This window comes from Alteribacter aurantiacus DSM 18675 (genome assembly GCF_000429705.1).
Lineage (GTDB): Bacteria > Bacillota > Bacilli > Bacillales > Salisediminibacteriaceae > Alteribacter > Alteribacter aurantiacus.
Window position 1 is genome coordinate 2,183,377 of the sequence record NZ_KE386941.1, and the last position, 57,671, is coordinate 2,241,047.

Annotated in this window: 52 protein-coding genes, 1 riboswitch and 1 other annotated feature (2 of these 54 only partly in view); of the genes, 22 read left to right on the forward strand and 30 right to left on the reverse strand. The window is 43.2% G+C overall.

From position 1 onward, the window contains the following. A protein-coding gene (locus G476_RS0114360; protein WP_084405751.1) for a glycogen/starch/alpha-glucan phosphorylase crosses the window boundary here: on the forward strand, positions 1-1,146 show its end. Its footprint begins 1,287 nt before the window's first position; the window shows 1,146 of its 2,433 coding nt (coding positions 1,288-2,433); its start codon lies beyond the left edge, outside the window; the stop codon is at positions 1,144-1,146. Between the two features lie 53 nt (positions 1,147-1,199). On the opposite strand, the gene G476_RS0114365 is transcribed toward G476_RS0114360, so the two are convergent. Continuing rightward, entirely contained in the window at positions 1,200-2,144 is a 945-nt protein-coding gene (locus tag G476_RS0114365) for a hypothetical protein (RefSeq protein ID WP_026690720.1), read from the reverse strand. 45 nt (positions 2,145-2,189) lie between these two features. After that, complete coding sequence (gene thpR, locus G476_RS0114370; protein WP_026690721.1) at positions 2,190-2,741, reverse strand: RNA 2',3'-cyclic phosphodiesterase; 552 nt, start codon at positions 2,739-2,741, stop codon at positions 2,190-2,192. 148 nt (positions 2,742-2,889) lie between these two features. Between thpR and cysK the strand changes: the two genes are divergently transcribed. After that, positions 2,890-3,828, forward strand: a complete 939-nt coding sequence (gene cysK / locus G476_RS0114375) for a cysteine synthase A (RefSeq protein ID WP_026690722.1) — start codon at positions 2,890-2,892, stop codon at positions 3,826-3,828. 45 nt (positions 3,829-3,873) lie between these two features. Here the strand turns inward: cysK and G476_RS0114380 are convergent, their stop codons facing one another. Beyond that, a complete protein-coding gene (locus G476_RS0114380) occupies positions 3,874-5,046 on the reverse strand; it encodes an MFS transporter (protein ID WP_281170456.1) in 1,173 nt (390 codons plus the stop codon). 21 nt (positions 5,047-5,067) lie between these two features. After that, positions 5,068-6,477 carry a dipeptidase PepV gene (gene pepV / locus G476_RS0114385; protein ID WP_026690724.1) on the reverse strand — a complete coding sequence of 470 codons (1,410 nt, stop codon included), beginning with the start codon at positions 6,475-6,477 and terminating at the stop codon, positions 5,068-5,070. Between the two features lie 486 nt (positions 6,478-6,963). On the opposite strand from pepV, the gene G476_RS0114390 reads away from it, so the two are divergent. Further along, complete coding sequence (locus G476_RS0114390; RefSeq protein WP_026690725.1) at positions 6,964-7,182, forward strand: DeoR family transcriptional regulator; 219 nt, start codon at positions 6,964-6,966, stop codon at positions 7,180-7,182. Between the two features lie 80 nt (positions 7,183-7,262). Here the strand turns inward: G476_RS0114390 and G476_RS0114395 are convergent, their stop codons facing one another. The 5 genes from G476_RS0114395 to wrbA all read right to left on the reverse strand — a co-directional run bounded on the left by G476_RS0114395 (position 7,263) and on the right by wrbA (position 12,132). After that, complete coding sequence (locus G476_RS0114395; RefSeq protein ID WP_026690726.1) at positions 7,263-7,979, reverse strand: pseudouridine synthase; 717 nt, start codon at positions 7,977-7,979, stop codon at positions 7,263-7,265. Then, positions 7,969-8,646, reverse strand: coding sequence for a hypothetical protein (locus G476_RS0114400; RefSeq protein ID WP_026690727.1), 678 nt, complete (start codon positions 8,644-8,646; stop codon positions 7,969-7,971). The genes G476_RS0114395 and G476_RS0114400 overlap by 11 nt, the downstream gene beginning before the upstream one ends. A 61-nt stretch (positions 8,647-8,707) precedes the next feature. Then, positions 8,708-9,883: a rod shape-determining protein RodA gene (rodA, locus tag G476_RS0114405; RefSeq protein ID WP_026690728.1), complete on the reverse strand. Its 1,176-nt coding sequence runs from the start codon at positions 9,881-9,883 to the stop codon at positions 8,708-8,710. Positions 9,884-9,901: 18 nt separating this feature from the next. Further along, the gene (gene ftsW, locus G476_RS0114410) at positions 9,902-11,122 is read right to left on the reverse strand and encodes a putative lipid II flippase FtsW (RefSeq protein WP_026690729.1); all 1,221 of its coding nucleotides are present in this window, start codon (positions 11,120-11,122) and stop codon (positions 9,902-9,904) included. 389 nt (positions 11,123-11,511) lie between these two features. Then, a complete protein-coding gene (gene wrbA, locus G476_RS0114415; protein ID WP_026690730.1) occupies positions 11,512-12,132 on the reverse strand; it encodes an NAD(P)H:quinone oxidoreductase in 621 nt (206 codons plus the stop codon). A 289-nt stretch (positions 12,133-12,421) separates the two neighbouring features. Here wrbA and G476_RS0114420 point away from each other — a divergent pair, with 289 nt between their 5' ends. Beyond that, positions 12,422-12,733 (forward strand): winged helix-turn-helix transcriptional regulator, encoded by a 312-nt coding sequence (locus G476_RS0114420; RefSeq protein ID WP_026690731.1) that lies wholly within the window; start codon positions 12,422-12,424, stop codon positions 12,731-12,733. A gap of 89 nt (positions 12,734-12,822) precedes the next feature. Here G476_RS0114420 and G476_RS0114425 read toward each other — a convergent pair whose 3' ends face one another. From G476_RS0114425 to proC, 4 genes are all read right to left on the reverse strand, one after another. After that, positions 12,823-14,460 (reverse strand): putative polysaccharide biosynthesis protein, encoded by a 1,638-nt coding sequence (locus G476_RS0114425; protein ID WP_026690732.1) that lies wholly within the window; start codon positions 14,458-14,460, stop codon positions 12,823-12,825. 253 nt (positions 14,461-14,713) lie between these two features. Beyond that, positions 14,714-16,117, reverse strand: coding sequence for a vWA domain-containing protein (locus G476_RS22945; RefSeq protein ID WP_051314815.1), 1,404 nt, complete (start codon positions 16,115-16,117; stop codon positions 14,714-14,716). Between the two features lie 468 nt (positions 16,118-16,585). Next, positions 16,586-16,987, reverse strand: coding sequence for a secondary thiamine-phosphate synthase enzyme YjbQ (locus G476_RS0114435; protein ID WP_026690733.1), 402 nt, complete (start codon positions 16,985-16,987; stop codon positions 16,586-16,588). Between the two features lie 62 nt (positions 16,988-17,049). Next, a complete protein-coding gene (gene proC, locus G476_RS0114440; RefSeq protein ID WP_026690734.1) occupies positions 17,050-17,850 on the reverse strand; it encodes a pyrroline-5-carboxylate reductase in 801 nt (266 codons plus the stop codon). Positions 17,851-17,972: 122 nt separating this feature from the next. Between proC and G476_RS0114445 the strand changes: the two genes are divergently transcribed. After that, on the forward strand, positions 17,973-19,253 hold the full coding sequence (locus G476_RS0114445) for a BaiN/RdsA family NAD(P)/FAD-dependent oxidoreductase (protein WP_026690735.1): 1,281 nt from the start codon (positions 17,973-17,975) through the stop codon (positions 19,251-19,253). 182 nt (positions 19,254-19,435) lie between these two features. On the opposite strand, the gene hmpA is transcribed toward G476_RS0114445, so the two are convergent. Continuing rightward, positions 19,436-20,662 carry an NO-inducible flavohemoprotein gene (gene hmpA, locus G476_RS0114450; protein WP_026690736.1) on the reverse strand — a complete coding sequence of 409 codons (1,227 nt, stop codon included), beginning with the start codon at positions 20,660-20,662 and terminating at the stop codon, positions 19,436-19,438. Positions 20,663-20,847: 185 nt separating this feature from the next. Here hmpA and G476_RS0114455 point away from each other — a divergent pair, with 185 nt between their 5' ends. Then, entirely contained in the window at positions 20,848-21,291 is a 444-nt protein-coding gene (locus G476_RS0114455) for an RrF2 family transcriptional regulator (RefSeq protein ID WP_026690737.1), read from the forward strand. 36 nt (positions 21,292-21,327) lie between these two features. Here the strand turns inward: G476_RS0114455 and G476_RS22115 are convergent, their stop codons facing one another. Further along, complete coding sequence (locus G476_RS22115) at positions 21,328-22,758, reverse strand: alanine/glycine:cation symporter family protein (RefSeq protein WP_051314865.1); 1,431 nt, start codon at positions 22,756-22,758, stop codon at positions 21,328-21,330. A 282-nt stretch (positions 22,759-23,040) separates the two neighbouring features. Here G476_RS22115 and G476_RS0114465 point away from each other — a divergent pair, with 282 nt between their 5' ends. Further along, positions 23,041-23,715: a PspA/IM30 family protein gene (locus G476_RS0114465; protein ID WP_026690738.1), complete on the forward strand. Its 675-nt coding sequence runs from the start codon at positions 23,041-23,043 to the stop codon at positions 23,713-23,715. 237 nt (positions 23,716-23,952) lie between these two features. On the opposite strand, the gene G476_RS0114470 is transcribed toward G476_RS0114465, so the two are convergent. After that, positions 23,953-26,397 (reverse strand): TPM domain-containing protein, encoded by a 2,445-nt coding sequence (locus G476_RS0114470; RefSeq protein WP_026690739.1) that lies wholly within the window; start codon positions 26,395-26,397, stop codon positions 23,953-23,955. Positions 26,398-26,757: 360 nt separating this feature from the next. On the opposite strand from G476_RS0114470, the gene G476_RS0114475 reads away from it, so the two are divergent. Beyond that, positions 26,758-27,156, forward strand: coding sequence for a flavin monoamine oxidase family protein (locus G476_RS0114475; RefSeq protein ID WP_026690740.1), 399 nt, complete (start codon positions 26,758-26,760; stop codon positions 27,154-27,156). A gap of 70 nt (positions 27,157-27,226) precedes the next feature. Here G476_RS0114475 and G476_RS22120 read toward each other — a convergent pair whose 3' ends face one another. The 3 genes from G476_RS22120 to G476_RS0114490 form a co-directional block, all read right to left on the reverse strand. After that, complete coding sequence (locus G476_RS22120) at positions 27,227-27,847, reverse strand: hypothetical protein (RefSeq protein WP_084405754.1); 621 nt, start codon at positions 27,845-27,847, stop codon at positions 27,227-27,229. A gap of 457 nt (positions 27,848-28,304) precedes the next feature. After that, a complete protein-coding gene (leuS, locus tag G476_RS0114485; protein WP_026690741.1) occupies positions 28,305-30,725 on the reverse strand; it encodes a leucine--tRNA ligase in 2,421 nt (806 codons plus the stop codon). A gap of 94 nt (positions 30,726-30,819) precedes the next feature. Next, positions 30,820-31,042: a binding site (T-box leader), on the reverse strand. A gap of 104 nt (positions 31,043-31,146) precedes the next feature. Continuing rightward, complete coding sequence (locus G476_RS0114490) at positions 31,147-32,349, reverse strand: MDR family MFS transporter (RefSeq protein WP_026690742.1); 1,203 nt, start codon at positions 32,347-32,349, stop codon at positions 31,147-31,149. Positions 32,350-32,711: 362 nt separating this feature from the next. Here G476_RS0114490 and ltaE point away from each other — a divergent pair, with 362 nt between their 5' ends. The 3 genes from ltaE to mnmM are packed head-to-tail and all read left to right on the forward strand — an operon-like array spanning position 32,712 to position 35,294. Beyond that, positions 32,712-33,755 (forward strand): low-specificity L-threonine aldolase, encoded by a 1,044-nt coding sequence (ltaE, locus tag G476_RS0114500; RefSeq protein WP_342664063.1) that lies wholly within the window; start codon positions 32,712-32,714, stop codon positions 33,753-33,755. A 7-nt stretch (positions 33,756-33,762) separates the two neighbouring features. Continuing rightward, a complete protein-coding gene (gene mnmL / locus G476_RS0114505; protein WP_026690744.1) occupies positions 33,763-34,716 on the forward strand; it encodes a tRNA modification radical SAM protein MnmL/YtqA in 954 nt (317 codons plus the stop codon). Continuing rightward, complete coding sequence (gene mnmM, locus G476_RS0114510) at positions 34,713-35,294, forward strand: tRNA 5-(aminomethyl)-2-thiouridylate-methyltransferase MnmM (RefSeq protein ID WP_026690745.1); 582 nt, start codon at positions 34,713-34,715, stop codon at positions 35,292-35,294. The genes mnmL and mnmM overlap by 4 nt, the downstream gene beginning before the upstream one ends. A gap of 119 nt (positions 35,295-35,413) precedes the next feature. Here mnmM and G476_RS0114515 read toward each other — a convergent pair whose 3' ends face one another. From G476_RS0114515 to G476_RS0114525, 3 genes are read right to left on the reverse strand one after another with little or no spacing between them, the layout of a single operon-like run. Continuing rightward, entirely contained in the window at positions 35,414-36,310 is an 897-nt protein-coding gene (locus tag G476_RS0114515; RefSeq protein WP_026690746.1) for an AEC family transporter, read from the reverse strand. Positions 36,311-36,336: 26 nt separating this feature from the next. Further along, the gene (locus G476_RS0114520; protein WP_026690747.1) at positions 36,337-37,401 is read right to left on the reverse strand and encodes a tetraprenyl-beta-curcumene synthase family protein; all 1,065 of its coding nucleotides are present in this window, start codon (positions 37,399-37,401) and stop codon (positions 36,337-36,339) included. A gap of 30 nt (positions 37,402-37,431) precedes the next feature. Next, positions 37,432-38,229, reverse strand: coding sequence for an alpha/beta fold hydrolase (locus G476_RS0114525; RefSeq protein WP_026690748.1), 798 nt, complete (start codon positions 38,227-38,229; stop codon positions 37,432-37,434). 115 nt (positions 38,230-38,344) lie between these two features. Here G476_RS0114525 and G476_RS0114530 point away from each other — a divergent pair, with 115 nt between their 5' ends. The 3 genes from G476_RS0114530 to G476_RS0114540 all read left to right on the forward strand — a co-directional run bounded on the left by G476_RS0114530 (position 38,345) and on the right by G476_RS0114540 (position 40,980). Beyond that, positions 38,345-38,866: a gamma carbonic anhydrase gene (locus G476_RS0114530; RefSeq protein WP_026690749.1), complete on the forward strand. Its 522-nt coding sequence runs from the start codon at positions 38,345-38,347 to the stop codon at positions 38,864-38,866. 349 nt (positions 38,867-39,215) lie between these two features. Further along, the gene (locus G476_RS0114535; RefSeq protein ID WP_026690750.1) at positions 39,216-39,752 is read left to right on the forward strand and encodes a phosphatase PAP2 family protein; all 537 of its coding nucleotides are present in this window, start codon (positions 39,216-39,218) and stop codon (positions 39,750-39,752) included. An 82-nt stretch (positions 39,753-39,834) separates the two neighbouring features. Then, positions 39,835-40,980, forward strand: a complete 1,146-nt coding sequence (locus tag G476_RS0114540) for a glycosyltransferase family 4 protein (RefSeq protein ID WP_026690751.1) — start codon at positions 39,835-39,837, stop codon at positions 40,978-40,980. 353 nt (positions 40,981-41,333) lie between these two features. On the opposite strand, the gene metK is transcribed toward G476_RS0114540, so the two are convergent. Then, positions 41,334-42,548 (reverse strand): methionine adenosyltransferase, encoded by a 1,215-nt coding sequence (metK, locus tag G476_RS0114545; RefSeq protein WP_026690752.1) that lies wholly within the window; start codon positions 42,546-42,548, stop codon positions 41,334-41,336. A 167-nt stretch (positions 42,549-42,715) separates the two neighbouring features. After that, positions 42,716-42,830, reverse strand: a riboswitch (SAM riboswitch). Positions 42,831-43,128: 298 nt separating this feature from the next. On the opposite strand from metK, the gene pckA reads away from it, so the two are divergent. From pckA to G476_RS0114570, 5 genes are all read left to right on the forward strand, one after another. Next, positions 43,129-44,715: a phosphoenolpyruvate carboxykinase (ATP) gene (gene pckA, locus G476_RS0114550; RefSeq protein WP_026690753.1), complete on the forward strand. Its 1,587-nt coding sequence runs from the start codon at positions 43,129-43,131 to the stop codon at positions 44,713-44,715. Positions 44,716-44,893: 178 nt separating this feature from the next. Then, on the forward strand, positions 44,894-45,031 hold the full coding sequence (locus G476_RS23830; protein ID WP_169720892.1) for a hypothetical protein: 138 nt from the start codon (positions 44,894-44,896) through the stop codon (positions 45,029-45,031). A 125-nt stretch (positions 45,032-45,156) separates the two neighbouring features. Continuing rightward, a complete protein-coding gene (locus G476_RS0114560; RefSeq protein ID WP_026690754.1) occupies positions 45,157-46,146 on the forward strand; it encodes an ABC transporter substrate-binding protein in 990 nt (329 codons plus the stop codon). 26 nt (positions 46,147-46,172) lie between these two features. Then, on the forward strand, positions 46,173-46,952 hold the full coding sequence (locus G476_RS0114565) for an ABC transporter ATP-binding protein (protein ID WP_026690755.1): 780 nt from the start codon (positions 46,173-46,175) through the stop codon (positions 46,950-46,952). Continuing rightward, positions 46,930-47,727, forward strand: a complete 798-nt coding sequence (locus tag G476_RS0114570; RefSeq protein ID WP_026690756.1) for an ABC transporter permease — start codon at positions 46,930-46,932, stop codon at positions 47,725-47,727. Before G476_RS0114565 ends, G476_RS0114570 begins: the two co-directional genes overlap by 23 nt. Positions 47,728-47,883: 156 nt before the next feature. Here G476_RS0114570 and ytkD read toward each other — a convergent pair whose 3' ends face one another. The 4 genes from ytkD to G476_RS0114590 all read right to left on the reverse strand — a co-directional run bounded on the left by ytkD (position 47,884) and on the right by G476_RS0114590 (position 51,109). Continuing rightward, on the reverse strand, positions 47,884-48,378 hold the full coding sequence (gene ytkD, locus G476_RS0114575; protein ID WP_035186567.1) for an RNA deprotection pyrophosphohydrolase: 495 nt from the start codon (positions 48,376-48,378) through the stop codon (positions 47,884-47,886). A gap of 82 nt (positions 48,379-48,460) precedes the next feature. Then, on the reverse strand, positions 48,461-49,669 hold the full coding sequence (bcbE, locus tag G476_RS0114580; RefSeq protein ID WP_026690758.1) for a bacillibactin exporter BcbE: 1,209 nt from the start codon (positions 49,667-49,669) through the stop codon (positions 48,461-48,463). Positions 49,670-49,748: 79 nt separating this feature from the next. Continuing rightward, positions 49,749-50,351, reverse strand: coding sequence for a molybdenum cofactor guanylyltransferase (gene mobA, locus G476_RS0114585; protein WP_035186570.1), 603 nt, complete (start codon positions 50,349-50,351; stop codon positions 49,749-49,751). Then, positions 50,348-51,109 carry a formate dehydrogenase accessory protein FdhE gene (locus G476_RS0114590; protein ID WP_026690760.1) on the reverse strand — a complete coding sequence of 254 codons (762 nt, stop codon included), beginning with the start codon at positions 51,107-51,109 and terminating at the stop codon, positions 50,348-50,350. The genes mobA and G476_RS0114590 overlap by 4 nt, the downstream gene beginning before the upstream one ends. 122 nt (positions 51,110-51,231) lie before the next feature. Between G476_RS0114590 and G476_RS22125 the strand changes: the two genes are divergently transcribed. Both G476_RS22125 and G476_RS0114600 read left to right on the forward strand, forming a co-directional pair. Then, complete coding sequence (locus G476_RS22125) at positions 51,232-52,098, forward strand: polysaccharide deacetylase family protein (RefSeq protein ID WP_245579664.1); 867 nt, start codon at positions 51,232-51,234, stop codon at positions 52,096-52,098. Between the two features lie 29 nt (positions 52,099-52,127). Next, the gene (locus G476_RS0114600; RefSeq protein ID WP_026690761.1) at positions 52,128-52,613 is read left to right on the forward strand and encodes a hypothetical protein; all 486 of its coding nucleotides are present in this window, start codon (positions 52,128-52,130) and stop codon (positions 52,611-52,613) included. Between the two features lie 58 nt (positions 52,614-52,671). Here G476_RS0114600 and G476_RS0114605 read toward each other — a convergent pair whose 3' ends face one another. The 3 genes from G476_RS0114605 to G476_RS22130 form a co-directional block, all read right to left on the reverse strand. Continuing rightward, positions 52,672-54,006: an arsenic transporter gene (locus G476_RS0114605; protein WP_026690762.1), complete on the reverse strand. Its 1,335-nt coding sequence runs from the start codon at positions 54,004-54,006 to the stop codon at positions 52,672-52,674. 291 nt (positions 54,007-54,297) lie between these two features. Beyond that, positions 54,298-54,597, reverse strand: a complete 300-nt coding sequence (locus G476_RS0114610; RefSeq protein ID WP_026690763.1) for a YuzF family protein — start codon at positions 54,595-54,597, stop codon at positions 54,298-54,300. A 109-nt stretch (positions 54,598-54,706) separates the two neighbouring features. Next, positions 54,707-56,524 carry a methyl-accepting chemotaxis protein gene (locus G476_RS22130; RefSeq protein WP_051314816.1) on the reverse strand — a complete coding sequence of 606 codons (1,818 nt, stop codon included), beginning with the start codon at positions 56,522-56,524 and terminating at the stop codon, positions 54,707-54,709. Positions 56,525-56,978: 454 nt separating this feature from the next. On the opposite strand from G476_RS22130, the gene G476_RS0114620 reads away from it, so the two are divergent. Next, a protein-coding gene (locus G476_RS0114620) for a hypothetical protein (RefSeq protein WP_026690764.1) crosses the window boundary here: on the forward strand, positions 56,979-57,671 show its 5' portion. It continues 57 nt past the right edge of the window; the window shows 693 of its 750 coding nt (coding positions 1-693); it begins with the start codon at positions 56,979-56,981; the stop codon falls past the right edge of the window.

The following is a 57,671-nucleotide window of genomic DNA, read 5'->3' on the forward strand; positions in this document are numbered from 1 at the left end:
GTAAATGGAGTAGCACGACTTCACACAGAGATTTTAAAGAAAAAAGAGATGAGTAACTTTTACACGCTCTTTCCCGACAGGTTCAATAATAAAACAAACGGAATTACTCACCGACGCTGGCTGTTGCAGGCAAATCCGGAACTATCAACTTTGATCAGTGATGTCATTGGACCTCAATGGATTCAACGGCCAAATCACTTAATCAGTCTCCTTCGTTATACAAACGACGTTCCTTTTCTTGAGCGAGTGTCTGAAGTAAAACTTCAGAACAAAGCTCACCTTGCCCGCTTTATCCATGAAAAAACAGGTATTGTTGTAGATGAGCATTCCATCTTTGATGTTCAGATTAAACGATTACACGAATACAAACGACAACTGTTAAACATCTTCCATGTTATTCATTTGTATAATGAGCTAAAAGACAATCCAAGTCTTGATATTACCCCTCGTACGTTTATCTTTGGGGCCAAAGCAGCACCTAGCTACTACTTTGCTAAAGAAGTCATTAAGCTCATTAACAGAATGGCGTCGATCATTAATAACGACACTTCTATTCAAGGAAAACTAAAAGTGGTCTTTCTCGAAAATTACAATGTGAGCTTAGCGGAAAAAATCATTCCTGCAACAGACATAAGCGAGCAGATTTCCACTGCCAGTAAAGAAGCGTCCGGCACTGGAAACATGAAAATGATGATGAACGGCGCTCTTACTGTAGGGACACTGGATGGGGCCAACATTGAAATCCGTGACCTTGTTGGGGATCGTAATATCTTTATTTTTGGTTTGACGGCCGATGAAGTACTTGAATATTACCTTAAAGGTGGATACGTGGCTCGCGACATTTATCACACAGATGATCGGGTTCGCCGAATCCTCGATCAATTGAATGAAGGAGCTTTTGGATCTCAAGAAATTGAATTCAAAGACATCTTCTATCATATCTTGTACCACAACGATCCTTATTTTGTGTTAAAAGATTTCGATGCTTATATTGAAACGCACGAACTCGTGGAGCAAGCGTATCGTAATCAAGCGAAATGGATGCAAATGAGCATGACGAATATCGCTTATTCGGGTAAGTTCTCAAGCGACAGAACCATTCAAGAATATGCTTCAGAAATATGGAAGCTAAAGAGAATGGAATAAAAAAAAGCCGTTCTACAGGATCTTTTCTTCCTGTTAGGACGGCTTTTAGTTTGTTAACTAAGTTTTTGGTCATCACTTTGCTCTCGAGGGTGGGATTCTGTTGTGCAGTGGTTTAACAAAACTTCTGTTACCTTTAACTGCTGATGCTTAATCGGTGACTTGTGACGCTTTAACTTTTCATACCACCCGGGAAACGTTCGCTTATCAATCATAGACACTTTCGTATCCACACGAGGCATATCGATATAGCTATCTTTGGCTACGACGGCTGTCTTGATCGGATAGGTCATCCCCTCTTTTTGGAACACTTCATATATGACCGATTTCATCCGCTTGATCGGGATATGAGGATGAACAATCCTCTCCTCACTAGGCTTCCTATCTTTAGTCCAATACCTGTCATTAAAAGGTTTGTAAATCGTGTGATCGTCCCCTCCCAAGCAGTGGATTAGCCACATTTCCGTGGGCGTAACGATCATCACTTCCATCTCAACCTCTGCTCTTCGAATGGCGATTACCGGCTTGTAAAATAACATATATGTGTCCGGCAGTGATTTCACGAGCATGGCTAGAAAGGGATCGTACTTTAAATCTCTATTCAAGTATGACTTCTCGTGTATCGTGGACGTGGCCCATGTGAGTTGGAACGAGTATAGTTCTTCTAAGTAAGCTTTCTTTAACGCTTCAATCGAAGAGATTGGCTTCCTCAAATGTGGAAAAAACGATTCATCCTCCTTAGGAGCAATGGAACCTTCCTGTTTCTTTTTTAAAAAAGGAATCCATTTTTTCCAGACTGCACGATCTTCCCCTTCAATTCCAAAGCTGGAGTTTACAATTTCTTCATATTCGTAAATCTTTCGTTCATGCTTTCGCTTTCCCCAATCCATTTTAAGCCTGTCCCATCGGTCTGTTTTAAGCCGATTAAATCGACTGGAGTACCTGTACACATCACTCTCGTATCTGGATATACAATTGGTTAATTTCACGAGCTGCGCCATCCGGTTCTCCTCCACTTTGTTCTACTATGATGATTTTACCATATTTTACTGCAGTGTAATGGAATCGACTCGTTCATATTTTGGTTTAGCCTGGGGATGAATTTTATAAAGCACCACTTCTTGTCCATCCCAACCGATTTGTGGCAAATCTGTGGTGAGATTTTGGAGTCTAAGAGGCTTTTCTCCTGTATAGGTTTTAGCTAACGTAATGTGTGGGGTAAATGGCCGCTCTTCAATAGGAAAGTCGTGTTTCTTTGCTATATCCTTCATTTTCTTTTGCAAAGCCATAAGGGGCTTCGAGTACGCCAGACCAGCCCACAAGACTCGTGGTTCGGCCGGCCTTCCAAACGAACTGATCTCCCTCAACGTAAGGGCTACACTCTCTTCTTCTTTCAGCTTTTCTTTCAATACTTCCCACAGTTGTTCTCTCTTTTCATTTTCCCACCCACCAAAAAACAATAGAGTGATGTGAAAATCTTCAGGCTGGGTTACGCTCTTGAACCGAGATTCAACATCAAAATGCTGTTGGGCTTCCACAAGGGGTTCTACCACTTTATCAGGTACAGGCAAACCAATAAAATAATGATCTTCTTTCATTAAAATTCCTCCTTTTGCGAGTGATGTTGCGGTATGATAAAATAAGAATGTTTAATTCCGATATGTTTGATACGATTTAAAAGAAAATACGTTTACAGTTAGTTTTCATCATAAACGAAACTTCATGCACGATGAAAGGATGATGGTGATGAAAGTTGTAGAAAACATGGCCGAACTTATTGGAGATACGCCATTGGTCAAATTGCAAAAGTTAGCGCCTAAAGATGGAGCTGACGTATACCTGAAGCTTGAATTTATGAATCCAAGCGGAAGCGTAAAGGACCGAGCGGCCTTTAATATGATCCTACAAGCGGAAAAAGACGGTCACCTTAATGAAAACAGCGTCATAATTGAACCTACTTCCGGTAATACGGGAATTGGTATTGCCATGAACACCGCTGCTCGCGGGTACAGAACCATTTTAACGATGCCTGACACTATGAGCCAAGAGCGTATTAACTTGCTCAAAGCATACGGTGCTGAAGTGGTGCTGACACCAGGGGATAAAAAAATGCCCGGTGCGATTGAAAAGGCACACGAGCTCGTAAAAGAAATTCCGAACAGCTTTATGCCTATGCAATTTGAAAATGCGGCCAATCCAGACGCTCACCGTAAAACAACGGCACACGAAATTAAAGAAGGCATGGATCAAATCGGAAAGTCCTTAAGCGCATTTGTGGCCGCTTCGGGTACCGGGGGAACGATTACAGGTACAGGAGAAGAGTTAAAGAAATTCTACCCTGATGTGAGTGTACACGTCGTTGAACCAAAAGGATCACCTGTCTTATCCGGTGGAAAACCAGGTCCTCACAAGCTTGTAGGAACGAGCCCGGGATTTGTCCCTCCAATCTTGAACGAAGACGTTTACGGTGAAATTTTCACGGTGACAGATGAAGATGCTTACGATGTGACTCGTCGCCTATCAAAAGAAGAAGGAATTTTGGTCGGTCCATCCTCAGGAGCCGCTTGCTATGCTGCTCTTGAAGTGGCAAAACGCCTTTCACCTGATGATGTGGTCGTTGCCATTGCTTGTGATACAGGCGAACGTTACCTGTCTACAGATTTGTTTGTGTTTGATCAAGAATAAAAAAGAATTCCTATAGGCTGACTGCCTATAGGAATTCTTTTTTTGTTACACTACCCTCTTCTCCATTCTCACCATGACAAGTAACAACATGGCACCAATCAGTGTGGCTACACCGTAAAAGAGGTAAACATAAAGGATGTTTTGCCAGTCGATAAGAAGACCTGCAAAGAACGTAAAGAAAAAGGCGCCTAGTCCATTTCCCACTGCTGCATACAAACTGACTGCTGTAGCTTTTACTTCTTCCGGTGCAAGGTTGCGAACGTATTGAAGCGCCGCTGGAATAAAGAGACCGATACTGAGGCCCTGGATGACCGTTGTCACGTAAATAAGCTCAGGTGAAGGTCCAAGGAAGTAAAAGATCCAGCGCAGCCCAGACACGAAAGCAGCTACAAAGAGGATCACCATTATTCCCTGCCTTTGTATAAGAGCGCCTGCCCACCTCATGAACGGAATCTCACTCCCCGCTGCCAATAAAAAGGCAAGTCCTACGCCTGCTAATGACCCTCCAGCAAATTGGATGAGCAATCCAAAGTAAAAATTGTTCGCCATAATCGGTCCAAACACAAGAAACGTTACAACTAGAAACAAAACAAACTTTGGCACTTTCACAAGCTCTTTTAGTCCTGATAAAAGCTCCACCCTCGGAAGGGCAGATTCTTTTGGCATCTTCACTGCAAAATAAGCACTAATCCATAGGACCAAAGCAAACGCATAAAAGATAACCGATTGACCAAACCAGTCCGAGAGATTTCCCATTACCCAAACAGAAAGGGCAAAGCCGGCTGCTCCCCACATTCGGATTCTTCCATAGTCCCCGCCCCTTTTATGGACATGGTTCATGACCATGCTATCGGACAAAGGGATGATGGCACTTTGAAACAAAGCTAAAAAAGAAGCGATAAAAATAAGAGCCGGATAAAGTTCCGTTGTTACATACATCAACCCGATAGCCCCTGTGCCAATCACGGCTATAGTAAGAAGGATCCGCGGGCTTCTTGTATAGTCACTAAGCATTCCCCAAAGTGGTTGTGCGACGAGCATCGTAATAGGGCCGATAGACATGATAGTCCCGATTTGCCCTCCTGACAAACCGACTTCATTTTGCAAATACACGCTTAAAAGGGGGAACAGCCCCCCGATAGCGAAGAAAGATAAAAAGTAAAACGCTCGCATATGAAAAAGCAAGCGTTTTTCTTGTTGGATAGTTAGATCGTTCACCTGTAACAGCAACCTTTTTTGTTATTTTGCAAGTTCATAGATGGCTTGAGCGTATATGGATGTTGCTTTTAACAAATCTTCAATATGGATCGCCTCATCTGCTTGATGAGCCAAGTCTTCACGTTTAGGGAAAAGCGGACCAAAAGCTACGCCTTCGTTCAGAGACCTGGCATAAGTGCCTCCACCAATCGCTAATAGATCTGCCTCTTCTCCAGTTTGATCTCTATACACTTGAGCCAAGGCCTTAACAAGCTCAGACGACTCTTCGACCATATGAGGGGTTTCATGAGTTTTTACTGTTCCAATGAAGTCTTTCTCATTCAGCTCTTGATCGAGGATCTTTTTTACTCCTTCAAAATCCGCGCCTTTTGGGTAACGGAGATTAATGCCTATCGTGGCCTCTTTTTCTTTTTCATAATGAAGGACACCTAGATTCATTGTCAGGTCACCAAGCTGGTTGTCGCGATGAACAACACCTAGCTTTTCTCCGCGAGAGTCACGAGCAAAACGCTCACCTAATAGAGAAAGAAAGTCTCCCCCAGACTCATTAAAAGAAGCGTTCATCAAAAAGCGAGCAAGTTCCAAGCCCCCGTTGATTCCTTTATCAGGTTCCATTCCATGGACGGATTTTCCTTGAACAAACAATTCCACCTGTTTGTCTGAAATCATCGTCGCTTTTCCTGAAACACGCTCTTCTTTTACAAATGAATCAAACTGTTCTTTTAACGTTTTGGCCGCATCGGATTGAATAAGAGCAACGGCACTTTCTGGTACCATATTTAATCGATGTCCACTTTTAAACGTAATGAGCTCGTGCTCTCCAGTGGGCTCATCGTCCTGAAGCGCTCTTTTATAAAACAAATCACAAATGCCTTTTTCTGAATAAATGATCGGAAAGTCCGCATCAGGTGCAAAGCCCATTTGTGGCATCTCTTCTTCTTTGAAGTAACGATCTACACAGCGCCACTCGCTTTCTTCATCGGTTCCAATGATGAGTCGGACTCGTTTTGAGAGTGGTATGTTCAGTTCTTTTACGAGCTTCAAGGCGTGATAAGCAGCCATTGTCGGTCCCTTATCGTCAATAGCTCCTCTAGCGATGATCTTTCCATCCACAATGTGAGCCCCATACGGATCGACGGACCACCCTTCTCCTTCAGGAACAACATCGATATGACAGAGAATACCAATGATCTCTTTTCCTTCGCCGTATTCGATATGTCCCGCATACCCTTCTATGTCTTTCGTTTTAAATCCGTCATTTTGACTTTTGGTTAAGAGCCAATTGTATGTATCTGCAATTCCTTTTCCGAAAGGTTGTCCAACTCCAGACGTATCAGGGTCAAGGATACTTTTTTTCCTGAGCAATGCTTGTGTATCTGCGATAATAGACTCTTTTCTCTGTTCAACAAGTTCTTTCCATTCGATTGTCATACTCGTCCTCCTTAGTGCTTCCTTCTTTCTAGTATACGTTCTTCTTTGGTTAGTGGGAAGTCACGGGATTATAACAGATTATTTATGGGCCTTTTACATAACTTTAACAAAAAAAAAGCCATTTTTCGCTTTACGAACATATCGTTCTCCGTTAGAATATAGGTCAAAGGAGGGGGACTTCTGGTTGAAATCTGTTCATTGATGATAACTCAGATGCCCGAACTCCAAAGCATGCCCTAACAATCACTTATGAATGACCCTTTTAAAACAGCATTGTTTTAAGCTGAAACTGAAAGGGAAGGACATTAACAGAGCAATACAGCAAACACGAAAAACCTAACAGCTCACCCGACTTCTGGTAAGAGAGTAGCAATTCGATTGTAGTAGTCATCTGTTCAAATCCACGGTCATGAACCACACTCGCACGAATACATATGAAATTGAGCGAGTATTTGGCCGGAAAGTACCTTCATAAGGAGTGGTTTTTTGAAAGCTTCGACTGACCGAATGTTGACAAGGATTAAGTCCATGTACCTTTACATTAAAAAGAGGGGGAACGTCACCACACTGGAACTGGTTGAAGAATTCGGAGCGACTCAGCGCACCGTTCAGCGCGACTTAAACGTGTTAGAGTATAACAACTTAGTAGAAAGCCCCAGTCGAGGGACTTGGGTTGTGACAGAACGAAAAACGAAAGTCTCATAAATTCAATCATAAAAAGGAGATCGAGAACCTTCTCGACCTCCTTTTTATTTAAGATAAATCGGATCATCTAAAACCCCTTATTAGACTTCCTCACCCCTAAGTAAAGCCAACTCCTCATCCGTAAGCTCACGGTATGTACCGGGTTCAAGAGTCTCATCTAAAACAAGAGGACCAATCGTTTCCCGCTTTAAAAACAACACTTTTCTCCCAACTGCTTCAAACATACGCTTGACTTGATGGAATTTCCCTTCCATAATACCAAGCTTAATCTTCAATCCTTCACCTTCATCGAGCACTTCTACGGTTGCAGGTTTTGTCTCATACCCATCGTCCAGCGTAACCCCACTCTCCAATGCTTTGATTTGCTCTTTGTTTAACGGCTCATCAATTGTCGCCACATAGAGCTTCATTACCTTTTTCTTTGGGCTCGTTAGCTGATGAGCAAGCTTACCATCGTTTGTTAAAAACATCAGTCCTACTGTATCTTTGTCCAACCTTCCAACAGGAAAGGGTTCATAAACAAGATCTTCAGGCTCCAGAAGATCAACTACTGTTCGCTCAATTTTGTCCTCAGTAGCTGAAATAACGCCTTGGGGCTTGTTCATCATCAAATAAATGAACTCTTTATAGTCAAGTTCTTCCCCGTGAATCGTGATGCGGTCTTCTTCAGGATTGACATGTGTCTTACCATCCTTTGCCGGTACCCCTTCGACGAGCACACTGCCTTGCTTGAGGAGCTTTTTCACGTCTTTTCTTGATCCGAAACCCATGTTTGCGAGTAATTTATCAAGTCTCATTGTCTTCGATCTCCTTTATTACTTGTTTCCCGAATCCACCCAATTCACCGTCCAAGTAAGCACCGATTACCCCGGGAATAATCTGCCTTGCTCCTTGTTCAATATATTGTGAGTCCACTCCTTGATCTTTCAATTGTTTCTCCAATCGAACAACCGCTTCAATCGCGACCTTCGTAGCAGCTTTGTTAACGTCAAGGACATGTTTTTCATTTCCTCTGACCACGGTAAATTGATTTCCTAATACGTCTGAAACATCTCTGTGATCTCTTTCATGCGGCGAATCAACGACCACAAATCCCTTGCTGTCTTTTTTTAACTGATCCGCTTGAGTAATGAATTTACAGGGGACTACGTGACTCTGTTTAGGAACGTGGTTTTCAACATCTCTTTTCATCAAAGCCGTTGCAGTGACGTAAAAGCAGGTCTTTGGATGAAAGTATTCCTTGTATTTTTTGATAAAAGGCACAACCTCATTCTTGGGCAAAAAAAGCCACACGCTTTTGTGAGTTCTAAATTGTTCAGGAGCTAACCATTTGATTCGACTGTCTTCCTTACCAACTTCTGTGACTCGCTCTTTTGTTCTTGAAAACACATATACTTCTTGGTGTTGAGGCATTGCAGATAGAACGGATTGAGCTAATTTCCCTAACCCGACAAAGGCAGTCATCACACACTCCCTCCCATTATCTGTAAAAAAAGAGAGTTGTTAAGAACAACCCTCTTTACATTTAATGATCTTCGCCAAACATATAATGTTTTGTCCGAATATTGACGTTTAACACAATTCCTACCGCAATCATATTGGTCAGTAAGGCGCTTCCTCCGTAACTGATAAACGGTAAAGCCAGACCCGTAATTGGCATTAGCCCAATGGTCATTCCGATATTTTGGAAGACTTGGAACACGAGTAAGCCTACCACACCAGCCACTAAGTAGGACCCGAATGTGTTATTGCAACTAAACGCGATGATGACCATGCGATACAAAAGAAGGAAGTAAACAACGATTAGTACCGTAGCTCCCACAAACCCGAATTCCTCACCAATTACTGTAAAGATAAAATCCGTATGAAGCTCAGGAATTTCTCCTCCTTGAGATTTCGCCCCTTGTGTAAAGCCCATTCCATATAGTTGTCCAGCTCCGATTCCTTGAAGGGCGTGGAAGAGCTGGTACCCAAGACCACTCGTATCACCCATAGGGTCTAGCCACGCATAGATTCTGTCTAGCTGGTGCCCTTTGATGAAGATCGAAAAGATATGAAAAAAGTAGTTGTGCAATATCACCAAAAACGAAAGACCTGCTACAACTATGGACGTTAAGAGCCCGATCATCCGCCATGTAACTCCCGACATCAAGACCATCGTCATCATAACCGCTGCAATGACCAATGCCGTTCCCAAGTCAGGTTGAATGAGAATAAGAAAGAACGGTGGCAAACCAACTGCCGCCACTTTTCCGATGATTTTCAAATCACCCATGAACGTCTTTTCTTTCGGTCCTTGAGTGATATGATACAGCAAATGAGCTAAAGCAATAATCACAAAAATTTTCACGAATTCCGATGGCTGAAACAAAAAGTAATCGGGGTGCCCGATCCATCTTTGTGCACCATTTCGATTAATACCGAAAAATTGGACGAGTAAGAGTAGAAACATCCCAAAACCATACAATGGGATGGAGAAATTCTTAAACATTTCATAATCGATACTCATGGCTGCAAGCATGAGTATCGTACCAATGGCAAACCAAACGACTTGTCGTCGAACGAAGAACGTTGGGTCAAGTTGTGCATATTGTTCCGTTGTCCCACTGTATATAGCCATTAAACTGATACACATAAGAACAAACAAAAGGAAAAGCAATGTAAAATCAAGTTGTTGTAACGAAGATTTCCGTTCTTCCATCTATTATCCACCTACATTTTATCTCGTAAACTGCCGAACAGGTCGGAGTGGCGTGACATTTGAAGACGCAGCGGCTACTTCTTGTTCTGCCTCTTCGTACTCTGCCTCACTACCCAATCGCTCAGAACGTTCTTTTTCAGTTTTTCTTGAGATATTTGCTAAAATTCCGAGCGACATAAACGTAACCATTAATGAGGACCCTCCGTAACTGAGTAACGGAAACGGAATTCCTGTGATTGGGAGTAACCCGCTCACAGCCCCTGCGTTAAAGAGAATTTGAATGGCCATTTGAAAAACAATACCAAAAGCAAGAAGACTGCCAAAGGCGTCGCGACATCGTGCCCCGATTACAACACCTCTCATGATAATTACACTCAAGCACGCAAACACGAACAAAATGCCTAAAAGACCAAGCTCCTCACTTACAATAGCAAGGATAAAGTCTGTATGTGCTTCCGGCAAATAAAACAATTTCTGTACACTTTGACCAAGGCCCGCACCGGTCACTCCACCATGGGCAATGGCGATATAAGACTGGATAAGTTGATACCCGTCTGCGAAGCTATGTTCGAAAGGATCGCGAAAACCGATGATACGATTCATACGATATTCAGCTGAGCGGGCGTAATAAACAATCGCTATCGCACCCAGCCCACCGATCCATCCAAGATGAAGAAGTCTTGCTCCTGAGCAAAATACAATCAGACCGGCTACGGCAACTATGGATGTGGCCGTTCCTAAATCAGGTTGAAGCATGATCAATCCAAATAGAAAACCTACTACAAATAGTGGTGGTAATAAGCCCTTGAATAAGTCATTTATGTAAGCCTGTTTTTTGGAATAGACATAAGCAAGATAAATAATGACAGCAAGCTTTACAAATTCGGAAGGCTGTATACGAAACGCTCCTGCCCCAATCCACCGTTGAGCCCCGTTCACGTTTATTCCGAGTGGCGTTATGACAAGCAAGAGTAAAATAACCGACCCTAAAATGAGAAGCGGTGTCAACTTCCTGAAGTGGCGATACGGAAAGAACATCAAAAATAAAAATAACACCGTTGAGACCGCAAGCCACATTAGCTGACGTTCAAAGAAATAGGCATAATTTCCGTCGGGTAACTCGTACCCTCTTACAAAGCTTGCACTGTAAACCATGATTAGACCAAAAGCCGAAATTAATGCAAGCGTCACGACCAAGATCCAATCAATATGAAACCGTTTTTTAGACGTTTCTCCCACGCCCTCACCACCCTTTTTTCTGTCTTTATATTCATTCATTTCTTCTCACAGTCTATTCTCAGTTCTTCAATTATAGCAGAGTCCACCCTTGCTAGAAAGGGACTAGACGCCTGTAATCATGAGAAAATAAGGAAAAATAAACACTAGCGCGAAAAGAGGAATGATAGGGAGAAAACGGTGTCACCTCATGACGTATCATAGATTTTCTTCGGAAGAGATATACAATGACTATTCGGTCTTCGAATCATTCAACCATTTCTACTATTTTATATTGAGTTATGATTTTTTTCTATGTGCATCCTTACTAGGGTGAAAATGGAAAAATCGGGATGAAAAGAGCTACACAAAAAAAACCGACGGATCACTCCGTCGATTTTTTTTTGCTTTATTTATCCACGCAAGGACTTCGATACACTTGCTACGCGCTTACCAAGGCGCTTTGCCATCGTAAGGTCTCTTTCATCCGGCTGATTGCTGCCATCTGGTCCGGCAACCGTGGAAGCGGCATAAGGTGAACCACCAATCCCGTCCGTTGTAAGTTGCTCGGGGTTTTCGCCGTATGGTAAACCTACGTAAATCATTCCAAAGTGCAATAGTGGAATGAGGGTCGTAATAGCCGTTGTTTCTTGACCTCCGTGAATCGAACCACTACTAATAAAAGTAGAAGTTACTTTCCCTTCTAAATCGCCATTCATCCATAAGCCACCTGCTGAGTCGATGAATTGTTTCATTTGTGCAGGCATCGAACCGTATCGAGTCGGAATTCCCCAGACGATTCCATCCGCCCATTTAAGGTCATCGTGTGTTGCAACTGGCAAGTCATCTTGGTTGTCTTGAGCTTGAACGTAAGCATCCTGACCTGACATCGCTTTTTTTACTTCGTCAAATTCAGCTATGCGGACAATTTTCACTTCTACGCCTTCAACTTCTTGCGCCCCCTCTGCTACTGCCTTTGCCATTGTGTGAATGTGCCCATACGCACTGTAAAAAGGAATTAATATTTTAGTCAATGTAAATCTCTCCTCTTTTGCTTGAGTTTATTTAACTCCCTTTTCGGGAGGTATATCAGATACATAAGGGGATATTCCACCTTCTAACGAAAACTAAACGTCTTTTAAAAAATAAGTTAATTTATTTTTTAATGTTACTTACTTATAGTTAGTATATTAGGTTAACACCTATCAAATGTCAAGGAAAATATGTTATACTTGATCACAAGTGAGAGTAGTCTCCCCTTGAAAAGGGTATAAAGACGTTGAGCTTCCCTTTTCTGTGATTACTCGAAGGAGATGAAAAATGATGGAACAACATCATCTTTGCCCTAAATTCGAATCTGCGTTTCAACTGTTAGGCAAGCGTTGGAACGGATTGATTATACGTGTACTTATGACCGGACCAAAACGGTTCCGCGAAATATCCGCTGTAATTCCGAATATGAGTGACAAAATGCTTGTTGAACGATTAAAGCAGTTGGAGAACGAAGGCGTTGTGAAAAGAGACGTGTATCCTGAAACACCGGTGAGAATTGAATATGTGCTCACGGAAAAAGGACAATCTCTTGAAGGTGCAATGGATGCCTTCCAATCATGGGCTGAAAAATGGATGAACTAACAAACGTCCCCGCAAAAGTTGCGGGGACGTTTTTGTATAAAAAAACCCATTGACCACGATGGCCAATGAGTCTTTCTTTTAAACTCTACTTATGCATCTTCGCTAGCTTTCCGTTTTCTTTGTAAGAACTTGAAACGATGCCCCAGAATCATCCCAGCAAGACCAGAGCGTATGCCAAGGAATCCGTAAATGGCGATACCAGCTCCAATGGTGAGCGGTAAAATAATGAATGTCGCTCCTCTTGTATCCATCGGTAAAGCAAGTTGAATGAGCATATTAAGCCCCCAAACAACGATTCCCATAGCAGTTGCAAAACTTCCTATAAGAATCATTCGTTTAAAGAGTAATTGATAGCTGTATTCCGCATACTTTCCAATAGCCCAGGCATTGACCCCGACTGCAGCCGAATAGCCAAGCGCTGTTGCATATACGGCACCTACAGGACCTACCCATCCAATGAACAGAGCATTCGTTACAAATTTTAGGATGATACCTGCCGATAGTGCGATAACTGCATATTTTTGTTTGTTGATTCCTTGAAGCAAGGAAGAGGTAACAGCAAAAATAGAAAACAAAACAGCCACAGGGGCATAATGCCTAAGCATTTCCCCACCTATAGCCAAGTCTTCCAGTCCAAAAAGTGCACCGTAAGCAGGATATGCAAGCACGGCCAAGCCGACGGAAGCGGGAACACTCAAAAACAAAATAATTTGGTACGTTTGAGTAATATGCCTTTGAAGACGATCTTTTTCATTGTTCACAAACGCACTCGTCACTGTTGGAAGGATTGCTAGAGACATGGCCGTTGCAAGTGCTACCGGAATTAAAATCAACTTGTGAGAAGCCTGTATGAACGCACCGAAATATTTATCAATCGTTTGTCCATCGAATCCCAAGTTGATCAATGCATTATTAAACGTAAATAAATCAACCATTTGATATAAGGGAATTGACAATCCCACAAACGAAATTGGCAGAGCATAGCGTAATAGCTCTTTATACATCGTTGTTAAAGGAAGCTGATGGTCTGTGGTACTTTCCTCTACATGTTTTTTAAAGTTGTCACGACGCTTATACCAATAAATCATTAAAACAGCTAAACCACCCAAGGCTCCGACAAACGCCCCGAATGTGGCAAAACCAACAGCTGTTCCTAATTCCCCGTTCCACACATTGATAATTAAAAAGGTTAAAAGCAAAATGAAAATAATACGTACGATTTGTTCAATCACTTGTGAAACCGCAGTTGGTCCCATGGATTGAAACCCTTGGAAATAACCGCGAATCAAAGACATAACAGGAACCACCAAAAGGGCGACACTTACCATACGTATCGTAAAGACGGCATCTGATATGGAGTTTCCTTGAAGATCATCTGGATCGAGAACACTCGTTGCGATAACAGGTGCCAAAAAGAATAGCACTAGAAAAGCAACAAATCCCGTCACACCCATGACTACCAATCCAGACTGAAACAACCGTTGTCCGGTACGGTAATCTCCTAGTGCGTTGTACTTCGATACAAACTTTGATACCGCTAAGGGAATCCCAAGCGTGGCTAAGCTAAGTAAAACCGTATAGGGTACATATCCATATGAGTATAAAGCCAGTCCTTCAAGACCGACAATCGCTTGAAAGGGAAAGATATAAATAAGACCAAGCATCTTCGATATAAAAATGGAGGCTGTTAAAATCATCGTCCCCCGAATCAAATTACGTTCAGACATCTTCACTACCTACCAATCATTGAATTTAAACACTGCTAGCATTTTATCATACTTCCCAAAGAAAGTGTGCGGGGTCTGTCCCCTGAACAATACTCAATAGGTATTGACAAGGATTGACCCCTCTATATAGATAACAAGAATGGATGCAACGATAGGCATTCCCCACAACCTTACATAATTGTTCAGGGGACAGATCCCGTCACTTAATAAAAAACGAAGGAGGCCCCCTTTTTCGCAGGGCCTCCTTGTAGTGTTATTTGTTATAGTACTCCGACCATTTTTCATTTCCGAGATGATAGACTTCTCTCCACCTGTCGATTCCTTCATTGTAGGCATTCGACCAGTTTTCAACCCCGGTATTGTAGCCGTAGCTCCAATTCTCATTCTTCCGATTGTAAAACCTACTCCACAGGTCTCTTCGGACCGAAGATTCAATCTGCTCTTCTTCAACAAGTCTGTCAATAATGACCTGGGCATTGGCCCACTCATCATTTGATTTTTCCATAATGGAGTCTTTCAACTCATTTGCCTGGTCTTTAAGCTCTGCACTTCGTTCATTTACTTCATCCATGGCCGCACGCTTCCACTCATTCCAGGCGTCCATCATCCTGCGATATTCTTCTTCCCAATAGCTTTCGAGTTCCTGCTTGGAATCTACAAATGTGAACTCGCCGTTTCCTGCTTCAGCTACATCAATCAAACTCTGATAATCATCGTCTTCCACTTGAAATCCAATTATATTGATGATTGGCTCAATATCCTGATCGACCAGTTCCTGCGCTGCTTTTACCGGATCACCGCCGCAAGTTTCAATCCCATCGCTGACGATATAGACGATAACGTCTGTTGCATCTTCTGGTATATCATCCTGGGAGTCTTCAATCGCTTTAGCAATCGGTGTCCAACCGACTGCATCCACGTCATCAAGAACCTCACTCAATGCATCTGCATCGGTTTCTCCATGATAAATCGTATCTGTAGAACTGCAGGACAGTTCTTTACCCGCATTCGTGTTATCGCCTTCGTGTCCATAAACACGGAGGGATGTGGTGCTGTTTTCAGGTAGCGTCGCTACAAAAGCTTCAATGGCTTCTTTCGCTTCATCCATACGCGTCCCGCTCTGGTTTCTGGCGTTCATGCTCCCGCTTGCATCAAGCAGAATGGAGAAGTGGGACGTTGAAGGAAGTTCATCTTCATCTGGCGCCTCTTCTTCCGGCGTTTCAGAATCCACTTCAATATCCGGGTTAAAGGCGATGACCTGTTCAACATCTTCATAATAAGGCTCGTGAATAAGGCTCAAAATCGCTTCGAATGCCTCTTCCTCGCTCGTGTGTTCATCGATGTGAGAAAGCTCCTCCATTACAGCGTCAGCATCAAATTGATCTCCGTGGTAAGGACCTTCCATTCTCATCAATTTTTCTTCAACGTCCGTAAGCTCCCGTGATAAGTCTGAGATTTCGTAATACTCAGGCTCTAAAGGTTCCTGAGCTTCCCCACCATCATCAGCTTCCTCCTGATTCTCCCCGCCGCTCTCGTCTTCTTCAACGGCTGTACTTTCTTCCCCTAGCACTTCATCTTCAATGACTTCCTGATCCCCATCTGATGAACAGGCACTTAACAGTATCAAGAGACCAGCGGCTAAAAAACGATACTTCATCCCAATTCCCTCCAGCTATATCATTTTCATCAAGGCATTTATATCATTCATTGTTCGCTATATGGGCTTTTACTAGGACCGGCCTGGCTTTATGGCCTGTACCGTCTCCTGACGCATCAACTTGCATACCCCAAGGAAAATGAACAACAGCCTTTTATAATACGTTCAACAAAAGTGATACTAACATAATTATCCAAAAAAATCGTGAGTGAATTTAACTATTCACTTGCTCTAAATGGCTATAAGAAAGGTCGAATGGCCTACTGAACTAATAATAATGGCTCAAAACGCTACTTATCTGACCCTTACTAAATCCCCATTACCCTTCTTTTACTGTTTTTACCTTTAAAATTACAATTTTCTAAAAAATAATCTGGAAAAGTTTCGAGTCTGTGGCCTTACCAATAGAACCCCCACCACTCCACAAGAAAAAGAGCCGACGGGTTTGTCGGCTCTTTTTCTTATGGATCATCCTTCAATTGTTTTGAAGTAACACTTTCTCGTACGCGGTCCGTCGAATTCACAGAAGTAAATCCCTTGCCATGTTCCAAGGATGAGATTCCCGTTTTGGATGATCACGGGCTGTGAACTACCAACAGTGCTCGCTTTCAAGTGAGATGCTGTATTTCCTTCTGCATGACGGTATTTAGGGTGTTCCCAAGGATACACTTCATCAAAACGCATGAGCATATCGTGCTTGACATCCGGGTCTGCATTTTCATTTATCGTAATTCCTGCTGTTGTATGAGGGCAATACACATAAACGATCCCCTCTTGTACTCCTTGCTCTTTTACATAAGCCTCAACTTGGTTTGTTATATCAATCATTTCATCTCGCCCGTTTGTTTGAATCGTAATTTGTTTAACCAAAGTAAACACGTCCTTTATGAGCCTGTTTCCTTTACTATTCCTCAAAAGAGAGACTTGTTAAACTATTCACCACGAGCGTGAGCATTCGTTGCTTTAACAGCAGCTTTGATGGCTTCTTTATACTTTCTTTCATTCAACACTTCCAAACCAGCAGCTGTGGAGCCACCTGGTGAAGCGACTTGATCTCTTAAATCTTGTGGGGAGTGCCCTGCTGCTAACATAGCCGCTGAGCCACTCAGCATTTTCGTTACAAGCGACCTCGCTTGTTCTGGAGTTACACCATTTTCAACAGCCGCCTCTTCCATCGCTTCTACGAACGCATAAACAAACGCTGGCGCACTTCCTGTTACTGCGGTTAGATCGTGAACTTGTTGTTCACTCAGCTCCGCCGACTCACCAATGGCTTCTAGGATAAACGCAATCATGTCACGGTGCTCAGGGTTTACGTGATGTCCACATGTAAATGTTGAAATGGACTCACCAATTTGAGCTGCCGTATTAGGCATAATCCAACAAACCGGAGTACCCTTTGGAAGTCTTTCTTCCATAAAAGTCGTATCAATGCCGGCTGCCACTGTCACGACCAGTTGACCATCAATAATGTTTCCAAGACGTTTTAAAATCTCATCGTGAGTGGAAGGTGGTGAAGCTAGAAAAATCACATCGTGATCAGCCACTTCTTCTTCCCAGTTTGAAGACGCATGGACACCGTAACGCTCTTTGAGGGTATCAAGCCGCCCTCTGTCTTGACGATTTGTTAATGTGATTTTTTCAATTGCCGGATGGCGCTGCTTTAAAATACCTGAAAGGACAGCTTCAGCCATACGACCGGCACCAATCATTAGGATTCGAGTTGGTCTCATGCGTTCTTCACTCCTTATTAGCTTTTAATTAAAATATCATGAGTTTACGATTTAGAAAAGTATGCTAGACTAAAAAATAATGAAAAAATGGAACTTTTTTGTTTAGAAAGCAGGCGTTAACCATGAACAAAGAAAATTTTGATGTGATTGTCATCGGTGGAGGACCATCCGGTTTGATGGCTTCTGTCTCTGCCGCAGAACACGGTGCCAAGGTTCTCCTTCTAGATAAAGGATCGAAGCTTGGTCGTAAACTTGCCATTTCAGGAGGCGGTCGGTGCAATGTAACCAATCGTGCCGATGTAGAAGAAATCATTAAACACATCCCAGGAAACGGTCGCTTCATGTACAGCCCTTTCTCGGTCTTTAATAACGAGGACATCATCTCCTTTTTTGAAAACTTAGGAATTGAACTCAAAGAAGAAGACAGAGGACGAATGTTTCCCGTAAACGATAAAGCCATCACGGTTGTAAGAACCCTTCTTGAGCGTATTGATTCTCTAAAAGTGGATGTGCGAACGAACACTGAGGTAGCCGACGTACTTTATCACGACGATCGTGTTGAAGGGGTCAAATTAAAAAACGGCGAATACATTACCGCAACAAATGTGATTATTGCCGTCGGAGGCAAGTCCGTCCCCCACACAGGAAGCACCGGGGATGGATACCCTTGGGCAAAAAAAGCTGGACATACTGTCACGGACCTGTACCCAACAGAAGTACCGATTACGTGTAACGACAAACTTATTAAAGATAAAACGTTACAAGGATTGTCCTTACGAGATATTGAACTAAGCGTGATTGATCCGAAGAAAAAGAAAGGGATTGTCACTCACGATGGGGACATGATCTTTACCCACTTTGGAATCTCCGGTCCTGCAGCTCTTCGTTGTAGCCAATATGTTGTGAAAGCAAGAAAGAAGCATAAAGGAAAGGACGTTCCCCTTGAGGTGAATTTGTTTCCGGACAAGCGAGGAAATGACGTCATCGAGGACATCGATCGTTTCCTTAAATCGGAACCGAAAAAAGCCGTTAAAAATGCTCTAAACGGTTGGGTACCTGATCGGATGCTTACGGCTCTTTTTGAATTGTCCGGTGTGGACCCGCAACTTACTCAGGCGAATGTATCAAAAGAGAACATCCGTGATTTAGCCAACTTGGCTCAGCACTTCCCCCTTTCAGCCAACGGCACTTTGTCGATCGAGAAAGCGTTTGTTACAGGAGGCGGAGTGAGCGTAAAAGAAGTCCAGCCAAAACGGATGGAATCCAAGTTTAAGCACGGTTTGTTTTTCTGCGGAGAAGTCTTAGACCTTCATGGCTATACAGGTGGCTACAATATCACTGTCGCGTTCTCAACCGGGTATACAGCCGGTCGTGCAGCAGCGATGAATTTGTGGGAAGAATAGGACTGAGCGAGGCAACTCGATTGATAAATCTCAAAGTCGATGAACAAATCGGGTAACTCGATCGATAAATTCCAAAGTCGATGAATAAACACGGTAACTCGATTAATAAATTCTCTCTGCAAAAAAGAATACTTCCTAAAGAAAGAGTCTCGCCCATTAGCGAGACTCCTTTTTTCAATTATCTATTCCCCAAGCGATCCCCCTGGAGAGAAGAATTCGTAATGAATGCGACCTTCGGAAATCCCCATTTCCTTTAACGCACTGAACACTGCTTTCATAAACGGTTCCGGCCCGCACAAGTAAAAGTCGGAATCGCGCGTTTGTAAATTCTCTTCCAAAAATGTTCGATCGATAAATCCTGATCCTTTTACATACTCACCGCCACCAGCCTCTTTCTCATAGCAAACCCCGTACTTAAGATGATCGTGATGCTTTGCCAAACTCACCAGGTGGTCATGAAACGCATGCTCTTTCTCACTTCTAGCCCCGTGAAGATACGTAATTTCTCGATCCGTTCCCCTCTTCGTCAGGTGATTTACCATACTTATGAGCGGTGTCATCCCTACCCCACCGCTAATAAAGACAACAGGACGATCTGATGATTCATCCAACGTAAAGTCACCAGCTGGTGCCGTAAGAAGGAGCGTATCTCCTTCACTTAGTTCTTCGTGAAGATAGTTGGACACTGCTCCATCAGGGTGGAGAGGACTTCCTCCTTCTTTTTTAACACTGATTCTTAAGTAATCGTTTCCTGGGGCGTCCGAGAGACTATATTGCCTCATTTGTTTAAAGCGGCTGTTGATCGGCTGAACCTGTACCGAGGTGTATTGGCCCGGTTTAAAATTAGGTAACGGTTTTTCATCCACTGGTTTTAAGTAGAAGGATGTAATGACGCTACTTTCCGGAATTTTTTTATCAAGGATGAACGCCCTAAACCCTGACCATCCCCCAATTGGCGCAGATGCTTCCTCATACATTTCTTTTTCCACATTAATAAAGATATCAGCAATGATGCCGTACGCTTCTGCCCATGCTTGAATCACTTCTTCTACTTGAGGAGACTCGCCCAAGACCTCTCGCATCGCCTCTAGCAGGTACTTTCCGACAATCGGGTAATGCTCAGGTAATACGTTCAAACTTCGATGTTTGTGAGCAATTTGCTTTACTGCAGGAAGCAGTTCTTCCAGGCGTTCAATATTAACAGCCGCAGCATACAATGTGTTTGCCAGGGCCATAGGTTGTTTTCCTTTTTTCTGATGGGTTTCATTGAATATATTCAGTAACTCCGGGTGTGCTTGAAACAAGTTGTGATAAAACGTTTGCGTCACTTTTTCACCATGCTCTTGAAGAATTGGTGCAGATGCTTTCACAATCTCTTTAGACTGGGTACTCAATGTATTTGCGCTCATTTTGGATCCCCTTTCACCCTCGTTTTAAATAAGTATTTTAAATACATATTTATTGTATCACTTAAATCAGTATCTAGAATACACATTTAAAGATTGCCTTAAATTGTTCACATGTGCTTTCATTCGGGAAAACATAACCGCAATATGGTATGCTTGCCTATAACAACGAAGTGGGAGTGAGCACGATGCAATTAACAACCTATACGGACTACTCCTTACGTCTCCTCCTCTACCTTGCCGTTCAACCAAAAGAACAATTATCAAGTGTAAAGGAAGTAGCGAAAACCTATAACATTTCATATAACCACCTTACGAAGGTAACCTATCAGCTCGGTAAGTTGGAAATCTTGGAAACGGTGAAAGGGAGAAACGGAGGCATCCGACTTGCCAAAGATCCTAAAGACATTAATATCGGTTCGGTCGTCAGACAAACAGAAGATAATCGAGGGTTCGTGGAGTGCTTTGACGAGGAATCCAATCAGTGCATTTTAACCCCTGCGTGTAAATTAAAAGGTGTGTTAAAAGAAGCGATGTCAGCTTACATGAGTGTTCTCGATCAGTATACGTTGAGTGACCTTACCGTAAATGACCAAGTGTTAAGGAAGCTGTTCAACCTGCACACAAATTAAGAGAGCATCCAATTTGGAATTGGACACTCTCTTTTTTTAACGGTCTGATGATGCTTTTTTCTCATCCCCTTTAGCCGGCTTTTCCACAAATAAGGTGATTTTTGGTTCCCCACCTTTGCCTTTATAGATTCTTTCAATGTAATCTTCCGTAATGGCTCTGATTTCTTTGTGCAAAAAGAGAACCGGAATAATATTAAAGAAAACAACGAAAGCCAAGATTAAATCGAGAAACTGCCAGACAAATTGCAGTCCGCCAATGGCCCCAAGATAAATCGCTCCAATATAAACGACTCTCATCATTTTGGCAGCTTTTAGACCATACAGATATTCTGCTTGCTTTTCCCCGTAAAATACGAGAACCCCGATCGTGGTGAGCACGAAGAACAACAGAAACACAGCCACAAAGCTGCCTCCAAACGTATCACCAAACACGGAACCTACAGCCACATTAATCATATTCGATGCATCGTTAACATCTACATCAAGCCATGCTCCCGTTGACAGTACTGCCAGCCCCGAAAGTGTACATAAAACGATCGTATCCACAAAAACACTGAAGATCCCCCACAAGGACTGTTTGGAAGGGTGGTCCGTCTGGGCCGCAGCGTGTGCTATCGGTGCCGTACCAAGACCTGCTTCGTTTGAATAAAGACCTCTGGCTAGACCCCATCGAAGGGCTTGTGCAATTCCGGCGCCTGCAAAACCTCCGGCAGCTGAAATAGGCGTAAAGGCATGAACAAAAATGAGTGAGAACACACTTGGGAGTTCTGTCACATTCACAATCAAAATGATCATACAAACAAGGATGTAGGTAATGACCATGAACGGAACCACTTTGTCGGTCACTTTTCCGATCCGTTTAATGCCTCCAAGTACAATGAGGGCTACCATAATCGTAATTGCAATCCCCGAAGCGGATGTAGACCAGCCAAACGCCCCTTCTACTTGAGTTGAAATGGAGTTTGACTGAACCATGATGCTTGGTATGATCACGATCATTAAGGAAAAGGCAAAAAGTGCCGCAACTTTATTCCAGCCTAGCGCTTTTCTTATGTAATATTGCGGCCCACCGACCCAAGTTCCATCTTTACTCACTTCTCGGTATTTCAATCCCAGAACAATTTCAGAATACTTTGTGGCCATTCCGATAAGAGCAACCATCCACATCCAAAACAACGCACCTGGTCCACCCAAAGCAATGGCCACGGGTACACCTACAATATTTGTCGCACCTGCGGTTGAAGCAAGGGCTGATGTGAAAGCCTGAAACGGGGTAATCGTCCCTTTTTCATCGGGCTTTTTAAAGATTTGACCAATGGTCTGTTTGAGTACATGGCCAAAAAAGCGAAATTGGAAGAACTTCAAACGGTACGTTAAGAAAATCCCACCGCTAATAAGAATGATCGATAGCAAGTATGTCCATAAAAAATCCGAAACGGTTGCTATCCATACTTCAAGTGTCTCCAGCAACTCAACCAACTCCGTTCTTGAGAATAAATATCTATTTCCCAAGGGGTTACCAAACCGAAACCTAAATCTTGAAAAATAAGTAAATAGACACCCTGTTAGACCTGGCGAGGCTAGTAATGGTCATCGTTTCATAAAATCTGATGCTATAAACACGAGGAGGCATAAAGCAGAGGTAGATTTTGTCGATGAAACCTTTTCATAAAATGCAACGTATATTCATTATCTCAGGCATAACTATGCTATGATCATTTTAGAAAATGTTTATACGGAGGGATGACCATGTTTCGATTTTTTAACCGCGTTCGTACGATTGTTTCATCTGAATTAAACGCCCTTTTAAACAAAGCTGAAGACCCATCCAAGATGCTCGATCAGTTCATCGTTGATATGGAAAAGGATATTGCTGATGTAGAAAGTGCAGTTGCTAAACAAATTGCTAATGAAAAAATGCTTCAAAGGAAATATGAAGAAGCAGCCTCTTACACTGCCAAGCGAGAGGAACAGGCACTCGCAGCACTTGAATCAGGGGATGAAGACCTTGCACGCAGAGTACTGGAAGATAAAAACAAGCAACAGGCTAATGCTGACTCATTGAAACAGTCTTATGAAGAAGCGCAGAAGCTCTCAGCTGAACTGAAAGATAAAATGAGAGAAATGAAAGCCGAGCATGATGAAATGAAGATGAAAAAGGATTCTCTCAAAGCCCGGTCTGAGAGTGCAAAAGCCCGTGCCAAAGTAAACCGCGCGATGTCCGGAATAGGAGACAGCGCAAAAAGTGGTTTCGAGAGAATGGAAGAAAAAGTGCTACAAAATGAAGCGGAAGCAGAGTCTTCAGAAGAACTGCGAAGCTTAAACAAGTCTCTTGACGATGAACTTGCAAGTCTCGAAACCACAAGCTCAGTTGATCGTGAATTAGCAGCTTTGAAAGAAAAGATGCAGAAGAAAAACGCGTAGGAACAAAAGCGGAAGCGCCTGGTCACGAGCGTCAAGCATTTCATTCCATCAGTTTGAAGCCGCTTTTTGGCTTCAACTGATGGAATGAAATGACCTCGAGCTCGTAGGCGCTGGAGCTAGACGAATAAGATTTTTATTAAGAGTCGTTATCCACAGGTAAGAAAACCGCTAAACAAAAACAAACAAAAAGGCTGTTCGACCAGGGTCCCCCCTTGACCGAACAGCCTTTTTTACAGTTTAAAATTTCTTTCCTCCACCGGAGCGTCCGCCCCCAAAGCTTCCGCCTCCGCCTCGGCGAGAGCCTCCTCCACCAAAAGAACCCCCTCCTCCGCGACGACTTCCGCTTCCAAAAGAGCCACCGCCACCACGGTTGGACCCTCCTCCACCGCCAAATGGACCAGATCCTCCAAATGGAGAGTTGCCATTCCTGCCGGTGCCTGTAGGAAATCCGCCTGTTCTTCTTACAGTCGTTGCTCTTCGCCTAGCATTTCGCTCTCTGTCTCTTCGGTTAAGTTCGCTCGTCAGTTCTCTAACAATCTGACGAACCACTTTGGCCTCAGCCACAACGTCTTCATATCTTCCTTTTTCCATGGCTTCAGTGACGTTATCCTCACACGCTTTAAAGCGTTTTCTGTATGGATTCGAAAACAAGGATAAGCCGTATCTTTTATCAGCGGTGTTAAATGACCCTTCTACTTCCCGCCATTCCCGTTCAGCTCTCCGTTTTTCTTCTACTCGCTTATCCACTGCCCCTGAAACCTTTCGTAATATTTTTTGTTCATTACGAATGTTCTCTTTAATCATCGTTAGATCGAGAGGTAACATCGTGAGTTCTTTTGACAAAGCCCCCAAATGGTCGTTCATTATAGAAAGCTCTGACGTGTCATCTGGCAACCTTTCATCTTCCACAATAGAAAAGAGTCTATCAACTTTAGTTTTCATGTCTTCGATTGTCTGCTCAACTTCCGCCTTTTCTTCCACAAGCCGATCAAAAGTGAAGAAGCATTCGTTGTAAAGCTTCTCTATATAGTCCATCTCTTTTTGCAGATTCTCAGTCAATCCATCCGCTTCTTTGTACCGCTGTACATCACTTGAAATTAATTTATCTATTTGTGCAATTGTCTGAAGTCCTCGGCCTGCCCGGGTTAACAGTTCGTTAAATGTACTATGGAGGTCTTTCCAGTGCCGCTCAGAAAAAGAGGATCGGAGCTTTTCGATTTCTGCGGAAAAAGCTGACTCCTTAGCACGATGAGATTTCAGCGTGTTTTCAAAAGCCGGTAGCTCCTCAAACATTTTGTCTCGCATTGTGATTATATTTTGTGTTCCTTCCTTTGCTTCTTTAATCAGAAGAAGGATACGATTATTCGCTCTTACTGCCGCAGGTACGACTCCGTCCTCAATGTACTCTTGGAGCTCATTAAACGTGTCTTCAGCTTCCTGAAGCAGACTGAACGGGTCAAACTCAACAATCATAAGCTTTTCACGAGCAACCAACTCACGTACATCTTCTTTTGCAGCAATGATCGATTCCTCAATTTGAGGTATCTCATGGACCAATTTTTCCTGAGTGTTCACTTTTTCTGCAAAGCTTTCAACTTCAGGCTTAATCGAAGAGAGGGCATCTTTTGTGTTCAAATAATCGAAGCTGTAATCAGAAGCTTTTAATTCATCGAGTAATTCCTTAACTTTATGCTTATCTGCTTCAAGGCTAGCCATAGGAAGAGCGCTTTGTTCTTTTAGCACACCAAGCTTTTTCCCGGATGCCTCGACTCGTCCATTCAATTCATTAAATTCCGTCCCTACTCGGAGTTCTTTTTCAATGAGCCTGTCGATTTCCTCCTTCACCTTGGCGAACTGCTCGCCTTCATCTATTACATCCTTCTCTAATCCTGTCATTTTACTGTAAAAAGACAGCTGGTTTAAGATTGGAGGTTTTACTTTGGCTACTTCCTTTGCTCTTTGTTCATTTTCCGATATAAACGTCTGAACCTGAACGAACAGACGATCAAATACCTCTTTCGTTTTTCCTCGTGTTAACCCTCTCTTGTCATCTGCTTTATTTAAAAAGGGATAGGCCTCACTAATGACTTGCTTTTGCTTCTTAAGCACGTCTGTCTTTCTACGCTTTGCTTTACGTTGCCTGAATAATAAGAAGAGCCCTCCTGCTCCAGCAGCACCAATCAGGACGATAAAGAAAAAGGTGGCAACTCCACTGCTCTCGGCTTCCGTCGGCTCATTTTGGCTCGCTTCAGTAAACTGAACGAGCTCATTTACACCTCCAGCAACATTACCATCCATCGCTAAAGGCATAAACGTCTCTTCAAGCAGATGCTCATAGCTGTTAAAGGATGACAAAACGGCTTCTTCAAAGCCAGCAGTTAAAGGATTAATGTAGACTTCACTTTCATCCATTGCCAGTACAAGGATGGCATCATACCCTGTCATTTGATTTTCGATATCCACGCTTAAATCTTCAATCGAAGCACCCTCCAGAGAAGGAACGGTATATATGTAATAATTAAATTCCGCATCTCTATGTTCCTCCTCCAGATTCTCAGTCTCTGAATCTGTGAAAAATTGTCCATTATCTTCAATAGTCACATCAGCAGCAGTAACAGAAGGCACGACAAGTAAAGCGGACCCAAGCAACATTGTACAGATCCAGTTTCGCAAACGTTTCATACACATTCCTCCAGTGATCACTATTTCTCATTTATTTACAGAAATAAGGGGCCATAAGTTTCAATAAAAACCACTTATAAGCCCTATATCATCTATGAGACTTGATACGTGTTAAGCTATTTTTGACTATGGTTCATTACAACATATTGATATATCCTAATTTTAACATGAGAACGTAAGGTATTTTCGAGAAATTTAGAGATGCCCAATTACCTACAAAAAAGCGACGGATAAGAGTTGTTTACTAGGGTAGAATCGTGGGGGGTCCCTATCATTAATTGGCTACACTATAAAAGGTAGGACTCATAATACCCTTGATTTAAGTTAAGACTGAAGAGTAAAAATAATAAGGAGGATTGCATGGTACACCGAATCGCAGACAGTCTTATACCTGCAGTATGGCAACGGCGATTACACATACTGAAAAATGGGCTCCCTGATGTGTCATACAGAAAGAATATTATTATTTTGGGAGCGGGAATGGCCGGTTTAACTGCCGGATATTTATTAAAGCAGTCTGGCAATAGCGTTAATATACTTGAAGGAAACAGTCGTGTAGGGGGGAGAATTCATACAATCCGTGAACCGTTTTCTGAAGGACGTTATTTTGATGCAGGTGCAATGAGAATCCCGAATGACCATGTACTCACGTTTGAACTTATTCGGCAGTTTTCCCTTCCGGTTAATAGTTTTATTGGAGAATCCAACAATGAACCTCTCCTGTTTCATTTTGCATTATTTATACGGTTAAATCGTTAATCAAATAATAAGAGGGATAAGCCCAGTATTACCGAGCTTATCCAGTTTTCCGCCTTACACCGGTACATGATTACTGCTTATTTTGCTGAGTTTGTTGTGGTTGCTGGGTTTGTTGCTGAAGTTGGTTTTGTGACTGCTCCATTTGTTGGTTGATCTGTTCAAGAACGTTAAAGGACTGAAGAGACTGTCCAACATCCTGAAGCGTTTGAGTTGCCTGCTGTAATGATTGTTGAAGCTGCTGGAACGTTTGCTGTTGTTGTTGCTGAGCCTGGTTAGAAAATTGCTGAAGCTGTTGGGAAAGTTCAGAAGACATTTCCTGCATCTCTCCCGAGTTTTGTCCAGAATTTTGTTGTTGCCCAGACTGAGTCTGGTTAAGCGTTGCCTGAATGGATTCAAGCTGCTTCTTTAAAGGGGCAAGCTCGCTTCCGATTTCCGCGTCCACAACCCTTTCAATTTCCGATTTTTGAGCACGACGTTCCTGACGTTCTTTAGCGGCATGACGAGCGACTTCTTTAGCTCTTTGTGATTCAATTTCACGTTCCATAGCAAATTCCTCCTTAAAATTGTGGTGATTATGGTCTACCGGGATTTTAGCATGCTGTGGTTCAGGTGCAGTGTTGCGAGCACTGAGCGTCCAAACAACAGCAATTCCGGCAAGAACCAGCAGTGCGATCAGAATAAATTCGACCATTTAACTGCCTCCCTGCAAATGAAATGCTTAAACGCTTGTCTAAGCACAATAGTTATTATGGGTAAAGGCACGTGAAATATAGGGTCTAATATATTCCAATTCTTCTAAAAAAAGCAGATGAACTACTCAAGCACAGGAACAGATACATTCTCAGTTGAAGAACTGATCACCAACATGAATAAGGTGGAATTTAGTAACGACATTTGTTTCTATATAAAGGTACCTTTCTACGACACCATATGCCGTACTGTTGAACTTTTAAGGTTCGCCAGCTTTTTTTTGAAAATTAAAAGCCTCAATTCCCTGTAGGGAACGGAGGCTTGCTATTTTATTTATAGTAATGGACTATTTTTCTTATTTGTCATTTAGATTACTTTATCTAAATAACGGCAATTCGCTCTTCATTATAATTGCGACATTAAATAACCCCCGACGCTTAAGCGCCGAGGGTTCGATGTTAGTTAGCTACGATATTTACGAGCTTTCCTGGTACGGCAATAACTTTTCTCACCGTTTTACCTTCAATATCTTCTTTTACTTTATCAAGAGCAAGGGCTTCTTTTTCCATTGCTTCTCGATCCGCGTCTTTAGCGATGACCATTTTCGAGCGGACTTTGCCGTTCACTTGGACAACGATTTCCACTTCGTTCTCAACAAGCTTGCTTTCGTCGTACGTTGGCCATGCTTCATACGTAATTGTTCCTTCATGACCTAGCTTCTCCCAAAGCTCTTCACTGATGTGAGGAGCGATTGGTGATAGCAACTTCACAAAGCCTTCCATATATGCTCTAGGCAGCTTATCCTGCTTATAGGCGTCGTTGATGAACACCATCATTTGAGAAATGGCTGTGTTAAAACGAAGGCCCTCACAGTCTTCAGACACTTTTTTCACTGTCTGATGATACGTTCTTGTTAGAGAGCTGTCTTTTTCGTCCATCTCAACAATCGATGGATTCAGTGCACCGTTGTCTGCGACCATCAAGCGCCACACGCGGTCCAAGAAACGTCTCGCTCCGTCAAGACCCGTTGTGCTCCAAGCAATCGAAGCATCAAGAGGCCCCATGAACATTTCATATAGACGAAGGGTATCTGCACCATGTGACTCAACGATTTCGTCAGGGTTTACAACGTTTCCTTTAGACTTACTCATCTTCTCGTTGTTTTCTCCAAGAATCATCCCTTGGTTGTACAGCTTTTGGAACGGCTCCTTCGTTGGTACCACACCAATGTCGTACAAGAACTTGTGCCAGAAACGAGCGTATAGAAGGTGAAGTACCGCGTGCTCCGCGCCTCCAATATACATGTCAACAGGTAGCCAATGCTTTAGCTTTTCAGGATCGGCCAACTGCTCTTCGTTGTCAGGATCGATGTAACGAAGGTAATACCAGCAGCTTCCTGCCCATTGTGGCATCGTGTTTGTTTCACGACGACCTTTTTTACCCGTTTCAGGATCGGTTACAAACAACCAGTCTTCTGCGTTAGCCAGTGGTGACTCTCCAGTACCGGATGATTTGAATTCTTCCATTTCAGGAAGAGTAAGTGGTAGCTCAGATTCAGGTACGGCTTTCATCGTACCATCTTCAAAATGAATAATCGGGATCGGCTCTCCCCAGTAACGCTGGCGACTGAACAGCCAGTCACGTAATCGATACGTCACTTTCTTATCGCCTTTTCCATTTTCACTAAGCCAGTCAATCATTTTCGTAATCGCTTCTTCGTTGTGAAGACCGTTTAAGAAGTCAGAGTTTACGTGAGCACCGTCACCGGCATACGCTTCCTTCTCCACGTCTCCTCCTTCGACAACTTCAACGATTGGCAAATCAAATGTCTTCGCAAACTCATAATCACGCTCGTCATGACCCGGTACTGCCATTACAGCTCCAGTTCCGTAGCTTGCTAGAACATAATCGGCAATCCAAATCGGAAGTTTCTCACCGGAAACCGGGTGAATGGCGTAAGCTCCTGTAAAGACACCCGTCTTCTCTTTTGCTAACTCCGTTCGCTCAAGATCACTCTTTGTCCCTACGTCACGCTGGTATGCCTCTACTGCTTCTTTTTGATCGTCCGTAACAATTTGGCTTACAAGCTTATGCTCAGGGGCCAACACCACGTACGTTGCACCAAACAACGTATCAGGACGTGTTGTAAATACAGTAATTTTCTCGTCAGATCCGTCAATACCGTAATGAACATCGGCTCCTTCAGAGCGACCAATCCAGTTACGTTGCATGTCTTTTAAGCTCTCTGGCCAGTCTAGATCGTCAAGGTCTTCAAGCAAACGATCGGCGTAGGCCGTAATTTTAAGCATCCACTGCTTCATTGGACGACGCTCGACTGGGTGACCTCCGCGCTCACTTACCCCATCGATGACTTCTTCGTTAGCTAGAACGGTTCCAAGTGCCGGGCACCAGTTTACTGCTACTTCATCAATGTATGCTAAGCCTTTTTCATAAAGCTTGATGAAAATCCACTGTGTCCATTTGTAATACTTTTCGTCGACAGTATTGACTTCACGATCCCAATCGTAAGAAAAGCCCAATGCTTTAATTTGACGACGGAACGTATCAATATTGGCAAGGGTAAAGTCACGAGGATGGTTTCCTGTGTCCAACGCATATTGCTCTGCCGGAAGTCCGAATGCATCCCATCCCATTGGGTGAAGGACGTTGTACCCTTGCATGCGCTTCATTCTTGAAAGAATATCTGTCGCTGTGTAGCCTTCCGGATGTCCTACATGAAGTCCTGCTCCGGATGGATATGGAAACATATCAAGAGCATAGAACTTCTCTTTTCCGATTTCATCTTCTGTTTTGAATGTCTTTTCTTGATCCCAGTATTTCTGCCACTTTGGTTCGATGTCTTTATGGTTAAAAGCCATGGTGACAACCTCCTCGTTTAGTAAAATCAGTGTACCGAACGCCCGTTCAGAAGGATTCCAAAGCATATAAAAAACCTCCCATCCCTGGCGCAATTGCAGGGACGAGAGGTTGGATTCAACTTCCCGCGGTACCACCCATGATTAGTACGTGTGTACTCACTTCATTACACCTATAACGCAGGCAAAACGGAATAAGCTCGCTAAAGTCCACTTATTCAACTCAAAGGCGAGTTCATGAATGGCACGGTTGACTTGCAGCGACCGTCAACTCTCTTTTGCGTGCTCCGTTCATTACTACTCCTTGTCATCGTCAGTTCAACATATATACTTGTTATTCTATGAACTCCTAAGCCCTGTGTCAAGGCTATTTATCTAGAGGATTCACGTTATGTTTGCAAAATAAACATGAACGCACAAAAAATCATGAAACAGATTCCACATTCCGCTCTCCGATTTTTTTATCCGATAAGCCACGATCATACAAAGCTGTTGTCACAAAACTAATCAAAAACAACACCACGAGGGCATAAAACAGGACACTCATCCCAAAAAGGTCGGCCATGACGCCTCCAAAGAAAGGACCAATCAAGCGTCCTCCAGTTCCGACACTGTTTACAATGCCTTGATAAAACCCTGCTTTTCCTTCCGGGGCAAGTTGATGAGCAATTGTCGGCACCGCCGGCCAAACAAACATTTCTCCCAACGTAAGAATGACCATTGCCACCACAAATGCGGTAAACACGTCTGCTTGTGATAAAACCACATAAGCACCCATAAAAATGACGAGGCCCACATAGATTTGCGCCTTTAGTGAGTGCACCCATTTCTCTATGAAAAATTTGATCACTGGCTGGAAAAACACGATCATCGCTCCATTAATCGTCCATAAAATACTGTACTGTGTTAACGGAATTCCTAAGTTTTGCGTGTGAACACTAATCGTCGTTTGCCACTGAACATAGGCAATCCAACAGATGAGGAAGCCACCACACATAATGAGTAGGGCACGGAATCGTTTTTTGTTCTCCACTTCTTGACTTTGTTCAAACACGTTTGTGGTTTGCCCTTGGCCATTGTCTGCCTGTAAATGTCTAAAAAACAACAAAGCAAGAATAAAAAAGCCTAGATACATCAATCCGTTTCCGAGAAAAACCAGGTCAAAACGATAGCTTGCAAGAAGGCCTCCTGAAGCTGCGCCAACGGAAACACCAACGTTTTGCGCCACGTACATGGCGTTAAACGGACGTCGACCACCCTCCGGCCACACTGCACCTGCCATCGCATACATGGCAGGAATAATCACACCTGCACCAAATCCAAGACCAAGCATTAAAACAACATATTGATAGAAGTCATTAAACAGAGCAAGGGTAAAAGCACTTGCCATCGTAATCAACACACCGAGCATAATTGTCTTGTACCCGCCTATCCGATCGAACAGTTTTCCACCAATGAGGTTTCCGATAATTCCCATTACCGCATTTCCCATAATGACTATACCTGCAACGGAGAGGGATTTTCCTAATTCCATATGAATGTAAATCGTGTTTAAAGGCCATAAAAAAGACGCCCCCGTTACGTTAATCGCCATTCCGATAACGAGAAGCCAGACCGCTTTTGGCATTCAGGTACCTCCTTACTATTTCGTATAACTAAACAAATTGTAGAGCAGGAAAACAAATAAAGCAACGATCTTTTTACTCAATTTGTAAATTCCCTCTCCCCTGCAAATGAAGCCATTGCCACTCCAATATAAGGCACTGAAAAGTTGGACTTTACTTTTCCAGTGGCTCCTTATCTATGATAGGATTACTACTAGAAAACACGAATGAAATGAGCGGAACGGATGCATGTCTCTGATACGAGTGGGTTTCTCGTATCAGGTGCGCAACCGAGTGAAGCCATTGCCATTCAAATAAAGGCACTGAAAAAATTCGATCCTTACCTTATCCAATGACTTTCTAAATTCTCCTCAAGGAGGCTATTATGATGAATTTGATAGATTTACGAAGTGATACAGTAACAAAACCTTCAGCCGAGATGCGTGAAGCTATGGCGAATGCGGTTGTGGGAGACGACGTATATGAAGAAGATCCAACCGTCCTGGAGCTTGAAGCCTATGCTGCCAAACTCACGGGAAAAGAAGCCGCTCTCTTTGTAACAAGCGGCACACAAGGAAATCAAGTGGCTGTGTTAACCCATATGAGACAAGGTGAAGAAATCATTATGGATGACAGAGCCCACGTCTTTTTATACGAAGGTGGAGCGACCGCAGCCCTTGCCGGCGTTCAATCAAGAACTCTTCCAAGTGACAACGGAAAAATGAAGATAGAAGAGATCGCAGGTGCCATTCGCATGAGTGACGTTCACTTTCCGGACACGGGATTGATTTGGCTTGAGAACACCCATAACAAAAGCGGAGGACGAGTGCTACCGATCGACTACTTGGCTCAAGTAAAAAGTCTAGCAGACGAACACCGCATCCCCGTTCATATGGACGGAGCACGATTATTTAACGCTGCTGTAGCCTCCGATGTTGAAATTAGTCGCATCACTGAGCACACGACTTCTGTTCAATTTTGCCTATCAAAAGGATTGGGAGCTCCGGTCGGCTCGATTCTTGCGGGTGATAAAGAGTTCATTTCAAGAGCAAGAAAATGGCGGAAGCGTCTTGGTGGCGGATTACGACAAGCAGGCGTATTAGCCGCCCCTGCTCTTTTGGCTTTAAAAAACGGATTGGACTTTTTAAAAATCGATCACCTACACGCCAACATGTTGGCGGAAGCGGTCGCCAAGCTCGATAGGGTGAAAGTTGAAAACGAAGTTGAAACAAACATGGTTCTTGTGAACACGTCTGAAACTGGTAAAACAAGTGAAGACTGGGTTGCTGAAATGAAACGTCAAGGTGTACTCGCAGTCCCCTATGGTCCACTCACCGTCCGCCTAACGACTCACCGAGATTTAACCGAGTCAGACATGAAACAGGCTATTGCCGGCATCACCAATGCGTGGAAGCAACTGAAAGGATGAACAACCGTTGAATAATGAAACACCTCTCCTTTTTGGAGATAAGCGATATTACACATGGAACTACCACCTCCGTCAAGAGTTCGGGGAAAAGATCTTTAAAGTTCCTCTCGATGCCGGTTTTGATTGCCCGAATCGTGACGGAAACGTCGCCAGTGGCGGCTGTACGTTTTGTAGCGAAAGAGGATCAGGGGATTTTGCCGGAGACCGAAAAGACGACCTTATCACCCAATTCACCACAATTAAAGAACGTATGCATACCAAATGGAAAACAGGAAAGTACATCGGCTACTTTCAGGCCTATACGAATACCTATGCACCTGTAGAAGAATTACGGGAGATGTACGAAGTCATTCTCAAACAAGAAGGTGTTGTGGGACTTGCCATTGCCACTCGCCCAGACTGTCTGCCTGACGATGTAGTCGAATACTTGGCTGAACTTAATAAACGCACTTACCTTTGGGTCGAGCTTGGTCTGCAAACAGCACATGACCGAACGGGGATGCTCATTAACCGGGCACATGATTATCAATGTTATGTAGATGGGGTGAACAAACTCCGAAAACACGGCATACGCGTTTGTTGTCATATCATTAACGGCCTACCTCTTGAAAGCCGAGACATGATGATGGAAACAGCTAAAGAAGTGGCAAAACTTGATGTGCAAGGAATCAAAATTCACCTTCTTCATCTGTTAAAGCGAACGCCGATGGTGAAGCAATACGAAAAAGGCATGGTCGAGTTCATGAGCGAGAAAGAATATATCAATCTGGTTTGTGATCAGCTCGAAGTGATTCCCGCAAATATGATTGTCCACCGCCTGACTGGAGACGGACCATCAGAACTTATGATCGGACCGATGTGGAGCTTAAATAAATGGTCTGTTTTAAACGGCATTGATGCGGAGTTGAAAAGACGAAACAGTTGGCAAGGAAAGCACTATGAAGGGGCGGTTGTAAAATGAAAACATTAGCAGGCGTCCTCCCTTTCACTCGGCACCTCTTGGAAAAAGCCGTTCCTGAAGGGGGGCTTGCAGTTGACGCTACTGCCGGGAATGGCCATGATACGGTGTTTTTGGCCAAACTTGTAGGAGAAAGTGGCACGGTTGTGAGTTTCGACATTCAAGATGCGGCGATTCATGCTACTCAAGCGAGGCTGGATGCTGCAACGAAATTAAATCTATCTGAGCGAGTGACCCTTGTAAAAGACAGCCACGAAAACGTCTTAGAGCACCTTGATGAGGACCCTCTCGTTCATGGAGCTGTATTCAACTTAGGCTACTTGCCTGGAAGCGACAAATCCGTCACGACAACGCCATCATCTACGATTCGTGCAGTGGAACACCTATTTTCAACCCTCGCCCCTGGCGGCGTTATTGTTCTTGTGGTCTATCATGGACATGAGAAAGGAAAAGTCGAGCGTGATGCTCTTATTGACTTTGTACGCGGGATTCCACAGGAAGAGGCACACGTACTTGAGTACCGCTTTACCAACCAACGAAACAACCCACCATTTATTGTGGCGATTGAGAGACGGGGTTAGGGTGAAGTGATTGATAAATGGGCAAAGTGATGAGTAAATCTCAAAGTCGATGAACAAATCACTCAACTCCATCCCCCAACCATTAAAAAAGCAAGCATCCCCAGCGGATGCTTGCTTTTTTACCCTAAAATCATAAGTAATAATGTCAACGTCACAACACTCAATAGAGTAGAAATAAACGTCACTCCCGATACGAGCTTTGGCTTTGCGTCAAACTGAACCGCATACATGACGATTGTTGCCGCTGATGGCATGGCAGCCGAAACAATCAGCACTTTCGCCAATAATGGATCCATCGGCATTGTGAGTGTGATTCCCCAAGCTATTAGTGGCGACACGAGCAAGCGAACAATGACAGCATAACTGATCTTTCCCCACTCAAAGTTGCCCCACTTGATGTTGGCCAGTTGCATACCTAAGATAATCATCACCGTCGGGATTGTCGCAGCCGAAATGATATCGACCGTTTGCATCCCATTCTCAGGGATGGTTACATCAAATCCTTTTAACAAAACAGCCACAATCACGGCATAGGTAGCCGGCATTCGAAACACTGCTGTCATGGCCGTTTTCATTCCGGTCCCACCACGGGCAGCGTAATACACACCAAAGAAATTCATAATAATTGATTGGAAAACAAGAAAACTGACGGCGTAAGCAAAGCCCGCCTCTCCATATGCAAAAAGAATGATTGGAGCTCCGTAATTTCCTGCATTCATAAAGGCTGTTGATAAAATTAAGCCACTCTCCATAGTAGATGGATAATTCCTCAAACGAGCATACACTTTATTTATAAGAATAAGTGCAAACAAAAGAACCATGGAAAACACAATCATATACACATATTGCAAATCAATATCCGCTTCATAAAACGTTTTAAACACCAAGGCCGGTGTCATCACGTAGATGGCTACGGTAGACAACGGCCTAATATCAAGCTTTTGCCACTTCTGTACAGCAAAGCCAATCGCAAATACACAAATTACTGGTAATACGACGGAGAAAAAGATTGTCAAGCGCTATTCATCCCTATCCCTCTCAATCACGTGTTGCTTTTTTGCCGGTACATCCAGTTGTTCATGTAAAAAAACAAGCTCTCCATTCCGCCGTGTTTAAGGATCTGCCTGCTTTTTTGACGAAATAACCGGTCTTTTTTAACCTTATCATCAGCCAAGTAAATGGCAATCAGACCTTTTCTGATAAACCGATGAAACCGCTCATCGGGGAGAATTTCAATCCCATTTCCCGCTTGGCGAAAAAATTCACCGAGGCGGTCGAACAATTCACTCTCGCTCTCATAGTAACTGCAAAAATTGAGATCCCCTTCTCGTTCATCTTCCTCTTGATCAATATAATAATCAAGCATAATATGAAGACCTTGCATCCACGGAAAATACCCTTCCTTGATATGATCGACCTCAACAGGTGTTAGCTGTCTGTTTCCAGCCGCATATGAGGTTAAGCAAAAAATACCGAGGGTCGATCCTGCACAAGCAGAAAATTCATACCAGCTCATGTCCGGCACAGTGCTTCGGTGTTTCTCAAACCACGCTTCAAGTCGCGGTACACGCTCAGAAGGTGTCACATGCTTGTGCACCTGCAAATCTACATATAATGAAGCAAGTTCAACATTCGCTTTTTTCACCGCATGATAGGAAGGAAATGACCGCGTAGCTTCCTGACATGTTTTAACGAGGGATTGCAGATAGCCACCGTCCTCTTTTTCCACTCGAAAACGGTAGTAATCCCGAGGCTTTGCTCCTGGAGTCAAAGCGTCTGGCATACTTTCATGAAGGGCTGTGAAATCTTCTGGATCCAAAGATGTACTCCGATCACACAAATTATCCAAGTAGTCACTGATCAGCTGGTACGCAACGATAAAACGAATCGCTTCCACCCTGTTTTCACCTGCAAGAAGTCCGTAAATAGCGCCCCCTTTACAATGAAACGCCTTTTCATCAATTCCCATTAAAGCTTGAGACCTTAATTCCGGATCCGGGATTCCTTCAGCGAACGTCCTCCACTCCTTCAGTTGCTCTCTCACAACTGGAAGTACTTTCGTGTAAACCTGATACAGCAGTGTCCATGAACGAGTTGGTACTGTCACCGTTATTCCCTCCATTTTTTCATTTGCTATTTATAGCATGTGCAAACGAGCAGTAACAAATGCCAACATATGGAGAAAAACATCTTCTTTTCCAGGATCATTTAGTACCTCATGATAAAAATCAGGCCATTCACGGTACGCTTTATCATCAATTTCCAATGTATTGAACCAGCGCTCCACTTCCTCCTTATTCACGATCAAATCATCGCCTCCCTGCATGACAAGCAAAGGCAAATTAGGAAACTCACGCGCTTCATGATGAGCACGATCGATCGCTTTGACGAGCTCTGCATAATAGCGTGCGCTCACATTTTTAACTAGCATCCCGTCTTGTTCGTCTCTGTCTCTCATCCACGGATCTCTGGTTCCAGAGCCTGGAGCAAGCCCTGAAGGAAGAGACACGGTCGGCCATACCCGTGTAAGAGACTTGGAGATTGCCCGTTTATAAAGGGGAGGAGTATTGGCAAGTCCAAGACATGGTGAGGACAAAACAAGCATATCCGGTCTTAGAGAAGAACTCACTTCCGATTGGACTAAGAGGGAAATCAAACCTCCCATACTATGACCAAGTTGGATGACAGGCAAGTCATACTTTTTCGCCTCTCTCATCCATGGAATTACAGCCTGAAAGTAATCATCAAAACTGTTAATGTGCCCTCGTCTTCCCTTCGTTGTTCCTTGTCCGGGCAAATCACCCATGATTACGTGATACCCAAAACGGTTCAGCTGACGAACGAGCCACTCATAACGAACGTGATATTCACCAGCCCCATGAACAATGACAAATACACCTTTGGCTTCTTTGTCCTTCACTTCCCATTTCCACATAACATGTCACCCTTTCTTTTCTCTATCTTGGCTCTTTTAGGATATCCACGTCAAGCGCCGCCTCTTCTATTCTGATAAAATGAAATCACATCCATAAGTTGAGAGGAGAAAGCCTATGAAAATCTATCCTTATAAAGACCATTATCCCGTGATCGATCCATCTGTTTTTTTAGCCGACGGCGTTGTCATCACTGGGGATGTTTCTGTAAAAAAAGATGCAAGCATTTGGTTTAACACAGTCATTCGAGGAGACGTGGCCCCGACTTACATCGGTGAACGAGTGAACATTCAAGATAACAGTACACTACACCAAAGTCCTGAAAATCCTCTCGTATTAGAAGATGGTGTCACAGTCGGTCACCAATGCATCCTACATAGCTGTGTAATAAAAAAAGACGCTCTTATTGGCATGGGCGCCACGATCCTTGATCGTGCAGAAATCGGTGAAGGTGCGTTTGTAGGTGCCGGCAGCCTCGTCCCTCCCGGAAAAAAGATTCCTCCCCGTACGTTAGCATTGGGAAGCCCCGCAAAGGTTGTCCGTGATCTCACAGAAGATGACGTAAAGGATATGGAACGGATCCGCCGAGAGTATGTAGAAAAAGGGCAGTATTATAAAAGCCTAATAGAGAATGATTGATTGACTTTGAGCCTCCTTTTCGGGGGCTCTTTTTTTTAAGCTAGCAGGAGCAACGAGCATTCTAAGTTGGTTATTTTCACACTTAACTCCGCTAATTCAGAAATAAGTACGCCAATTACACATTTATCTCCGCTAATTCAAATATAAGTACGCCAATTACACACTTATCTCCGCCAAACGACAAATAAGCGGATCATACGAAACGCGAGAGACCACCGCACGTTGCCACCTCAAGAAATTCATTTCTATCCTGTTCTTTTTTCTTATCAAAAGCTTCACACTTCCCTTACTCTATCTTAATATTTCCCTAATATGCTTGAAGTAAAGATTGTAACAGGGAGGAATTCCATTGGTTAAATCGCTTGAATGGATTTTTTCAACAGACCGTTCGATTTTTAAGGCCATTAACCGCTGCAAAGAACAGACCCATTACCATTTTAGTATGGGCCTTCTCACTCACCTTGGCGGCGCAGTGATAACCGTCACACTCGCAGTTTCGCTTTTAATCGTCTCTACTCCGGAATGGAGAGGGGTGGCCATTCAATCTGCTCTAGCCCTGATAATCAGTCACCTCATCGTAACGACGCTTAAGAAAAGCTTGAAACGAGCTCGCCCTTACCTTGTGGTTGGCGATTCGTATGTCATTCGTAATCCCCTTCAAGATTCATCATTTCCGTCAGGACACACAACTGCCATCTTCTCTTTGTTTACACCTTATATGTTTTACTTTCCGGGTCTGATCTTGATTTTGTTCCCTTTAGCACTGATTGTTGCCATTTCAAGAATATCGATAGGCCTTCATTATCCGTCTGATGTCATTGCAGGTGCTGCTCTTGGTTTTACAACGGCTTTAGCCCTTTATCAGGTTTGGATGTTTTTAGGTTGAGGATTCTTCAACTGACATAGCGTAGGCAAGCACATGGCCAAGAGTGTCCATTTAACCAAAATAAGAAATGAGGGGATCGATTGTGAGAATCGCGTTATTTACAGATACATTTACACCTCAGGTGAACGGTGTTGCGAAAACATTGCAACGTCTCGTCCATTATTTTGAACGTCAAAACATTGAGCATGAAGTATTCGTGCCTGATAGTGTCAATGAGGAGCCGTTGTTTGACGGCAACATTCATCGGTTTGCGAGTCTTCCCTTTTTTCTTTACCCGGAATGCCGGTTGGCCTTCCCTAACTTGTTGACGATGAAGCAACAGCTTCGTTCATTCAATCCTGAGTTACTCCACATTGCCACGCCATTTAACATGGGGCTGTGCGGCCTCAGATACGCCCGGAAATACCAGGTCCCCTTTGTGGCATCATATCACACTCATTTTGATTATTACTTGGACTATTATAAATTAGGTTTCGTCATGCCTTGGATGTGGCGGTATCAGCGCTGGTTTCACGAAGGGGCAAAAAAGATATTCGTTCCTTCCAAAGAAACGATGAATCACTTGCAACAAAAAGGATTTGAACATTTGGAACTTTGGCCTAGAGGGGTTGACTGTGAACGTTTTTCTCCGAACAAAAACACCCGCGCTTTTCGAGAACGGTTTAACATTACGAAAAAGAACATCCTGCTTTATGTTGGCAGAGTCGCTCCGGAAAAAGACGTGGCTGTGCTAAGCGAAATGGTGGAGAAAATGAACCCTACGTTAAAAGCCGATACTCAGTGGGTTGTGGTCGGTGAAGGACCGATGCTTGAGGAAATGAAAAGTCGCCACAAAGGTGACGTGTTGTTCACGGGGTACTTGGATGGCGACGCTTTAGGAGAAGCGTATGCGGCAGCGGACCTCTTTGTTTTCCCTTCTTCATCTGAGACGTTCGGAAATGTGGTGCTCGAGTCCCTCGCTTCCGGTACTCCTGCCATTGTTGCAAGGTCTGGCGGGGTTCAAGAGATCGTGCAGCATAATGTAACAGGACGTATTTGCGATGTGAAAGATGTGCGAGCGTTTACTGAAGCAACGGAGCAACTTCTTATGTCACCAGCGTCAAGACGTATGATGGGTGCTCGTGCCAGAACGTACGCCCGATCTCAGTCGTGGGACGGGATATTCTCCACACTCGTTTCACAGTATGAAGAAGCGATTCATACAAAGGTTAAGCAGAAGCTGGCTTAAAGGGTAGTGGTTTGAGGTTTGCGTATAGTCGCATAGTGGCGGATTGTGGCGAACGGTCGATATATTCTCCTTAAGGGTTGATAAATGACCAGTAAGGCACGATAAAACACGGATAGTGGTCGATACTTCCGGATTAAAGCTCGATAAAACAGAAATAGAGCTCGATACAACTGACACAGTGCTCGGTAAAACGCCAATGAAGTTGATACCAGCACCATACTGCTCTACCTCCTAAATGAGCCCTCTTCCATCAACTAGCCATCGATAAACTCTTCCCCCAGCCACAAGCAACACTTCTTCAAACAATAAACCCCCCGATGAGTAAACAACTCATCGGGGGGTTTTATTATCACTTATTTACCTTCTTTAGCGAAAGCTTGTTCTTTTAACGTCTCTGCTTTGTCCGTACGCTCCCATGGAAGGTCTACATCGGTACGGCCAAAGTGTCCGTACGCTGCTGTTTGCTTGTAGATTGGGCGACGAAGGTCAAGCATCTTGATAATTCCAGCTGGACGAAGGTCGAAGTTTTCGCGAATCACATCAACCATCACGTCTTCGCTTACTTTTCCAGTATCGAACGTATCGATTGCAATGGAAACTGGCTGCGCTACACCAATGGCATAAGCAAGTTGTACTTCACAACGATCTGCAAGTCCAGCTGCAACAAGGTTTTTCGCTACATAACGAGCCGCATAGGCCGCTGAACGGTCCACTTTCGTTGCATCTTTACCGGAGAACGCTCCTCCACCATGACGAGCATATCCGCCGTACGTATCAACAATAATTTTACGGCCAGTTAAACCAGCGTCCCCTTGTGGGCCACCAATAACGAAACGACCAGTTGGGTTGATAAAGTACTTCGTTTTCTCATCGATCAAGTTCTCAGGAACAACCGGTGCGATCACGTGCTTCTTTAAGTCTTCTTTAATCGTTTCAAGAGTGACTTCCGGATGGTGCTGTGTAGAAATAACGATCGTATCGATATGAGACGGATGACCGTTCTCATCATACTCCACCGTTACTTGGGTTTTGCCGTCAGGACGTAGGTAAGATAATGTACCATCCTTACGTACTTCACTTAAACGACGGGATAGTTTATGAGACAAGGAAATCGGTAGAGGCATTAGCTCCGGCGTTTGATTGTCCGCATAACCGAACATCAACCCTTGGTCACCAGCTCCAATGGCTTCAATTTCATCATCTGACATTTGACCTTCACGAGCTTCAAGAGCTTGGTCTACCCCTTGAGCGATGTCGGCACTCTGCTCGTCGATGGACGTGAGAACGGCACACGTTTCATAGTCAAAACCGTACTTCGCACGCGTATAACCGATCTCTTTGACCGTCTCGCGAACCACCTTTGGAATATCTACATATGTGGAAGTAGAGATCTCTCCTGCCACGAGAACTAACCCTGTGTTTACGGATGTTTCACAAGCTACTCGTGCGTTTGGATCACTCTTCATAATTTCATCTAAAATAGCGTCGGAAATCTGGTCACAAATTTTGTCCGGATGTCCTTCTGTCACTGATTCTGATGTAAATAAACGTCTTCTTTTCTCTGCCACTGCATGTACCTCCTTGACCTATTCTGAAAATAGGATATGTGTATTGTAGTGACGGTACTCATTCTCCCGGCAGAATACTCCGGCCAAACACGGGCCAAAGCTGACTCAAAGTCAATAAAAAAACCTTTCCCCGATCGAGGAAAAGGTTAGATCCATTCGCCTTTACCCTCTTATCTTCAAGACATCCGTCTTGCAGGTTAGCACCGTTCACCAGTATGTAATCAGGTGGTGATGGTTGCTGGGCTTCTTCGGGCCTGTCCCTCCGCCAACTCGGGATAAGAGTATCCGTTCGTATGCCATAATAACCGATTTACCTAACACTGTCAACAAAACAGACACGTGTTGTCAGAGGAAAACATTGGTGCTCTCTCGTCACTATGGAGATTCCACGACGTACAATAAAAAAGATCATTCTCTTCTTTATTATATAGGCTCAACAATTCATAGAAAAATGAAAATTAGAGCACGTTTTCTTGTAAATAGTATAGACTATTAAAACTAATGTGTTATACTAATTACAACATAATGACTCATAAATGCGTTAAACATAACGTCTAATGAAGAAAGGTTTGGTGTGAAAATGAGTACACTTCAGTTTGAAACAGAACTAGAGCGAATCATGAAACAAAATCACGTCCACAACAATCTCCCTGCTGCTCGCCTTATGGAGAAAGCACTAGAGAGAAATGAAGGATTAATAACGTCAACAGGGGCTTTTCGAGCAACAACGGGTAAATATACCGGTCGCTCTCCTAAAGATAAATTCATCGTCAACGAACGTTCTGTTCAAGACAAAGTGGACTGGGGAACAGTCAATCAGCCAATTCAATCAGACGTTTTTGAGAACCTTTACATTAAAGTGCTAGATTATCTAGGACAAAAAGAGGAATTATTCGTAAGGGATGCTTATGCAGGCGCTGATCAACAACACCGCCTCCCGATTCGTATCGTAAATGAATTTGCTTGGCATAACTTGTTTGCCAAACAGTTATTCATCCGTCCTAACCAAGATGAGCTAGAGACGTTCATCCCTGAATTCACCATAGTCTCTGCTCCAGGATTCAAAGCCGATCCAGCAGTGGATGGAACAAATTCAGAAACGTTTATCATCGTATCTTTTGAGAAACGTACTGTTTTAATCGGTGGAACAGAATATGCAGGAGAAATGAAAAAGTCTATCTTCTCCGTCATGAACTACCTTCTGCCTGAAAAAGATATCTTCTCTATGCATTGCTCGGCAAACGTCGGCCGTGAAGGAGATGTAGCCTTGTTCTTTGGCCTATCAGGTACTGGTAAAACAACCCTTTCTGCTGATACGAATCGTAATTTAATCGGAGACGATGAGCATGGTTGGTCCAGTAATGGTGTATTCAACATTGAAGGTGGTTGCTACGCCAAATGTGTAAATTTAAGCGAAGAAAAAGAACCGCAGATCTTTAATGCCATCCGCTTTGGCTCCGTCTTGGAGAACGTGGTGATTGATGAAGAGTCGAGAGAAGCTGATTACGATGACATTTCCTATACAGAAAACACACGGGCCGCTTATCCGTTAGAGGCGATTCCTAATGCGATGATCCCTAGCGTATCCAGTCACCCGAATACGATCATCTTCTTAACGGCTGATGCTTTCGGTGTTTTACCACCAATTAGCAAGCTAACGAAAGAGCAAGCGATGTATCACTTCTTGTCAGGTTACACGAGCAAACTTGCAGGCACCGAGCGTGGCATTACCGAACCTACAGCAACGTTTTCTACTTGCTTTGGCGCTCCATTCTTGCCTCTTCCGGCTTACCGTTATGCAGAAATGCTCGGTGAACGAATCAATCAACACGATGTGGACGTCTACCTTGTAAACACAGGCTGGTCAGGAGGTCCATACGGCATCGGAAAGCGAATGAACTTAACGTACACGAGAGCCATGGTCCAAGCTGCTCTTCAAGGAGAACTTGCTAGTGCGGAAACAGAAACCGATCCTCACTTCGGTCTTCATGTCCCGCTACACTGTCCTGGAGTACCTGATGAAGTCCTTCTTCCAAGACAGACGTGGATGGATAAAGAAGCGTATGATGCAAAAGCACAAGAGCTGGCTCAAGCTTTCGAAGCGAACTTCAAGAAGTTTGACAACGTGAATGCAAAGATACGTGAAGCAGGACCACAAACAAAATAAAGAAATGAAAAACGATCCGGCGCTCATGTCGGATCGTTTTTTTTAATTTTCGGAAAGAATGTGCCCCGATATCGGTTCCGAAATTGTAACGGGTTTGACCGTCTTTTTTCTCCTAGAACGTATTTTTTGGAAGACTTGTCCATACTATGTAATATCTAATCGTAGAGGATCACCAAAAATGAAATCTGCAAAAGAAGAAAAGTTCACCGCGCATGCCCAGGAAGCACTGAAAGGTCTTTTCTTAGGATTGACCATGATGATTGTTGTTTTCCTTTTGCTTCATTTTGTGTTCGGTATTCAAGCGTTTCAAAATTAACAACACCAAAACCACTTCCAAAAACCTTGGAAGTGGTTTTTTATATGGCTTCTCACAACCTCTCGCTGTCTGTCATACACTATTCCATCAGCGAATACCCATTTTCATTTAGGAGGACAAAATAGATGACGATGTTGAGAAGAATCAGCCTACTTTTATTTTCCGGCCTGCTTATTGCATCCCTAGCCGCATGTTCATGGGGCGAATCAGATAAGGTTCGCGTAGCCGAAGTCACACGCTCAATCTTTTACGCACCTCAATATGTGGCCCTATCAGAAGGTTTTTTTGAAGAAGAAGGGCTTAATGTGGATTTGACGACCACATGGGGTGGAGACCAAACGATGACGACCCTGTTATCTGACGGAGCAGACATTGCCCTAGTTGGAGCGGAAACTTCCATTTACGTATATGCTCAAGGAGCGAACGATCCTGCAGTTAACTTTGCCCAACTCACTCAAACAGACGGTACATTCTTGGTTTCACGTGAAAAAATCGAGGATTTTACATGGGATGACATGAAAGGTTCTACATTCTTAGGTCAGCGTCGAGGTGGAATGCCGCAAATGGTTGGAGAATACGTGCTCAAAGATAACGGCATCAACCCTCGGACAGACTTAAACCTGATTCAAAATATCGACTTTGGTAATATCGCTTCCGCTTTTGCAAGCGGTACAGGGGATTATGTCCAGTTATTTGAGCCTCAAGCAACCCTTTTTGAACAAGAAGGAATCGGGTATATCGTCGATTCTTTCGGTACTCAGTCAGGTGAAGTTCCATACACCGTTTATATGGCAAAAGAATCCTTTCTCGAAAAGAACGATGAAACAGCCGAACGATTTACAAGGGCCATCGCTAAAGCACAAAAATGGGTTCATGAGCAACCTGCAAGTGTAGTCGCAGAATCGATTCAACCCTTCTTCGACGACACCCCTCTTGATGTGATCGAAAGTGTAGTAGAAAGATACCGCAGTCAAGGGTCATATGCTCAATCACCTTTATTAAAAGAAGAAGCATGGTATCACCTACAAGCGATCATGGATGAAGCGGGAGAGCTTCCTACAGAAGTGGAATACCGCACACTAGTAAATACAGACTTTGCAAACAGGGTGGAATAACCTGCTTTTTTGAAAGGGTGGTGACCGTGGCTTTACTTGAGATCAATAAAATTGAAAAAACGTACTTTTCCAAAACGTCGGTTACTGAAGCGATTAAGGATATTAATTTGGCTGTGGAAAGAGGGGAATTTATCTCCATCATTGGACCGAGTGGTTGTGGTAAAACAACCCTTCTCTCCATGATTTCCGGCTTATTAAAACCTACATCTGGAACCATAAAGTTAGACGGGAAACAAATTACAAAGCCGACGCCTGAAACTGGTTATATGCTTCAGCAAGATTATTTGTTTCCTTGGCTTTCTATAAGGCGAAACATTACATTGGGGCTTAAAACGATGGGCCTTTTAACAAAAGAAACCGAATGTCATGCTCTTCATTTACTCAATGAAATGGGGCTTGGAGAATTTAAGGATGTGTATCCTTCTCAACTTTCAGGGGGGATGAGGCAGCGTGTGGCCCTTGTTCGCATGCTTGCCACACAACCTAAGCTACTTTTATTAGATGAACCTTTTTCAGCCCTTGATTTTCAAACGAAACTAAAGCTGGAAGATTTGGTTCATTCTACGATTAAAGAGCATGAAAAAACGGCGATTTTGGTTACCCACGATATTAGTGAAGCGATCGCCATGAGTGACAGGATCGTCATGCTCAGCCGACGCCCTGCAACGATACACCGCATTTTCAAAGTTCCTGACGCGTTGAAAGGCCTTGAGCCTTTTGAAGCAAGAAATACGGCGCTCTTTAACGACTTGTTTCAAGACATTTGGGAGGAGCTGGAGTCCTTTGAACACAAAAGAACTTCATAACGCTTATGTCCAAGGGTTAAAGCGTGAAAAGCGTTTTGTGAGGATCACTCAGCTTTCCATCCTGATTTTGTTTTTTGTGTCTTGGGAGTTTCTCACAAGCCAACGTATTCTCGATCCCTTGCTCTTCAGTTCCCCATCGAGAGTCTGGAATCTCCTTTTAATTCGAATTTCGGATGGTTCCATTTTCGTTCACTCTTCGGTTACGTTGTTTGAGACCGTACTTGGATTTATTCTGGGGACGGCCATGGGGACAGCAATGGCTGCTATGCTTTGGTGGTCCCGGTTTTTATCTAGAGTAATGGACCCTTATTTGGTCGTATTAAACTCCATGCCGAAAGTTGCTCTCGGTCCAATTTTAATTGTCGGGTTAGGTCCTGGGTTTTCATCCATCATCGCGATGGGTGCGTTGATCTCGGTCATTATTACAACCCTTGTTGTATACAATGCGTTTAAAGAAGTAGATGAAAACTATGTGAAAGTCATTCGATCCTTTGGAGCAACGAAAAGAAAGTCTTTCTTCTCCGTCATTTTACCCGCATGCTTTCCGACGATCATTTCAACTTTGAAAGTAAACGTCGGTCTTGCGTGGGTCGGGGTAATCGTAGGGGAATTTCTCGTTTCCAAACAGGGTCTTGGCTATATGATCATTTACGGATTCCAAGTCTTCAACTTTACGATGGTCATGTTGAGCTTACTGATCATCGCTGTTCTCGCTACTTGCATGTATCAGCTGGTGGAACTATTGGAACGAAAGCTCTTAAAGTATAGAGGCTAAAACAAAAATACGAGGCAGGGACAGAAGTGTTTTTATGAATGAAAATCCGAACAATAGAGAGCGGTGCAAATAAACCGCTACTGAAATATTCTTCGCTCTGATAGCAAATTGTTCGGATTTCACTCTAATCACTTACTTTTTTCCCTGCCTCGTTTTTTATATAGCCGTAAGGAAGCGTTTTGTTACTTCTTCTAAGCTTAAATGCAACACATTATCTTTCATGATAAAGCTGTACTCGTGGTTCGTTCGCACATTTTCCGGCAATGATTTTAACAGCTTCGGACCTTTTGTTTCGTGGTAGTTACTGCGAGTCACAAGGTCATCCACATCCGCATAGTACACATTTTTAATGACTGTTTCCTTTTTTCCTCTTACACGATATTGACCGACATAATGGATCTCCTTTACGATCCCACCTGTCTCTTCAAACACTTCACGTTTGGCAGCAGTAACCGCATCTTCCCCAGGCTCTACCTTCCCTCCAGGGAACTCCAAGCCTCTGGATGGATGAATCGTGAGAAGCCAGTTTCCTCTAAATCGGGATACGACCCATACATTTTTCGGTTGGTGAGAAAAAGGGTGATCGTCCGTTGAGAATTCTACTTCGTTGTTGTAATAATCTTTAAATGTATGAATGTTGCCCACTATCATCACTCCCAGATGATTCGTCGGCACTGACTAGGTTACAAATTCCGACGTTTATCGTTATTGTATGAAATCATACGGTGACTGTCTATGATTCTGCATATGTTTTTTCCTTCGGACGGATAAAGAAGACAGTCAGGACCACTCCAATTAATGAAACACCGGCCAAAACGGCGAAGAGTAATGGATGAGAGGCTTTCATTAAAATAGCAATGATCGGTGGTGCAAGAGCAATTCCTACAAAGCGCATGCTTGAATAAATGGAAGAAATGGTTCCCCGTTCTTCTTTTCCAATACCTTCTGTAACTAGGGCATCCATACTCGGTAACGCGACTCCGATGCCGATCCCACTTGCAAACATAGCGCTCAATAAAACATAAATATCTTTACTGAACGCTACCCAAACATTACACACAGTAAGAAGAATAAGCCCTGCAAACGTCGTCCATTTCATTACATTTTTTTCTTTACCAATCAATTTCCCTGTAACATAAGATGCCAAACAAAGAGCGGCCAAAGGAATTGCAAGAATGATCCCCTTTTTCACTCCTTTTATAGCATGCTCCTCTTCTAAAATGGTCGAAAGATAAAACAACACGCCAAAAATCACAAACATACATATACATCCGATAGCAAAAATGGTGTAGAGCCAACGCCCTTCGTTGTGAAAAATCTTCTTTACTGAAATCACGAAGTCTTTAAATAATGGAGGCTTTTCCTTCTTTTTTGGTGTTTTTACCAAAAATGTCATCAGTAGAACCGACACGAGACAAAAAACAGGAAACGCCAAGAAAGGTGCATACCAAATGAGAGTAGCGAGTGCCGCTCCTAAAATCGGACTGAGCACTTTACCAAACGTGTTTGACGTTTCCACTACCCCTAAGCCATTACTCACATCTTCTTCTTTTGTAAAAATATCCCCAACAAGGGGCATCACGATCGGGGCAGCTCCTGCTGCACCTACTCCTTGAAGAAAACGTCCGATCAAGATTGTCGCATAAGGATTCGGCAACTGCCAAGCGGCCCAACCGGATATGGCACCTCCAACCGCAGCAATTAACAAGCTTGGAATTATAATTCGCTTACGTCCATATTGATCGGATAAAAAACCTGCAATAGGAATTAGAATAATTGCCACAACTGAATAGACCGTAATAATCATACTTACCTGAAAAGCCGATATGTTCATTTCTTTTTCCATCGTCGGCAAAACAGGAATAAGCATAGAATTCCCTAAAGTCATGACTAAGGGGATCGATGCAATCGATATTAAGTCCCACGTCTTTTTCTCCTCCATCAACAAAGCCCTCCCGCTCCTGCACATCTACATGTAGTATGCAAAGAGAGGCTCTGTTTTATGAAAGGTTACATTCCAATCAGCCTTCTGGGTCGATATTTTTCACTCGAACGTACTCATCAGGACGATTCATGTTAAAAAATGCTCGTTCCCACTGTCTCTCACTAACGCCATTTAGATCATTGAAGGTGACTGATTTAACTTTCAGGTGAGAAAGCACATGCTTTAATGATAATCTGTTCTCTTCAAGTGCTTGTTCCATTATGGGTAGTGACGATTTACGATACAAAGCCAAAAGAGGTTGATCTCTCCCTCCAGCACGAGGGATGATCACATCAGAAGAGGCATTAGATTGATCGATCAGCCCTAACACAACCTCTTCATTCATGAGAGGCATATCACAAGCAACAACCAAGTTCCAATCTGTGGTACTCCATTTTAACCCCGCATGAATGCCTGCAAGAGGACCTTTCCCCGAATGGTGATCCTTAATAAAGGAGACGTTTAAAAAGCGATACAGGTCTTCTTGATTACCTACTACAACCGTTTGACTGCATGTGGAAATAAGAATGTCTTTTACACGTTCGATCGTTGGAATCCCTCCAACGGTCAATAAAGCCTTGTTTGTCCCCATCCGACTTGATTTCCCGCCTGCAAGAATGACACCTGTGACTTCCCTCACGACGGATCTCCATATCCTTCTTCTTGGGCAATGTAATCGAGGTGCAACGTGAGAAGGTCTATCATCGCAGCCGAGTGAAGATGAGAAGGTTTAATGATTTTTACGTAATTTTTGCAGCTATCGCATAGTTCCAATTCTGATGTTTGTTCTTCTTGAACGGTTACGGTATACACTTCTTTTTCTCCACAATGAGCACACGCGTGACGTTTTTCTTGCCACTCTGTTTCACACCTTGGGCAAAGGAACATGCCTTCTTTTTTTAACCGAATTGGCTCAGCACAGCATGGACAAGCGCCACCTACATTCATCTTGTCTACGAAACCCTTTGAACGCTCTGCAATCAATTGTAAAAATGGCCGTAGCCCTTGTTCCGCTATATAGTGAGGAAACCAAGCCGCAATTTGGTATTTGTCCGCTTCTTGTTGAAAATAATCCGTGTTATAGCGGAGGGCTTCTTTCATCCAACGTAGGGCCGTCTCATCGTCCTCTAACCTCTCGGCACAGCGATCCAAATCCGATACAAGGTCTTCGGAGTACGTTTTTAAAACCGCTAGTATTTCCGCTAATGCCCATTCATAACGAGAGACGGTTAAGGGAGTTTCTTCAAGTTGAGACAAGATGGGGAATTCTTTATCAATATCCTCTTCCCGAATCCGGCTTGTCCAGTTTTTACTTAAAGATTGTTTGATACGATTCTGTACCTCAAACATCTCTTGTTGTAATTGAACATATTCCTCTGACACAATAGATGGATCCATTCATCTCACTCCTGCCTATGGTTTTCTTTTATCAAATGTTTTGATCTGTTAAACTAACATTAGTAAACAAAAGGGACTGAATCTTTTTCAGTGGTCCCAAACCGTCCGGGAGGCTTTCGCTCATGCAAATGAGGTTGGTTATTGTCGCATTTCTTTTTATTATCATGGCTATAGGATTTTATTTCTTTTCCCAAGACGAACAAGGCCTCTCCATTGGCTTTCATGACGAGAGAAGCTATACTCCTGCTCATCATCACACTGACCGTAACGTTGAGATAAATATAGATGAAATTCGACGTACATATGAGAATGAAACCGATCCAACCGAGTGGGGCGAGCGAGTAAGTGGGGTGAAAAATCGGATGCTCACCTCAGACTCTGTGATCGCTCTCACGTTTGATGCGTGTGGTGGACCTTTTGGTAACGGTTATGACGATTCTCTTATTACTTTCCTACGAGAGCATGATATTCCTGCTACTCTTTTTGTGAACTTCCGCTGGATTGAGGAAAACGAAGAGGTATTTCTGGAACTGGCGGGTGATCCATTATTTGACATTGCCAACCATGGAACCGAACATCTCCCCCTCTCTGTAGCCGGAAAAGGGGCGTGGGGGATTGAAGGTACATCCTCTGTAGATGAAGTCATTGACGAGGTCATGATTAATCAAGAGAAAATCGAGTCCTTAACAGGAAAAACCCCAACATACTTTCGATCTGGGACCGCCTATTACGATGAAAAAGCAGTTGCAATTGCAGAAGACCTTGGTTTGACTGTAGTGAATTACGATGTCTTAGGTGATGCCGGAGCTACATTTACAGCTGACCAAGTCAAAGAAGCCCTTCTGACGAGTACTGAGGGATCTATTCCTCTTCTTCACATGAATCAGCCTTCATCGGGAACGGCCCAAGGTGTAAAAGAGGCGATTCCTCTTCTTTTGGCAAAAGGGTTTTCATTCGTACATCTAGATGAATACGAATTAACAGAATAAAAGCTTTATCACTTAAAGGAGTTACCTACATGACAAGCAAAAAAGGCATTCTTTTTTATAGTGCAGTCGCACTTTTTAGCATGATTTTTATCGCTGTAGCGGTTTGGGTGAATCAATCGCTCTATGCTGGAGTGGTAAATCAACCGATCATCATTACAATGGGACTATGTATATTAGGGCTTGCTGTATTCGAGCTATACAAAAAAACGTTTGAACAACGTCACGCTCTTTCAACGGCTGTTCTTTGTGTCACATCAGTTGTGTTTTTGATCGTTATTTTTCCAAGTCATAGTTACGAAGCTTCCGAACAGCAGCTCGTGGCTGAACTGTCAGATGAATGGAACGAGGATGTTCGCTCCATTGGTGTGATTACCCCCTCCTTTACGGGCAATGAAAGGCCGAGTGTCTTTGTGACTCGTTTTTACGTCCATGGTATAGAAGCGAACGGTGAAGAAGTGTTCTTCTTCGTGGACCCTGCCTCAGGCGAATCCACCCAATTAGAAACGGCATCATAATCAAAAGCCCACCGGCATGTGTCGGTGGGCTTTTGGGTGTATCGTTATGCTGTTTTATTTACCCGCCAATCACGAGCATCCACAAGTATAGTCCGACCAATGTGATAAACAATGTTGGTACGGTAAGAATCACACCTACTTTGAAATAGTATCCCCAAGAGATTTTCACACCTTTTAATGACAAAACATGAAGCCACAACAGGGTAGCAAGTGACCCGATCGGCGTAATCTTTGGTCCTAAATCAGAACCGATAATATTTGCATATATCAATGCATCCCTCATTGGTCCTGTCACATTCGCATCTTGGATGGCGAGAGCGTTAATCATAACCGTTGGCATATTATTCATCACAGAAGACAAAATGGCTGCAATAAAGCCCATGGAGATGGTAGCCACGAACATTCCGTTATCTGTAGCACCTTCAAGAACACCAGCCAATACTTCTGTAAGACCTACATTTCGAAGACCGTAAACAACCACATACATGCCAATGGAGAAGACAACAATGGCCCACGGTGCGCCTTTCATCACCGTTCCCGTGTTCACAGCAGGGCTTCGACGCGCCATAATTAAGAAAAAGATTGCAATGATTCCTGCCACAAAGGAAACAGGAAACGTCATTTCCTCACCGGAAAACGGGCCACTGATATAAATAAATTCACTCACAAAGTACCCAACTAAAAGAAGGCCTAAGACAAACCATGAAAGTCGAAACATCTTTGGGTCTTTGATCGCTTCTTTTGGTTCCTTTAGCATCGACATCTCATAGTGCTTTGGGATGCTCTTTCTAAAATATAAGTACAACACCAAAATACTTGCGCCAAGAGCAAAGAAGTTCGGCACAACCATGTACATGGCGTATTCAACGAATCCGATCCCAAAAAAGTCTGCCGATACAATATTAACCAAGTTACTTACGATCAACGGTAAGGAGGTGGTATCAGCGATAAATCCACTCGCCATAATAAATGGTAATATCATTGCTTCTTTAAACTTCAGTGCTCGAACCATCGCCAAAACAATTGGAGTCAGAATGAGAGCCGCTCCGTCGTTCGCAAAAAAGGCAGCAACCACCGCCCCTAATAAGGACACGTAAACGAACATTTTGACTCCGTTACCGTCAGCCACTCTTGCCATATGCAAGGCGGACCATTCAAAAAAGCCAATTTCATCAAGAATAAGAGAGATGATGATAATGGCGATAAATGTAAGTGTCGCATTCCAAACAATCCCGGTTACTTCAACAACATCTGTCAGGCTGACAACTCCTGCAATGAGAGCTAGTACTGCACCAATGGACGCAGACCATCCTATTGACAACCCCTTTGGTTGCCAAATAACGAGGGTCAATGTAAGAATAAAGATTAGACTTGCTATCATAACTTCAGACATGAACGTTCCTCCTAATATATAAGTGTTTGCCTATATAATAAAATAACAATATGTAACCTGTCCACGCAACCATTATTTTTTAGCTTTCTTTAAAAGAAGGTCATTATAATCCTTATTAAGGCGAAGTTACCCCTACTATCAGATTTTTTGAGACATTCTCTCCGCCTGGTGAAAGCTACACACTCTTAGCTTTTCTCTCGTTTTTGGATCTCGTGTACCCTTATCTTGCTTTACTTTTAAAAAATCATTAGAAAATGCCTGAGCAATCTTCAGTCGCTCAGGCACCTTTTATTAATCTTGGTTTTGAACTAAGATCCAAACAATCTCTTGGATACGGATAAAGAATGTGCCGCCTTCCTGTTCAACGACCACGTGATCAGGTTTTGCATCAATTAGTTTTCCTCTTACACTGCCTTGAGTCGTTTGAAAAACGAGCTTACTGCCAATAACAGACTGGGCTGTTTCAAAAACGAACGGGTCGTAGTTGACTACGTATTCAACTTCTCCTTCTTCTTGACGAACCTCTTCATGATCGTACCCTTGCCCATGGTGGTCGTAATATCCTTGATAGCCTTGATGTCGGTCATACATCCAAGCGTCCCTCCTTTATTTTTCCCACTCACAGTGTATGCCCATGGGCAGAAAGGGTGCTTTTACACCAAAAGAAAAGAGCATCTCTAAAATGAGATACTCTTCATTCCTAACTGACTTTTTTATCCTCAGCATAAGTCTCAGCTTTCGATTCTTCTTCTGCCATTGCATCAAACTGAATTTCATCGCTGTCAACTTCTTGTTCAGAAGGAGAACTTTCTTGAGCTGACTTCAAATCTAACGTTCCGTTTGTAAACGATTGAAGAAGTTGTTGCATGTCTCCAGCCAATGTAGATAATTGTTCAGATGAGGCTGTTATTTCTTCCATCGTTGCGGTTTGTTCTTCTGCAGCAGATGCCACATTTTGAGAGTATCCTGCTGATTCTTTTGAGATACTAGCCGATTCTTTGGCAGCCACCAATAGCTCTTCCGTTCCTTCGGATACTCTTTCAACGGCAATATTCATCGAGTGCATTTTGGCAGATACGTCTTCAATCGCCCGGTCCAATTCTGCAAATGCTTCTCCTGCTTCTTTCACTGAAGATTGACCACCCGATACGGCTTCAAATCCCTCTGTCATTGACATAGCAGAGGCTTCAATATCCGTTTGAATATCTGTTATGAGTGTATGGATTTCGCTCGATGATTGAGTTGTTTGCTCGGCAAGCTTTCTTACTTCATCGGCAACCACCGCAAATCCCCGACCATGTTCTCCTGCTCTCGCTGCTTCAATCGCCGCATTTAAAGCAAGAAGATTCGTCTGTTCGGCAACACCTGAAATGAGATCTACTATAGAGCCGATTTTGGCCGACTTGGTAGCTAACTGTTGAATCGACACGCTCGTGCGATCCGTAATGTCTTGAATTCGATTCATCGCTTGAATACTATCTTCTATAATGGCTTTTCCACTTTCCGCTTTTTTTCTAGAGTCAATTGATGCTTCATTTACTTCTTCTACATTGTCAGTAATTTCTTCAATACTCATGGAAACCTCAGATACGATGTCCTCGTTTTTCTCACTAAACTCAGATTGAGATTCTGCACCTGCGGCTACTTCTTGTATGGATTCCGTAATTTGCTCTGTTGCTTTACTTGTTTCTTGGGCACTGGCCGATAATTGTTCCGATGAAGCTGCAACGTGATCACTCATCGTCCCCACTTCACCGATAAAACCTTTAAGGTTGTTTGTCATCGTATTGATAGCAACACTTAATTGACCAACCTCGTCTTTTGATTTCACTTCCAGAGGTTCTATGTTGACGTTACCTTTGGAAATGTTTTCAGCTTGAACCACTACTCGTTTTAAAGTGCGTGTAATTGTTTGACTTGTGATTGTAAATAAAATAAATCCAATGATTAATGCAGCACCTGAAGATATGGCAAACACGAGTCTCGTATGACTGATTGAATCATAGACCACCTCTGAAGCTTCCGTGGCATCAGACATGATTACTTCTGAAAAAGCAAGTAGATCTTGAACGATCTCTTCCCTAAGTTCAGTAATGGCCCGAGCATCACGATTGGATCCACCAGATGTGGCTGTCGAAATTCGGTCTGCAACTTCTTCAAATTCAGCGTACCGTGATAAAAAGTGCTGAAACGTCGCTTCATGCTCCGGGTTTGTAAATGATCCGTCCAATGTCTCCACATGGGAGCGTAGCACATCCGTTTGGCGTTGATAATACTCTTCGTTCAACCGTCCTGTTCGGATGCTATCCGATAATGCAATATATTGCGACCTTACGACAGAACCTAAGTTTGTAATCAAAACGGATTGCATATTGGCTTCTTCCGAGTATTCCGTTTGAGTTTCGATATTAAAAAGAAGCGAGAAGCTGTATGCAAACACACCTATAAACAAGCACATAATCAATGTAAACACACTTAATATCTTGTGCTTGATTTTCAAATTACCCCATAAACCCATCCTCTTACCCCCATCTTGTCCCTTTAAAGTTATGACAATATTCGACTTTCATCATACCAAAGAGGGGTGTCTACAGGCATACTTTTTTTCCATAATTCTGAACTTCGTATATTTACCTAGACAAACTCAAGAAAAGCCCTATTTCTTGAGATTTTTTAAGGAGATTAAAGAAGGTCCTGAAAAAGGTGGGATTTTCGTTTTCATTTATCTCACTAGATTGAAGTCATCATCTATATCAGATAATAGTCGCTCGTAATTTCAATACATGCTATGATACTTGTATTGTAAAATCAAAAGCCTGCTCAGATTTTGATGAATGGTTCAAATCATATGGTTTTGATGAATCGTCAATGATTACCCCCATCGTTATACGTTTAAAGGAATTGTATTTTCCTAAGGAACGGATTCACTTATAATAAATACATAACATACGCTACCGTCTCGAGGTGACACGATGTCCACAAAAAAGAAAGTATACTTTTTAATCGGTTCATGCCTTCTTCTTACACTTACCATTTTGTTATCCTACTTTTATTCTCAAGATGACTTTAACCAGCCTATGCCTGCTGACTTAACAGATCCAACCACTGATGAAATGGAACAAGAGGATGACTTGACAACTAGCACAGAAGAAGAGGAACAACAAGATGAAAATTCCGATCTTCCGCAAGAAAACCTTGTGGAGGCATCCAGCGAGGAAATGGTGGATGCCGTTACTGATTCTATTAATGAAACTGGTATTATGACTGCCGGAGCTACATCTACCACTGAGTCCAGTTATTATTATCATTTTTGGCTTAAACAAGAAGTGCAACACTACTTGAATGACTCTGGGTTATCCCGCTCTGAACGCCAAGAGGATGCGAGCTACCAGGCAAAGGAGCTAATGGCTTGGAAAGAACTGGCCGAGAGCGACTTTGACTGGTCATATAATGAAGACCGTTTCATGTCTCATACCAACCGTAAAGAGCTTGTACGAGAAGACACAAAAATTAATCGTCTGATTCTCCAAAAACTAAGGGACGAGAATGACGATCTCTTTGTTCGCCATGCAGAATCGAATTATCTACGCTCCTTTATCTGGCATGAGATTAAGGATCAATTAAAAAATGATGATCCCCAAGAGGACGGAGAAGATGACAATGCT

Excerpts from the sequence above, each read along its gene's own strand:
- G476_RS0114530 (WP_026690749.1), top strand. The coding sequence starts at position 38,345 with ATGAAAATCTATCCTTATAAAGACCATTATCCCGTGATCGATCCATCT.
- bcbE (WP_026690758.1), bottom strand. The coding sequence starts at position 49,669 with ATGGAGGAGAAAAAGACGTGGGACTTAATATCGATTGCATCGATCCCC.
- pepV (WP_026690724.1), bottom strand. The coding sequence starts at position 6,477 with ATGACAATCGAATGGAAAGAACTTGTTGAACAGAGAAAAGAGTCTATT.
- G476_RS0114420 (WP_026690731.1), top strand. The coding sequence starts at position 12,422 with ATGGAACAACATCATCTTTGCCCTAAATTCGAATCTGCGTTTCAACTG.
- mnmM (WP_026690745.1), top strand. The coding sequence starts at position 34,713 with ATGAAAACATTAGCAGGCGTCCTCCCTTTCACTCGGCACCTCTTGGAA.
- cysK (WP_026690722.1), top strand. The coding sequence starts at position 2,890 with ATGAAAGTTGTAGAAAACATGGCCGAACTTATTGGAGATACGCCATTG.
- G476_RS0114610 (WP_026690763.1), bottom strand. The coding sequence starts at position 54,597 with ATGTATGACCGACATCAAGGCTATCAAGGATATTACGACCACCATGGG.
- G476_RS22945 (WP_051314815.1), bottom strand. The coding sequence starts at position 16,117 with ATGAAGTATCGTTTTTTAGCCGCTGGTCTCTTGATACTGTTAAGTGCC.
- G476_RS0114425 (WP_026690732.1), bottom strand. The coding sequence starts at position 14,460 with ATGTCTGAACGTAATTTGATTCGGGGGACGATGATTTTAACAGCCTCC.
- G476_RS0114365 (WP_026690720.1), bottom strand. The coding sequence starts at position 2,144 with ATGGCGCAGCTCGTGAAATTAACCAATTGTATATCCAGATACGAGAGT.
- G476_RS0114455 (WP_026690737.1), top strand. The coding sequence starts at position 20,848 with ATGCAATTAACAACCTATACGGACTACTCCTTACGTCTCCTCCTCTAC.
- G476_RS0114395 (WP_026690726.1), bottom strand. The coding sequence starts at position 7,979 with ATGAGACTTGATAAATTACTCGCAAACATGGGTTTCGGATCAAGAAAA.
- proC (WP_026690734.1), bottom strand. The coding sequence starts at position 17,850 with ATGAGACCAACTCGAATCCTAATGATTGGTGCCGGTCGTATGGCTGAA.
- G476_RS0114445 (WP_026690735.1), top strand. The coding sequence starts at position 17,973 with ATGAACAAAGAAAATTTTGATGTGATTGTCATCGGTGGAGGACCATCC.
- G476_RS0114490 (WP_026690742.1), bottom strand. The coding sequence starts at position 32,349 with ATGCCAAAAGCGGTCTGGCTTCTCGTTATCGGAATGGCGATTAACGTA.
- hmpA (WP_026690736.1), bottom strand. The coding sequence starts at position 20,662 with ATGAGCGCAAATACATTGAGTACCCAGTCTAAAGAGATTGTGAAAGCA.
- G476_RS0114475 (WP_026690740.1), top strand. The coding sequence starts at position 26,758 with ATGGTACACCGAATCGCAGACAGTCTTATACCTGCAGTATGGCAACGG.
- G476_RS22120 (WP_084405754.1), bottom strand. The coding sequence starts at position 27,847 with ATGGTCGAATTTATTCTGATCGCACTGCTGGTTCTTGCCGGAATTGCT.
- G476_RS0114525 (WP_026690748.1), bottom strand. The coding sequence starts at position 38,229 with ATGTGGAAATGGGAAGTGAAGGACAAAGAAGCCAAAGGTGTATTTGTC.
- rodA (WP_026690728.1), bottom strand. The coding sequence starts at position 9,883 with ATGGAAGAACGGAAATCTTCGTTACAACAACTTGATTTTACATTGCTT.
- G476_RS22125 (WP_245579664.1), top strand. The coding sequence starts at position 51,232 with ATGCAAATGAGGTTGGTTATTGTCGCATTTCTTTTTATTATCATGGCT.
- G476_RS0114600 (WP_026690761.1), top strand. The coding sequence starts at position 52,128 with ATGACAAGCAAAAAAGGCATTCTTTTTTATAGTGCAGTCGCACTTTTT.
- ytkD (WP_035186567.1), bottom strand. The coding sequence starts at position 48,378 with ATGATAGTGGGCAACATTCATACATTTAAAGATTATTACAACAACGAA.
- G476_RS0114560 (WP_026690754.1), top strand. The coding sequence starts at position 45,157 with ATGACGATGTTGAGAAGAATCAGCCTACTTTTATTTTCCGGCCTGCTT.
- leuS (WP_026690741.1), bottom strand. The coding sequence starts at position 30,725 with ATGGCTTTTAACCATAAAGACATCGAACCAAAGTGGCAGAAATACTGG.
- pckA (WP_026690753.1), top strand. The coding sequence starts at position 43,129 with ATGAGTACACTTCAGTTTGAAACAGAACTAGAGCGAATCATGAAACAA.
- G476_RS0114605 (WP_026690762.1), bottom strand. The coding sequence starts at position 54,006 with ATGTCTGAAGTTATGATAGCAAGTCTAATCTTTATTCTTACATTGACC.
- thpR (WP_026690721.1), bottom strand. The coding sequence starts at position 2,741 with ATGAAAGAAGATCATTATTTTATTGGTTTGCCTGTACCTGATAAAGTG.
- G476_RS0114465 (WP_026690738.1), top strand. The coding sequence starts at position 23,041 with ATGTTTCGATTTTTTAACCGCGTTCGTACGATTGTTTCATCTGAATTA.
- G476_RS0114470 (WP_026690739.1), bottom strand. The coding sequence starts at position 26,397 with ATGAAACGTTTGCGAAACTGGATCTGTACAATGTTGCTTGGGTCCGCT.
- G476_RS0114400 (WP_026690727.1), bottom strand. The coding sequence starts at position 8,646 with ATGACTGCCTTTGTCGGGTTAGGGAAATTAGCTCAATCCGTTCTATCT.
- ltaE (WP_342664063.1), top strand. The coding sequence starts at position 32,712 with ATGATGAATTTGATAGATTTACGAAGTGATACAGTAACAAAACCTTCA.
- G476_RS22130 (WP_051314816.1), bottom strand. The coding sequence starts at position 56,524 with ATGGGTTTATGGGGTAATTTGAAAATCAAGCACAAGATATTAAGTGTG.
- G476_RS23830 (WP_169720892.1), top strand. The coding sequence starts at position 44,894 with ATGAAATCTGCAAAAGAAGAAAAGTTCACCGCGCATGCCCAGGAAGCA.
- G476_RS0114590 (WP_026690760.1), bottom strand. The coding sequence starts at position 51,109 with ATGGATCCATCTATTGTGTCAGAGGAATATGTTCAATTACAACAAGAG.